Below are 57671 nucleotides of genomic sequence, written 5' to 3' on the forward strand. Positions count from 1 at the left end.
ACCGTAGGGGCGGCCCTGCGTGGCCGCCCTTCTTCGCCCTGCGTGACCACCCTGGCACCCCAGGTCCTGAAATCGGACCGGGGCGGAACGAAGAGGGCAGGCACGCAGGCCTGCCCCTACGCCAATCGAACGTCATGATTTACCCATTTCCAACAATCCACACACCGTAGGGGCGGCCCTGCGTGGCCGCCCTTCTTCGCCCTGCGTGGGCACCCTTCTTCGCCCTACGTGGCCACCCTGGCACCCCAGGTCCTGAAATCGGACAGGGGCGGAACGAAGAGGGCAGGCACGCAGGCCTGCCCCTACAACGATCAAACGCCACGGTTTACCCATTTCCAACAATCCACACACCGTAGGGGCGGCCCTGCGTGGCCGCCTTTCTTCTGCCCTACGTGGCCGCCCCTGCACCCCAGGTCCTGAAATCGGACAGGGGCGGAACGAAGAGGGCAGGCACGCAGGCCTGCCCCTACAACGTGTCGTCTTGGCAAACACACCGCACCCACACAACGTATCGCATTGCAAAACACCTCGCGCCACCACGCAACGATTTTCCAATTTTGCAAATCACCGCCAAAAACAAGACAAGCGCCCCTCTCTTTGCTAGGTTCCGCGCAGTCAAACACCATGTCGCGGAGGAACACCCATGCCCGAATTTCCCATCTTCAACTGCAAGAATTCCGACGATGTCGTCAAAGCCGTGCGTGAACACAGGATCGAATTGGTCCAGTTCTGGTTCGTGGATGTGCTTGGAACCTTGAAAAGCTTCCAGGTCCTGCCCGGCGAACTGGAGGCGGCCTTCGAGGAGGGCATGGGTTTCGACGGCTCCTCCCTGGAAGGATTTTGCAGAATTGAAGAAAGCGACATGATCGCCATCCCGGACCCGGCTACCTTTCAGCTGGTCACCTGGCGGCAGACAGCCGCACCCATCGCGCGCATGTTCTGCGACATCCTGGAACCAAACGGCACCCCCTTTGCCGGAGACAGCCGTCATTGCCTGAAACGGAACCTGCAGGCCGCGGCGAGCAAGGGCTATTCCTTCTATGTCGGCCCGGAACTGGAATTCTTTCTGTTCGAGAGCTCGACGTCTCCCAAGCCTCTCGACGCGGGCGGCTATTTCGACGCCCCGCCCCTGGATCTGGCCGGGGACATCCGCCGCGAGATCATATCCTGCCTGCGTTCCATGGGCATTCCCGTTGAATACGGGCATCACGAGGTCGCGCCCAGCCAGCACGAACTGGCCCTGCGCTACGCCGACGCCCTCAAGATGGCGGACACGGCCATCACCTACCGCGTGGTGGTCAAGGAAATCGCGCGCCAGAACGGTTGCTACGCCTCCTTCATGCCAAAGCCTCTATACGGCGAAAACGGCAGCGGCATGCACGTGCATCAGTCACTGTTCAAAAACGGACGCAATCTTTTCTACGATGCCGACGGAGATCATCACCTGAGCCGTGAGGCCAAGGCCTATATCGCGGGACTGCTCACGCACTGCAGGGAGTTCACGGCCATCACCAACCAGTGGGTCAACTCCTACAAGCGCCTCGTGCCCGGCTTCGAGGCCCCGACCAACATCGCATGGGCCCGGCGCAACCGCTCCACTCTGGTCCGCGTGCCCATGTACAAGCCCGGCAAGGAAGCCGCCACCCGTGTGGAGCTGCGATCTCCGGACCCGGCCTGCAACCCGTACCTGACCTTTGCCTGCATGCTCGCCGCCGGTCTCAAGGGCATCGAGGAAAACTACACGCTGCCGGCGCCCGTGGAAGAGGACATCTACGTCATGACGGCGGGCCAGCGCAGGGACCGCGGCATCGGCAGCCTCCCCGGCAGCCTGGAGACGGCCCTCGAGGCCCTGGAAGGCAGCACCCTGATCCGCGAAGCCCTGGGCGAGCACATCTTCACCAAGTTCGTGGAAAACAAACACATCGAATGGGATCAGTACCGCTCGCAGGTGACGAATTACGAGTTGGAAAAGTACTTACCTCGCTTGTAAGAAAATGGGTCCTATAGGTCATATACGACCTATAGGACCCATAGTAAGAATGCTGCGCCATGACGCAGCACTTTATTTCCAAACACGGCGCCTACGAAGAGCTTCTTTCCTACCGCAAGGCTGTCATTGTCTATGACGGCACGGTGTGCTTCTGTGAGCGGTTCATGCACAGGCGGGACCGCACCGTGGACCAGATGGTCCAAGCGGCGCGGTCGGGCAAGCAGAACATCATCGAAGGCTGCATGGCCTCGGCGACTTCGAAGAAAAGCGAGATCAAGCTGATCAATGTTGCCCGCGCCAGCCTGGAAGAACTGCTCGAAGACTACCGCGACTACTTGCGCATACGCGGACAAACGCTCTGGCATAAGTCCAGCGAACAGGCCCTGTACGTCCGCAAACTCGGCAGCCAAAAAAATACGTCCTATGAGACCTATAGGTCCTATATTCAAACCCGCCCGCCCGAAACCGTCGCCAACATCCTCGTCTGCCTCATCCACCAGACCAACTACCTGCTCGACCGCCAAATCAGGCAGCTCGAAAAAGCCTTCGTCGAAGACGGGGGCCTGTCCGAACGCATGACCCGCGCCCGTCTCAAGAACCGCATTGGCCAATCCGAAAACGGCTTTTAACCCGTCCTGCGGACCAAATGGTCCGACCTTTTCCCTCTTTTTCCACCAACCGGGTTGACACCTGAGCCTTACTTGGGCAGAAAGGTCCTACCATTTGCGAGTAAAAAGCTCTTCAACGCCATTTTTTACCCGTTTTTGCGCAAAATATCACCAAAAGGTACTACCAATGACCACCTCTGAACCCCTCTTCTTTCCGGCCAAGGCCGGACGCGCCAGCGAAGACGTCGCTTTGCAGATCGAAGCTGCCATCCTGGCCGGGCGACTGGCGCCCGAAGAGCGCCTGCCCAGCGAACGCGAGATGCAGCAACAGTTCGGCACCGGACGCGGCGCAATCCGCGAGGCCCTGCGGGCGCTCAAGCAAAAAGGGCTCCTGGACATCCGCAAGGGAGTCAAGGGCGGAGCCTATGTGTGCAAGGTCGGCATGGTCAGCATCGGGGAGTCCTTGGCCCTCTTTCTCAAGCAGCACGATGTCGCGCCTTCGGCCCTCATCGAATTTCGCGAGAGCGTGGATCAGACCCTGGTCCTGCTGGCCATTGCCCGGGGCTCGGCCGAAGCCAAGCGGACCCTGGTGGCCATGGCCGAAGAGTTCGAGGCCTGCCTGCGGCAGGACGAGCACGACGCCGACAGGATCGGGCATCTGGACCGGGACCTGAACCTGACTCTGGCCGGCATGGCCGCCAACCCGATTTTCGAGTGGATCATGCAGGCGCTGCAACGCGGCTTCAGCTCCCATGACTACACCCTTTACGACACGCCAATGTACCGCGAGCGCACCGCCGCCAACTGGGCCGAGACCGCCCGCGCCATTGCTGAAAACGACCCCCTGCGCGCCAGAAGCCTCATCGGCTACCATTACGCGATGCTCAGGTCCTGCCTGAACGAGCGCGCAGCGGCGTCTTCCTCCCCCCGTGTTTCGCCCGACGATTCCTAAAGCGGGGCAACCCTCATCTTATAAGGATATTACATGAAGTTCTATGATTACATCATTGTCGGTGGCGGTTCCGCCGGCAGCGTCCTGGCCAACCGTTTGAGCGCCAATCCCAAAACCAGCGTCCTGGTCCTCGAAGCGGGCCTGCCCGACTTTCGCCTTGATTTCCGCATCCACATGCCCGCTGCCCTGACCTATCCCCTGGCCGGAAAGACCTACAACTGGTGGTACGAATCCGAGCCGGAACCGCACATGCACAACCGGCGCATCTATCAGCCGCGCGGCAAGGTGCTCGGCGGGTCAAGCTGCATCAACGGCATGATCCACATTCGCGGCAATGCCATGGACTTCGAAAAATGGGCGCGCGAAAAGGGCCTTGAGAACTGGGATTACGCCCGCTGCCTGCCCTACTTCAAGCGCTTCGAATACCGGCTCAAGGGCACGGACGAATATCAGGGCGGCGCGGGCCCCCTGTATCTGACCAGCCCGGATTGCGACAACCCGCTCTTCGACGCCTTTTTCCAGGCCGTGCAGGAAGCCGGGTATCCTCTGACCGACGTCAATGGCTACCAGCAGGAAGGCTTCGGCAAGTTCGACCGCACCACCTATCGCGGCCGACGCTGGAACGCCGCCAGGGCCTACGTCCATCCCGTCAAGAGCAGGCGCAATCTGACCGTCAAGTGCAAGGCCACGGCCCATCGCATCCTCTTTGAAGGCACCCGCGCCGTGGGCGTCGAATACGAGCGCCTGGGCCGCATGCACCGCGTCAACGGCGGTGAGATCATCAGCTGCGGCGGGGCCATCAATTCCCCGCAGCTCCTGCAGCTCTCCGGCATCGGCAACGGGGCTCAGCTGCGCGAACTGGGCATCCCCGTGGTCCACGACCTGCCCGGCGTTGGCGAGAACCTGCAGGACCACCTGGAGCTCTATGTGCAGTACGCCTGCACCAAGCCCGTCAGCATGTTCCCGGCCCTCCAGTGGTGGAATCAACCCTGGATCGGCCTGAAATGGCTCTTCGGCCAGACCGGCGAGGCGGCCACCAACCATTTCGAGGCCGGCGGCTTCATTCGCGGCAACGATCAGGTCGAATACCCGAACATCCAGTATCACTTCCTGCCCATCGCCATCCGCTACGACGGCTCATCTCCCAACGAGGGCCATGGCTATCAGGTTCACGTCGGACCCATGAACACCGACGTGCGCGGCCGTGTGAAGATCAAAAGCGCTGATCCCAAGGAATACCCGTCCATCCTGTTCAACTACCTGTCCACGGAACAGGAGCGCAAAGACTGGGTCGACGCCATCCGCCTGACCCGCAAGATCATGACCCAGCCCGCCTTCGACAGCTTGCGCGGACGGGAACTGGCTCCGGGCGAGGACGTACAGACCGACGAGGAGATCCTCGATTTCGTGGCCCGCGAAGGCGAGAGCGCCTATCATCCGAGCTGCACCTGCAAGATGGGCTACGATGACATGGCCGTGGTCGACAACGAGCTGCGCGTACATGGCGTGCAGGGACTGCGCGTGGTCGACGCCTCAATCATGCCCTACGTGACCAACGGCAACATTTACGCCCCGGTGATGATGATCGCCGAGAAGGCGGCGGACATGATCCTCGGCAACACGCCGCTGGCGCCCGACACCGCCCCCTTCTACCGCCACGGAGGCAAGGCCTCGGCCAAGGAGAAGAAATGACCGAAAAAATGATGCACATAGACGGCCTCTGGACCCGCGCCCAATCGACGACCACACGGGACATCATCAACCCTTTCGACCAGGGCGTCATCGCGACCGTCTCGGAAGGGGGGCGCGCGGATGCCCGTGACGCCATCGATGCGGCGCGGCGCGCCTTCGACCGTGGCCCGTGGTCGAGGACCACCGGACCGGAGCGCGGGCGCAAGCTGCTGCTCCTGGCGGACCTGATCGAACGCGACACCGAGGAACTGGCCAGGCTTGAGACCCTGAACACGGGCAAAACCCTGGAGGAGAGCCGCTGGGACATGGCCGACATCGCGGGCATCTTCCGCTACTACTCTGGGCTTGCGGACAAGGACGGGGGCGAGGTCATCGCGTCCCCGGTCCCGGATTCCACGAGCATCGTGGTTCGCGAGCCCGTGGGGGTCTGCGGCCAGATCTCGCCCTGGAACTATCCCCTGCTGCAGGCCGCCTGGAAGCTTGCTCCGGCGCTGGCCGCCGGGTGCACCGTGGTCATGAAGCCAAGTGAAATCACGCCCCTGACCAGCATAAAAGTCACCGAACTGTGCGCGGAGGCCGGATTTCCGGAGGGCGTGGTCAATCTGGTTCTCGGGCCCGGCGCCACGGTGGGCGCGGAACTGGCCGAGAACCCCGATGTGGACCTCATCTCCTTCACCGGCGGCATCGAGACCGGCAAGACCATCATGCGCGCGGCGGCGGCAAACGTGAAAAAGGTCGCCCTTGAGCTTGGCGGCAAGAATCCGAACATCATCTTCGACGACGCCGACTTCGACACGGCCCTGGACTACATTCTGAACGGCGTGTTCTTCCACGCCGGACAGATCTGTTCCGCCGGAGCCCGAGTCATGCTGCAGGAGGGCATCCACGACCGCATGGTTGAGGCCCTTGCAGACCGCATGGCCAAGATCCGCTTGGGAGACGGCATGACGGACGGCACCCAGATGGGGCCGCTCATCTCGGCCGCGCACCGCGACAAGGTGGAAAGCTATATCGGCATCGCCCGCGAGGAAGGGGCCCGGCTGAGGCTGGGCGGAAAGCGTCCGGCCGATCCGGCCCTGGCCAATGGCTTTTTCGTGGAACCGACCCTGTTCACGGAGTGCGCAAACGACATGCGCATCGTGCAGGAGGAGGTCTTCGGACCGGTCATCACCGTGGAGCGCTTCAGCACCGAAGACGAGGCCCTTGCCCGGGCCAACAACACCATCTACGGCCTGTCCGCCGGATTCTGGACCCGCGACCCCGACCGTATGCGGCGCATGTCGGCGGGCCTGCGCTTCGGCACGGTCTGGGTCAACGACTTCAACGTCTATTTCACCCAAGCGCCCTGGGGCGGATACAAGCAGTCCGGCCTGGGCCGGGAGCTCGGCCGCATGGGCCTTGAGGAATACACGGAAGTCAAACACATTTTCCAGAACCACAACGCACGCCCGATCCGCTGGTTCGGCGTGTAGCACGCAGGGCCGGGATGTCCCGGCCCCGCATCAGCGACCCTTTCATCTCAACAAGGGAGTATCCATGACCATCGCCACACTCAAAAAAACCATCCCCGTCCTTGTCCTGCTTCTGGCCCTCTTCACCGCCCCGGCTCAGGCGAGTCGCGACGATGTACGCATCACCAGCGTCGGCTGGACCGACGTCACCGTTACCAGCGAACTGGCCGTGGCCATCCTGCAGAGCCTCGGCTACTCCTCCTCCAACATGATGACATCCCTGCCCATCTGCTATCAGGCCCTGGCCACCGGCGAAGCCGACGTGTTCCTTGGCAACTGGATGCCGTCCATGGAAAGCGTGGCCCGGCCGCATTTCGACTCCGGCAACGTGATCCAGCTCGTGCCGAACATGACCGGGGCGAAATACACCCTGGCCGCTCCGGCCTATGTCGTGGACGGAGGAATCAAGGATTTCAAGGACATCGCCAAATACGGCGACAAACTGGAATGGAAGATCTACGGCATCGAGGAAGGAAACGACGGCAACGACATCATCCAGTCCATGATCGACACGAACATGTTCGGCCTTGGCAAGTTCGAGCTGGTCGCATCCAGTGAATCCGGCATGCTGGCGCAGGTGCAGTCCTTCATGCGCGAAAAGAAATGGATCATTTTTCTGGGCTGGTCCCCGCACAGCATGAACGAGAAGATCGACATGCGCTACCTGACGGGCAGCACGGATGAGACCTTCGGTCCCGACGACGGCACGGCCACGGTCTACACCAACGTGCGCAAGGGTCTCCCCGAGGACATGCCGAACGTGGCCCGCTTTCTCAAAAACTACGTCGTCCCGGTCGGCATGATGAACTCGATCATGGTCACCATGCACGAAAGCCCCGAGATGAAGGCCCGCGACGCCGCTCTCGACTGGGTGGCGGCCCATCCCGAAATGGCGCCCAAATGGCTTGAAGGCGTCACCACCAAGGACGGCAAGCCAGGACTTGCCGCCTTCATGACCGTTCTTGAAGCCAGGAAGTGAACGCAAGCGTGGCAAGCCGGTCCCGGCCATCATTGGATGCCTGGGACCGACTTGCCACGCTTCATTCCAGACTATTTTGCGCCGTTACCCGTCGTCACGCCGCGTCAGGCTACCGTCATCTTCCAGCGCTTCAAATGCTTCCCAAATATCCCGCGACTTAGCTGTTAGCGCATCAGCAAAAGGCTGAGCGCCATGACCGCCATGCCGCCCACCAGTCCGAAGAGGCTGTCATGGCCTTCCCCGTAGGCCTGGCTGGTCGGCAGGAGTTCGTCGAGGCTGATGTAGACCATGATCCCGGCCACCCCTCCAAAAAGGATGCCCATGAGCTGCGGCGGCAGAACTCCGTCCGGCCCCCCGGCAAAATAGAGGATGCCGAGATAGGCGATGCCCGCCCCGATCGGTTCGGCCAGGCCGCTCAGGAAGGAATAGAAGAATGCCGTCCTGCGCTTCCCTGTGGCGTAGTAGATGGGCACGGACACGCTCACGCCCTCCGGAATATTGTGCAGGGCAATGGCGATGGCGATGGCGACACCAAGGCTTGGGTCATCGAGGGCGGCCAGAAAAGTGGCCAGTCCTTCGGGAAAATTGTGGATTCCGATGGCCAGCGCGGTGAAAAGCCCCATGCGCATGAGCTTTTTTTCATGGCCGGGCTGAGGCTTGAACGGAGTCTTGGCCGGACCGCAGCTGTTTTCCCCGATGTTCAAAAGGGTTGCGACCTTGCCATGCAGCCGGTCAGCCTCGGCTTCGGAAGGAATCTCATGCGGATTGGTCTCTTCGGGGATGAGGTTGTCGATGAGTCCTATGAGGAGCATGCCCCCGAAAAACGACCCCACGTTGACCCAATATCCAAGAGGATCCCCGTAATGGTTCACCAGGGATTCCTGCCCCTTGAAGAATATTTCCACAAAGGAGACATAGAGCATGACTCCCGCCGAAAACCCCGTGGCCACGGACAGAAAACGGTAGCTGGAAAGCTTGGCGGTAAAGGCTATGATGCTGCCTATTCCCGTGGCCAGGCCCGCAAACGTGGTCAGAGCCAGGGCAAACCATACGTCATTCATGGGCGAGAACTCCTTGCTGCGTCACGGGCGGATATGTTTCTCGGACTCAATTTCCTGGTCCTGTTCCTGTTCGAAAATGCCCAACGAGCGAGCTCTTTTTTCCCACTGCTGCCGGGCCAGGGCCTGCATGTCGGCCACGCTGTCCATTTCATCCACGATTTCCATCCCAAAGAGGGTCTCAACCACATCCTCCAGCGTCACCACCCCCCGGGTTCCACCATATTCGTCCAAGACAATGGCCAAATGCTGACGCTTGTCGAGAAAGAATTCCAGCAGATCGGAAAGAGAGAGACTGTCGGGCACCGACAGTATCGGACGTTTCAATGATTCCAGAGAACCCTCACAGCCCCCCTTGGACATGCAGATCAGCACCTCGTCCTTGAGCACAAGACCGGTGATGTCATCCAGATCCGCGCCGTAGACAGGCAACCTGGAAAACGGAGTCTTGGTGACAAAGGGCAGGGAGTCCGCGATGCTCATGTCCTGCTGAAGGGCCGTCATGACCGTGCGAGGAGTCATCACGGCGGTGATTGCCACGGAACCGAAACGGAAAATGTTGCGGATGATCCGTGACTCATGCTCCTCCAGATGTCCCGACTGCTCTCCGATGCCGGCCATGGCGATGAATTCGTCGCGACTGAAGACATGCTCCCTTTTTCCCCGGGAGATCAGCTTGGTCAGCCCGTTGGAGAGCCAGACCAGGGGAAAGAGAATCCTGATCAACGCGCTGACGAAATATGCCGTCATTCCGGTCAACGACTGCCAGTAAATCGCGCCGATGGTCTTGGGCACGATCTCGGACAAAAACAGGATGAGCAGCGTCATCACCGCCGAAAAAAGGCCGATCCACGCATTGCCGAAAACCACAAGCGCCTGCGCCCCGGCCACTATGGCGCCCACGGTGTGGGCGATGGTGTTCAGCGTCAGAATCGCGGACAGGGACTGGTCCACCTTGTCGAGGCGAAGCTGCGTCAGAACGTCCGCTCGCCCCGGATTCTTTTCCCGAAGACTCGCGATGTAGGACGGGGTGATGCTCAAGAGCACGGCCTCGGCCACGGAGCAAAGAAAAGAAAAGCCCAGCGCCAGAAAGACAACGAGGACAAGCAACAGAAGATCCGCGCTCATGATCTGGATTCCTCCGGCGCGATGCGTTTCGCCGCAAGCGGCTGCCGCGACCGCGAGAAATGCGCCCGGAACATGCCTTGAGGCAACCTGCAAGAATGTGTGAGCAAATCCTCCTCCTTGATTCATGCGACATTTTTGAATCCATCCGGATCCGTAAGTTCTTGCAATTACCCCGGAATGTGGAGGCGGCACAAGCGATTTTGAACACTTGACATATTTGCCCATGCGGATATGTTGCGGACATGGAAAAAATAGCCGAAACACTCAAAGCCCTGTCCGATCCCACCCGACTGCGCATCGTCAGCCTGCTCCGACACGGCGAACTCTGCGTGTGCGATCTGACGGAAGCCCTGCAAACGCCGCAGTCCAAGGTCTCAAGGCATCTGGCGTTTCTGAAGAACGCCGGTTGGGTCAAGGCACGCCGCAGCGGAAAATGGGTTTACTACCAACTCCTAGGCTCCGAGCCATCCCTGCAATCCTCGGTCGCCGAGGCCCTCACGACGCATATCGTGACACACCCCGTCTGCCTTGAGGACGACCGGCGATATTTTGACTTTCTTGCAACCAAATCGTCACAATCCTGTGACTGAGACATCATAACTCCTCCATGTCCTGACCAATTCGCCAACCAGTGAGCTATCTGTGAAAATTCTCTTTTTATGCACAGGCAATTCATGCCGCAGCCAGATGGCCGAAGGCTGGGCCAAGCACTTGAAGAAAGGACAAGTGGAGGCCTGTTCCGCGGGCATCAAGCGCCACGGCATGAACCCCCATGCCGTGCGCGTCATGGAAGAGGCCGGAGTGGACATGAGCGGGCATTCATCCAAAACCCTGGACGAACTGCCGGACCAAAATTTCGAGGTGGTGGTCACGTTGTGCGGACATGCAAATGAAACCTGCCCCTTCTTTCCAGGACAGGTCAGGCGTGTGCACCGGGGCTTTGACGATCCTCCGAGCCTGTGCGCGGAAATGACGAATGAAGATGAGATCCTGGCGGTCTACCGGAGGGTACGCGACGAAATCCGGGATTTCGTGGCCGGATTGCCGCAAACCCTGGACGCGGAGCAAGCCGGAACAAACGACCTATGACGGGGTTTCGGACAAGGCAGCGGCTCTGTCCGGATCCTTGGGCAAAGTCGGCATGAATACGACGCCCTGCCCGGGGCTGGTCTCCAGCAGGATGGACCCTCTCAAGGTCTGGGTGACCAGATTGTAGACAATGTTCATGCCCAGACCCGTTCCTCCAGATCCGCGCGTGGTGGTGTAAAACGGATCGTAGATCCGCTCCTTTTGCTCACGGTCCATGCCCATGCCCGTATCGCGATAGGTCAGCAAAACTTTTTCGCCAGCAGACTCCACATTGATGGATATCTCCCCGGGCCGTCCGTCCGCGAAACCGTGGATAAGCGAGTTCATGATCAGGTTGGTCATGATCTGCATGATCGCCCCGGGGTAGGAATCAAGGATCAGGTCATCGGGGCACTGCATTCGCACCTGATGCGGGGTGCGCTTGAACTGAGGCCGCAGGCTCAGGAGAATCTGTTCCAGATAATTCTTCATCTCGAAGGCGCGCTTCTCTTCGGAACTCTGATCCGCGGCGACCTTCTTGAAGCTCTGCACCAGCTCAGCGGCCCGCTCCAGATTGGAAAGCACCGATCCGGAAGATTCCTCGGCCAGGGCCAGGTACTTCTCCAGATCCGAACGCTTCATATCCCCCTTCTCGTATAGCTCCCGCAACTGCCGCGTCCGTTCGGACAGAAAGGACGCCGCCGTGACGCTCACCCCGATGGGCGTGTTCACCTCATGGGCCACCCCTGCCACCAGATCGCCCAGAGCCGCCATTTTGGCCGACTGGATCATCTCCTTCTGGGTGCGGTGCAATTTTTCAAGGGATTCCTCAAGACTCTGCTGGTACTCCCGGTTCTGACGCTGCAGCCTGGCCCGCTCAAGGCAAGTCTCCACGGAATGCAGGAGGATATTCATGTCCTGGATGGGCTTGACCAGATAATCCCAGGCGCCGCGCCGCAATGCCTCGACCACGTCGCGGATGTCTCCGGCCCCGGAAACCACCATGATGGGCGTCTGCGGGGAGAGCTCCCGCACCTTGGCCAGAACCTGCAATCCGTCCATGCGCGGCATGCGCAGATCCACCAGGATCAGATCGGGCCGGTTGGCCGCAAAGACTTCCAGGCCCTGCTGACCGTCCCCGGCCTGCAGCACGCCGTATCCGAAGTCCTCAAGAAAATTAGCCAGACTTTCGCGCACCGCCTGATCGTCGTCGATGGTCAGGACCACGGGCCTCCCATCTTGGTTCATGACCTGCCCTCCGCGACCTTTTCCAGAATAAGGGTCTCGAAAATGCCCATATCCAGGACCGGCTTGAAAAGCACCTCGCGCTCCGTCAGGCCGATGGCCCGCAATTCATTGTCCAGCTGAAAATCCGTGGAGCCTGTATGGATCAGACAGCGCACCGAAGGATGCAGGACGTGCAGCCTCTTGATGAACTCCAGACCGTCAATGCCTCCAAGACGGATGTCCACCACAGCCACCGCGACGTCGCCAAGCTCGGGAAGTTCAAGGGCGTCCTCCGCGCTCTCGGCCGTCAACGTGCCAAAACCGCAGTCCATCAGGTACTCGGCCAGACTCTCCCGAATGTTCGGTTCGTCGTCCAGAACGAGCACCGTTACCGTGCTTTGAGTGATCGTGTTCTCCGACATCATGAAGCTCCGCCGATGGTTTTATCCACCGGAGTGAGAGGCAGATGGATGATGAAGACGGAACCCTTGCCGGGGCTGGATTCCACATCGATCCTGCCGCCATGGTTTTCAACTATCAGGAAATAGGAAACCGAGAGGCCAAGGCCGGTGCCTTCCCCCACCCGCTTGGTGGTGAAAAACGGCTCGAAAACCCTCTTGCGCAACTCTTCGGACATGCCCGGCCCGTTGTCCTCGATCTCGATCCGAACCTCCGTGCCGGCGCCCATGACGCGCAGGATGAAACAGGGAGGACGGTCCTGGGAACCCATGGCTTGGGCCCCGTTGCGGATCAGGTTGAAAAAGACCTGCTGGATCTTGCTTTCCTCGCAATGGACCAGCGGCAGATTCTCCTCGTACTCGCGCTCGATCCTGATCTTTCGAAAGTCGTACTGCTTTTTGAGATCGTAGTCATTGGCCGCAAGCTCGAGAGTGCGGTCCAGGAGAGCCGGAATGTCGACCTCGGCCATGCGCAAATTGTTCTTGCGGCTGAAAGAGAGCATGTTCTCCACGATCCGCGCCGCGCGCAAGCCCGAATCCATGATCGAGTCCATCATACGCAGGCAGCCACGCCGTTCGAAGTAGGTACTGATCAGCTCCATGTCCGTGCCCAGTTCTTCCGCCAGCTTCCTGTTCGCGGGCAACTCGGGGGAAATCCTGTTCCTGATGACCTGCCCGTTTTGCAGAATTCCGGCCAGGGGATTGTTGATCTCGTGGGCCATGCCCGCAGCCAGGCCTCCTACGGAAATCATTTTCTCCGACTGGATGAGCATCTCTTCGAGCCGCACCCGTTCCGTGGCATCGTCAATACGGATGACCGCGCCCTGCACGTCGTTGGTCATCAGGGGATAGACCGTGACATCCACATATTCGACCACCACGTCTTCGTTTTTCCTGGGCACCTTGGGTATCTTGACCGGAAGGTTGGTGTTCACTGCAGCCCTGATCTGCTCCATGCTGACCGGAGCCCCGGGAAATACGTCCGTGACCTGACGGCCCATGGCAGCTTCCACCGAAACGCCGGTTTTGAGCACCGCCTGCTGGTTCCACTGGGTGATACGTCCATCCACATCGACAGAGACCAGGATCGAGGGCATCGAATCAAGAATGTTGCGGATGTACCCTTCCGCCTCCTTGAGCTTCTTTTCGGCGTCTTCCCTTTGCTTGATATCCCGGAGCAGGTTTTCGCGCATGTCGTTGAAGGCGCGAACCACGATGTCGATCTCGTCGGGCCGGGACGAGGACTTGTCCAGCAAGAGCGGCTCCTGCAGCCTGTCGATGGTCAGTCCGGAAGTGTAGAGAGCCATCCGACGCAAATGACGCGTGACCAGCATGTAAAAGATGAAAACGACAAGGATGGCCACCAGGAAGATCTGCACGCCCTGGGTGATGCCGATGACCAGGCTCTTGTCCAGAAGTCTGCGCCACAAGGCGCTCTTGTCGGCGGCCACGACGAGGGTGCCGATCATGTCGATGCGGTCCAGCACCCTGTACTGGAGAGGAAACTTCCGAACGATCAGGTTCTTTTCCTCGGCCTGCGCGCCACGAAAATACCGTATCCCTTCCGGAGTGATGACCTCGGCGTACATCATGTCGCGCATCTCCAGAACCCCTTCGAGCTGAACCAGGATCTGCACCTCGTCCAGATGCCACAGGGCGCTGGTCAGGCTGGACAAACGCGATGTGCGGATCTGTTCCAGCTGTGAAAGCATGGCTTCCCTGTCGTTGCGGTAATCGAAAGTGAGCTGCACCACCGTTCCAAGCACGGTGAACACGGTACTCCCGAGAAGGATCCAGAGCAGCAGCTTGCGACCCAGGCGACCGCTGACGTCGGTTGGAAGAATTCTTGAGGAGGTCGCCATCTGCCCACCGCTGAAAGTTTGACTCCACACATGCCCGAGCGGAAAAAACCGACTCTGACCTTTCTTTTTTAAACATATCGGCAAGGCTTTGAAAAGCAAAACTCTTCTCCGCCAGGAAGGAACGGACGCCCCTTACGGAAAAATGATGGAGAGGATGACGATCACGACCAGGGACGGCAGCAGGCTGGATAGGCGAATGGCCGTCAGCCCCAGCAGGTTGATGCCTATGCCAAGAATCAGGGTCCCGCCGGTGGCCGTGAGCTGGGCGATGAGATAATCCGAAAAATACGACTGAAAGGACCCGGCGAAAAGGGTCAGAAGGCCCTGGTAGACAAGGACCGGCAAGGCGGAAAAGAGCACCCCCGCACCGTAGGTCGAAGCCAGGGCGATGGAGGCGAATCCGTCCAAAAGCGCCTTGGTGAAAAGGATAGAGTGATCGCCTCGAATGCCCTCGTCAAAAGAGCCGAGAATGGCCATGGCACCGATGCAGTAGATCAGGGACGCGTTGACCATGCCGTCCACGAAACGGGTGTTGTTTGAGCGCACCAGACCCTTGAGCTTGCTGGCCAGGCCCGCAAAGCGGTCTTCGAGCCGCAGGGCCTCGCCCATCACCCCGCCGATAAGGACGCTAAGAACCACAAGCAGCCCGTTCTTTCCCTGCAGAGCCATCTGCATGCCGATGACCAGAACGCAAAGCCCGAGGCCCTGAAAAACGACCTGCCGCATTTTTTCCGGCAAACGGCCATGCAAAAGCAGCCCCAAAGCGCCACCGACCAAAATGGCCAGCGCGTTGATCACCGAACCGAGGGGAAAAACCATGACACGTGACTCCACTGCGAATTGTTAAAAAAAGACCGCCCAACCCCAAAACGGAGCGTGGGCGGCAAAAATCTCGCCAGAAACGATTTCTCAGGATTTGCCCGATGAGTTGAGGGCAAATCGTTCCAGTTTCTTTTTGTACGCCAGCACCCCGCGCGTCAGACCTTGAGCCATGCTTTTGAGATAGGCGTCCGTGTTGAGTCTGCCCGCCTCCTTGGCATTGGTCAGGTAGCCGAGCTCCACCAGAATGGATGGCATGCGCGCCCCGGTCAGGACGTAGAAAAACGCGCCCTTGGAGCCGTGGCTGGAGAGAGCGTACTTGGAACGCATGATCCGCAAAGTCTCCTCTTCGACAAGGGCCGCCATCTGCCGCGACTCGTTGATCTTGGAATTGAGCATGAGGTCCGAGAGAATGAACTGCATGTCGCTTATCTTCTTGGCGGACACGCCGTTTTCACGGGCCGCGACACGCACGGCCTGTGCGTCGGTGGCCAGGTTCAGGTAGTAGACCTCAAGGCCGTTGACTGTCTTATCCTTGTGCGCGTTGCAATGGATGGAAATGAACAGGTCCGCGTTCTTGGCGTTGGCCATGGCGGTGCGCTCCTCCAGAGGGATGAATGTGTCCCCGGTGCGCGTATAATGCACCTCGAAGCCCTGCTCCTTGAGCATCTCCCCCAGAATCTTGGCCATGCGCAAATTGAGTTTTTTTTCATGAAGACCGTTGGCCACTGCGCCAGGGTCCTTGCCGCCATGTCCGGCATCGATCATGATGGTGCGTACCTTGAGCCCGAGCTGTTCGACCAGGGATCCGGTATATTTTTTCTGCGTCGAACTGACCTTGATCTCCGGCGTCTTGGCAGCCGGGGGGCTAGTCCCCTTGGCTGCCGCCTGAACCGGGGGCTTGGTCTTCGCGGCCGTGCTCTTGGTCGCCGGAATCTTGCCGGCCTGCTTTACCGCGGCGTCCTTCTTGGAGGAGGCGGGTTGCGCCTGTTTTGCCTGCAACTCGGCCAGTGCCGCCTGAACATGGTCCACCTCCACGTCCGAAGCGGCGGCAACGGCCCCGGACTTTTGAGTGGTCCCACCGGCAGCACCGTATATGTCGATGACCACGCGGTACGGCTCAGGCAGGGTAAAAACCCGATAGTGATCCATCGCCATCAGATCGAAGGTGATGAGCGCTCCTCCGGCCGGATCCGGAGCAACCTGAATCTTGGAAAGGATTCCGTCCTCGATACTGCGCACGGGCATGACGTCGGCCGCGATACCGGCCTGCTGCAGCGTGATCTGCAACTGCTTGTTGCCGTTTTTGGCCTTCTCGACGAGCGCCCGTTCATAGTGTGCATCCTGGGTGATATCCATGACCACCCGGGTATAGTCCGGACTGGACCAGTGGCGGATGCCAAGCAGGGTCAGCCCGTCCTTGAGCTTTGCCGCCGGAACAGCGGCCTGCTTCGGAATCACGGCTGGTTTTGTGCCTGCGGATTGTGGCTGCTCGGGCGTTGTCTGTTCGGGCTTCGCCTGGGCAGACGCCTCGGGCCTTGCCGGTTCACCGCCCTGAATTCGCGCCAGGAGCTCGCGAGCCTCGGAGACCTTGTCGCCTTTGGGGTAGTCGTCGATGACGGCCTGTAAAACCCTGGCTGCCCGAGCGGAATCCTTGAACTGTTCCAGCCAGACCAGCCCCATGCGGAACAGGGCGTCATCGGCCCAGCCATGCTTCTTGTAAACGGCGAGCATGCGGTCGTAGGCTTCGAGCGCCTTGAGCCGGTCGGTCCGGGAAAAAGAGCGGCGGGCCAGCTCCTCATAGCATCTGCCGAGAAAAAACATGGAGCGGGGCGCATACTCGCTTTTGGGATCAGCCCCAAGAGAGCGCAAAAACGGCTTCATGACCGCTTCCCACTCCGCCCGCAGCCCGGCCCTTTTTTCGTTGGCCAGCAATGAATTGAAGGCGGTGACCCCGCGCGTGTACTCGCTCTTGGCCGAAGCCAGGGCAACACAGGCAAACCCAAGCACCAGCACCAGGGCAAAAACGATTCCAAGCGGTTTTCGTAAAGACATCCTTATTCCACGGTCACGGATTTGGCCAAATTCCGGGGCTGGTCCACGTCCTTGCCCAGGTAGACGGCCATTTCATAGGCGAAAAGCTGCACTGCCGGCAGCACCAGAAAACTCTTCAGCGGCCCCCACATGTCGGGCAGGACCCATGGGTCCTCGACGGCAGGCGCGGCCCCGGGGTTGACCAGGGCGATGATCCGTCCGCCCCGGGCCTGCACTTCCTGCAGATTCGAGGCTACTTTTTGCAGCAATTCGTCCCCCAGCGCCATGGCGAAGGTCGGAAAATGCTGGTCGACGAGGGCGATGGGGCCATGCTTCATCTCGCCGGCGGCGTACCCTTCCGCGTGAATGTAGGAAATCTCTTTAAGTTTCAGCGCACCCTCGAGGGCCAGGGGAAAGTTCAGTCCGCGCCCCAGAAAAAAGAAGCTGCGGGCGTCGGCGTAACCCTGGCTCAAGGTCTTGGCCTTCTCGCGGATGGTGGGCAGCTCCGCCTCCAGCTGGTCGGGGAGCAGGGGCAGATCGTGCAGGCAGCGCTCCAGGATGTCACCCTGCAACACGCCTTTGCGCACGCCCCAGGACAGGGTCATGAGCAGCAGCAGGACCATCTGGCTGCACATGGCCTTGGTCGAGGCCACGCTGATCTCGGGTCCGGCCTGGGTGTACACGACCGAGTCGGACTCGCGCGCGATGGAGGACCCGACCACGTTGCACAGGCCGAGGATGGGCGCGCCCGCCTCGCGAGCGATACGGATGGCGGCCTGGGTGTCGGCGGTTTCGCCGGACTGGCTGATGGTCAGGACCAGGTCGCCGGGCAGAAAGACGCTGTCGCGGTAGCGGAACTCCGAGGCGATCTCGACCTGCACGGGGATGCGGGCCCAGGACTCAAGCAGATACTTGGCCCACAGCCCGGCATGATACGAGGTTCCGCAGGCCACTATGGTCAGGCGGCCGGGGATGTCCAGCGCATCGAGTTCGGGCAGCACGACCCGGCCCTTCTGAATGCGTCCGGTCAGGCAGTCGCGGATGACCTTGGGCTGCTCGAAGATCTCCTTGAGCATGAAATGCTTGTACCCGTCCTTCTGGGCGGCCTGCACATCCCAGGAGATGTGCTTCACTTCCTTGACCTTGGGCTCAAGGGTCAGGGAATCGAAGACCTGCCATGAGCCCGCGTCGATCTCCACCAGCTCGCCGTTGTCCAGAAAAACCACCTCGCGGGTGTACGGCAGGAAGGCCGGGATGTCGGAAGCCAGGAAATTCTCGCCCGTTCCGATGCCCATCAGCAGCGGGCTGGCCTTGCGGCTGGCCCAGATCTTTCCGGGATGTTCGCGCGAGAGCAGGGCGAAGGCGTAGGCCCCGTCGATCCGGGAAAGCGCCCAGGAGATGCCGCGGCGCACGTCGCCGGTCAGATCCACGCCCTTGGCGATGACGTGCACCAGCACCTCGGTGTCCGTTTCGGAATGAAAGACATTCCCCTCGGCCATGAGCTCGGCCTTGAGTTCGGCGTAGTTCTCGATGATCCCGTTATGGACCAGGGCGAACCGGCAGTCCCCATCCATGTGCGGATGGGCGTTGCGCTCCACGGGCAGTCCGTGGGTGGCCCAGCGGGTATGCCCAATGCCGCAGACGGAAGACGCCGTGTCCAGCCCCGCGATCTTCTGGTCCAGGGCCCCGAGCTTGCCTTCGGCGCGGATGACACGCAGCCCCTGCGGCTCTTCGTAAGCCACCCCGGCCGAATCATAACCCCTGTATTCCAGGCGCCGCAGTCCTTCGACAATGGCCGGAATGGCCGGACGATGCCCCGTGTATCCGATGATTCCGCACATGATTATTTCTCCAGTTCCAGCTGAGCTTTTTTCCAGAATTCAGGCCAGCCGCGCAGCAGATCCCGCAGGGCAAGGCCGCGATGACTGCGCGCATTCTTGACCTGCGCTTCCATTTGTGCCGCCGTCACACCCAAGGTCTCGTCGAAAAATACAGGGTCATACCCGAAGCCGCCGCTGCCCGAGGGCGCTCTGGTCACCCGGCCCTGCCAGGCTCCCCGGCCGATCAACTCCTCTCCGCCGGGGGTGACCGCCAGCATGACGCAGGCGAAATGACAGCCCCGTTCGGCATCCGGCACATCAGCCAGGGCGTCAAGCAACTTGACCACGTTCTTTTCGTCCGTGGCGCCCTCACCGCTGTAACGGGCGGAATAGACACCCGGAGCACCGCCAAGAGCGTCCACGGCCAGGCCGGAGTCGTCGGCCACGGCCACCAGCCCCGTTGCCTGGGCCACGGCCACGGCCTTGATGCGCGCGTTTTCCTCGAAAGTCACTCCTGTCTCGGGGATGTCCTTGATCATGGGAAAATCGGACAGTCCAAGAACCCGGATATCAGGCACCTGCTCGGCCAGCATGGCCCCCAATTCACGGATTTTTCCCGCGTTGCTCGTTGCCAAAACAATTGTATTCATCTCATTGTCTCGTATCTTATTCAAGATCATAGATTTCAAAAGAAAAGGAAGCCAGATCGGCGTGCAGCATGCGCCCGGCTAACCGAAGCTCGCCCTTGAGCAGATAGCGGGAGGTCTCGGCCGCCATGAGCGCCGCTGCCAGCGAAACCGCCGGGGCCAGGCTGCCCAGGGTGTGCTCCGCGTCCGAAGCGCCGGGATCGGACCACATTCGTGAGATGCCCCGGCGCGCTTCAGTCTCGCTGCCCACCACCACCGTCCAGCCGGCCACGGCGGCGGCCACGACCGGAATTCCAAGACCCAGCGCCACATCGTGCAGGGCGATGCGCGGCTCTATCCCGCCCAGCGCATCGACGACCACCCCGACCCCTTGCAGGGCCAGGGGCAGATTGCTCCGGTCCAGAAACATCTCAAGCGCCCGCACTTCCACCAAGGGGGCAATGCGCGCCACCCGCTCCGCCGCGACCCTGGCCTTGTTGCGGCCCAGATCCGCCACGCTGGAGAGCAATTGCCTATTGAGATTGCTCTCCTCGAAAACATCGCCGTCTGCAACGACTATGTGCCCCACGCCAAACCGGGCCAGCAGTTCCAGCACATAACCGCCCAGCCCTCCGGCCCCGACCAACAGCACGGTCGAGTCCATGAGCGCGGCCTGTTCGGACAGGCTGATGCCATGCCTGCTCTTGAGCAACGGCAGGGGCGTGACGTCATGCGCCAGAGCCTGCCGCCCTCCCTGGGCCGGAGTCATGCCCTCGCGTTCACACAACGCGCCAAGCTCCGCCAGCGAAACGGTGCGCACCCTACGCTGGGCGTCATGGCCGCTTACCCGCTCAAGGCCGCGCGCGAACGAGTCGCTCATCCCCCGCCCACCGCCGGAAATATGCCCAACTGATCGTCATCGGCCAGCACGGTATCGAGCCCCGCGCTCTTGCTGTTGACGAAGATCAGCTTCACATCCGTCTCCTTGAGCCCGACCAGGGTCATGGCGTCCATCACCGTCGCGCCCTCGGGCAACTGCAGGCTGCCGCCTTGCGGAGTATGGTCGCTGAGCGTCGCGAAACATTTGATCCGTATCTGCATGGTCACCCCTTTTCCTTGCGCTGGCGAAGCTTGGCCAGACGCCTGTTGTAAAAGTCGATGATGGTTCTCCTGCTGAGCATGCCCAGCACAATATCTGGGTCATCATCCCGAACCACTGGTATGGAGTCAATATTCTTCACCGTCACCTTGGAAAGAACGGAATTGAGGTCCTCGCCAAGTGTGGTGGATATGACGTCCCTGGTACCCAATTCCGACATGACCACCAGGGAGTCAAGGCCCGGTTCAAAAAGAAACTCGCGCACATCGTTGACGGAGAAGATCCCGATCATGCGCTCGTCGCCGTTCACCACGGGAAAATAATGTTCCTTGGTGGAGCAAAAACGTTCCTTGAAGCGGGCCAGGGTCATGTTATGCGGAATGAGACAGGGCGGAGTAAGGCGGTCCTGCAATTCCTCGACTTTAAGCTTCTGCAGCACATCGACGAAGAGCGTCCCGGCATGCGCGGGAGAATCGACAGGCCCGTCCACCTGCGAGGTGTAGATGGTCCAGCGCTTGGACAGAAGGTAGGTCAGGGAACAGACCAGCAGGCTCGGCAACAGCAATTGATAGGAATTGCTCATCTCGCTGATGAAGATGATGGTCGAAATGGGCGTGTTGGATACTCCGGTGAAAAATCCGGCCATGCCCACCAGCACGAATGCCGCGGGCTGCGGAACCACCGAGGGCATGTAATGATGGAAGAAAATTCCGACCAGCGCACCGGCGGCGCCGCCGATCACCACGGAAGGACCGAACACGCCGCCGGAACCGCCGGAGCCGATGGTCAGCGAAGTGGTCAGGATCTTGCCGAAACAGACCGTCCCCAGCAACCACAACGACGCGTCGCCGTCCAGGGCCATCTGCACGAAACCGTATCCGAAACCCAGGGTCTGGGGCAGCCAGAAGCCGATCACGCCGACGGCAAGCCCCCCGAGGGCGGGGCGCAGGTGCCGGGGCATGCGCAACGATCTGAAAAAAGCGGTGATGCGATGGAAGCTGGTCACGTAAAGCCAGCCCACGCCGGCCAGAACAACGGCCAGAACCGTATATGGCCCCAGCGCCAGGGGATTCGAGAACTCCATATGCGGCGCCCTGAAAAGATTCCCCCAACCGAAGAACATGCAGAAGATGCAGTACGCCACCACCGAGGACAGACCGGCAGGGATGATCACGTCCCCCTCTATTTCAGGATCGCGATACAGCACCTCGGCCGCGAACAGCGCCCCGGCCAGGGGGGCCCTGAAAATGCTGCCCACCCCGGCGGCCATGCCCGCGGCCAACATGATCCGCCGGTCCCGGTCCGAAAGTTTCAGCCGCGTGGCCAGGAAGGATCCGAAACCGGCCCCGATCTGCGCGATGGGGCCTTCGCGTCCCCCCGACCCGCCGGAGGTCAGGGTTATGGCCGAAGCCAGGGTCTTGATGATGGGCACACGCCCTCGAATGTGCCCCGCCTTGCGGTGGTAGGCGTCGATGGCGCCGTCCGTGCCGTGGCCTTCGGCTTCCGGCGCGAACGTGTACACCAGCCAGCCGCTGACCAGGCCGCCCAGAGCCGGAAGCACGAGGAGCATGTACCTGTTGAACTCGTTCCCCGTGCTGGGCAGCAGATGCCGCTCACCGGCCGGTGCGGGCGGATGGTATCCGGCCAGCATGTCCATGAACAGAAAATTGCCGCCTTCGCACAGCAAATGAAAAAGTACCGCCCCCAGGCCGCTGACCACGCCGATGAGCACAAAATTCAGGAGCCACCTGCCCATGGCCATGATCCGGTCGTATTCAGCCGGGTCTTTGCGCATGAATTCTCCTCGCCATTTGTTCGCGGGTTTATTCCAGGATGATTTCAACCTTCTGCCCAGGCACATTGCCCTTGAGCTCGGTCAAAAGTCCGCGAATCGTTCCCGTGACCAGCCTGTCCAGAAAGGGATTCAGCGCCAGGCGTTTGCCTCCGATCCGGATACAGAGCTTGGCATGCATGGCCACGCAGAAATCCGCGTCGGCCTTGCCGGCCACGATTTCCCGCGCCAGCGCCAGGCAGGACTCCCTGCCGCATGCTCCGCAATCAAGCCCGGGCAGGGAAAAGGCCCGGCTGTCGGCCAGCGTGGCCAGGTCCGCCACGGAGTCGGCCTTGCGCACTCCGGGCAATGCTCCGGTTCCCCAGGAAGCCAGGGCCAGGCCGTTGTCCAGCATGGACTCGTCTTCCCCGGAGCCAAGGGCCACGATCCGGGGCAGCCAGGTCAGGGACTTGCCGCCCTCGACCAGCACGATGTCCGCATCCAGCAAAGGCAAGATGTCTTGCAGTTGCCGCGCCGAATTCCACAGCAAGGCCGTGGTCTTGGGGCCGATGCCTGCAACGCTGACGCATTCCTGCGCAAAACGGGACGTATCCGTGCCCTCGAGGTCCAGCCCGTGATGGGAGAACTTGACCGCAGCCACCCTGTGCCCCCGCGCCGTCAATTCACGGGCAAGGTCGAGCACAAGAGTGGTCTTGCCTGATTTCTTGAAACCCACCACTGAAACAGCCTTGAACATTGCTCCTCCGTCTTTGACAATCCTTCGTTCATCAATTAACCAATTCAATTTTCCCATGCGCATCGCCGCAAGTCCCGCCCCACCGTAAACGGAGCCTGGCTCAAGGCGCGCATCCCCCATCCCATTCGTCAAGGACAGATATTTTCTATGTCTAAAATTCAGAAAATTAAAGGCTTTTCTGACCTCTTCTGCCCGGAGAGCACGGTCCACACCCTGATGGAAAACCTGGCCCGCCAGGTTTTCGCCACATACGGTTGCCAGGAAGTGCGCGTGCCCATCCTGGAGAAAACAGAGCTTTTCGCCCGCTCCATCGGCGAAGAAACCGATGTCGTACAAAAGGAAATGTATACCTTCGCCGACCGCAAGGGACGCTCCCTGACCATGCGCCCAGAAGCCACGGCCGGAGTGCTGCGCGCCTTCATCGAGTCGGGCCAGTGCGGATCCGAAGGCACGACCAAGCTTTTTGCCTGCGGCCCCATGTTCCGTTACGAACGCCCGCAAAAAGGCCGTCTGCGCCAGTTCCATCAGCTCGACGTCGAGGTTTTGGGCACGGACGCCCCCCAGGCCGACGCCGAGGTCGTGCTCATGCTCTGGACCTTCCTGTGCAAGCTGGGCCTGAAAAATCTTTCCCTGGAGCTCAACTCCCTGGGCTGCCCCGAGTGCCGGCCGGTCTTCCACCAGCGCCTGCGGGACTTTTTGGCCGGAGTGGACCAGTCCAAGCTGTGCGAGGACTGCAAACGCCGCAGTGAAACCAACCCCCTGCGCGTCCTGGACTGCAAGGTCCCGGCCTGCAAGGAGCTGGTCGAAGGCGCCCCCAGCATCGCCGACTCCCTGTGCCCCGGATGCGACGAACATTTCGCCCAGGTGCGCGACATCCTGGACAGCGCCGCTCTGCCCTACCGCCTGAACGAACGCCTTGTGCGGGGTCTGGACTACTACCAGCGCACCACCTTCGAGGTCGTCTCCGGAGAGATCGGCGCCCAGACCGCCGTGGCCGGCGGAGGCCGCTACGACGGCCTGATCAAGCAGCTCGGCGGCCCCGACCTGCCGGGCATCGGATTCGCGTGCGGCATGGAGCGCCTGGCCCTGCTCTACGGTCAGGCCCAGATCCCGGCCCCGGATTTCTATCTGGCGGTGCTCGACTCCCGCGCCCTGAACACGGCCCTGCTTCTGGCCCAGCGCATGCGCGAGCGGGGCTTCGCCGGAGAGGTATCCTTCGAGGCGCGCAGTATCAAGGCCCAGATGCGCCAGGCCAACAAGCTCGGCGTCAAGACGTGCCTCATCCTTGGTCAGGATGAAATGGAAAAGGGACAGATCGTGGTCAAGGACATGGCCACGGGCGTGCAGAAGAATATCGGCCAGGATGATCTGGAGCAGGCCCTGGGTTTTCGCAAGCCCTAGGGCTTTACACACACATTTTGCAGCTTATCGTACCCAAGCGAGGAACATATATGGATGACAGAAACACGGAACTCGGGATGGACTCCCTCGGCGGCTGGCGCAGAACCCACACCTGTGCGGATCTCGGACCGGAAGAGCTGGGCCGGGAAACCTGCCTCATGGGCTGGGTGCAGTATCGCCGTGACCACGGCGGGCTGATTTTCATCGACCTGCGCGACCGCCACGGCCTGACCCAGGTCGTCTTCTCCCCCGAAGTCGCTCCCGAGGCCCACGCCCGCGCCCACGTGCTGCGCACGGAATTCGTGCTGGCCATCAAGGGCGTGGTCCGTGCGCGTCCCGATGACATGGTCAATTCCAAGCTGGCCACGGGCGCCATCGAAGTCTACGTCACGGAGTTCAAGCTCCTGAACACGGCCAAGACCCCGCCCTTCCCCATCGAGGACCGCGTGGACGTGTCCGAGAACCTGCGCCTCAAATACCGCTTTCTGGACCTGCGCCGCAAGACCATGGCCGACAACCTCATCCTCAGAAGCCGCGTCTCCCAGTCGGTGCGCCGCTATCTGGACGAGCTCGGCTTCCTTGAAATCGAGACCCCGGTCCTGACCAAGTCCACCCCCGAGGGCGCGCGCGACTTTCTGGTGCCGAGCCGCGTCAATCAGGGCCAGTTCTATGCGCTGCCCCAGTCGCCCCAGCTCTTCAAGCAGCTCCTGATGTGCGGCGGGATGGACCGCTATTTCCAGATCGTCAAATGCTTTCGCGACGAGGACCTGCGCGCCGACCGCCAGCCCGAGTTCACCCAGATCGACATCGAGATGTCCTTCGTGGACGAAGAGCAGGTCATGGGCATGGCCGAGGGCATGATCGCCCGCGTGCTGCGCGAGTCCCTGGGCCAGGAGCTCGCCCTGCCCATCCCGCGCATGAAGTACGAGCAGGCCATGGCCGAATACGGCGTGGACAAGCCGGACATCCGCTTTGACCTGAAGCTCACCGACGTGACCGAAATCGTGCGCGGCTCCGAGTTCAAGCTCTTCGCCACGGCCGCCCTGATAAAAGCCCTGCCCGTCTCCGGCGGCGCGGAGCTTTCGCGCAAGGAGATCGACGACTACACCGAATTCGTCAAGATTTACGGCGCCCAGGGCCTGGCCTGGATCAAGATCAAGGAGGACGGCTGGCAGTCCCCCATCGCCAAGTTCCTGAGCGATGCCGAACGGGCCGGACTTACCGAGGCCCTGAATCTCAAGCCTGGCGACATCGTCTTCTTCCAGGCGGGCGCCCCGGACATGGTCAACAGCGCCCTCGGCAACCTGCGCCTCAGGCTCGGCGAGCGCTTCGGGCTCATCCCCGAGGGAACGTTTGCGCCCCTGTGGGTCACGGATTTCCCGCTTTTGGAATGGGACCCCGAGGCAAAGCGCTGGGTGGCCATGCATCATCCCTTCACCGCCCCCAAGGACATGGACGCACTGGCCTCCGATCCAGGGTCGGCGGTCGCCCGGGCCTATGATCTCGTGCTCAACGGCACCGAGGTCGGCGGCGGCTCCATCCGCATCCACAATCCCGAGACTCAGCAGCAGATGTTTGCCGCGCTCGGGATAGATGCCGAGGAAGCCCAGGCCAAATTCGGATTTCTGCTCGACGCCCTGGTCTTCGGCGCCCCGCCCCACGGCGGCATCGCCTTTGGCCTGGACCGTCTGATCATGCTCCTGACCGGAGCCAAGTCCATCCGCGACGTCATCGCCTTCCCCAAGACCCAAAAGGCGACCTGCCTCATGACCGAGGCCCCGTCGGCGGTCGAAAACACACAGTTGCGCGACCTGGGCCTGCGCCTGCGAGAAAAGCCCAAAGAGTAAACATCATGTCGAGATCGATCATTACCTATCCCCATCCGGTGCTGGCCAAAAAGGCCGCGCCGGTGACGGAGATCACGGACGAAATACGCGCCCTGGCCGCCGAGATGCTTGAAATCATGTACAATGACAAAGGCATCGGGCTGGCGGCCCCGCAAGTGGCGGAGAGCATCCGCCTCATCACCGTGGACCTTAGCGGCCCGGACAAGCGCGAAGACCCGCTGGTCTTCGTCAACCCCGTTCTCTCCAACCTTGAGGGCACGGTGGAATCCGAGGAAGGATGCCTGTCCGTCGTCGGCTACCGCACCACGGTGAAGCGCGCCGAACGCCTGCACCTTTCCGCCACTGACCTGGACGGCAACCCGGTGGAGATGGATGCGGACGACCTCATGGCCATTTGCCTGCAACACGAAGTGGATCACCTCGATGGCGTCCTGTTCATCGACAAGATCAGCAAATTGAAACGCACCCTGTATGAAAGAAAGCTCAAAAAATGGCTGAAAGAGAAAAACGAAGACTGAAAGTGGTGTTCATGGGCACGCCGGATTTCGCGGCCGCGTCCCTGAAACATCTCCTTGACTGGGGCGGCTGCGACGTCGTTGGAGTCTACTGTCAGCCCGACCGCCCCTGCGGCCGGGGACAGATCTGCACGCCCCCGCCCGTCAAGCTGCTGGCCATGGAGTCGCGGCTCCCCGTATTCCAACCGCTGAACTTCAAGGAGCAGGCGGACGTGGATCAGTTGGCGGCCCTTGAGCCCGACCTTCTGCTCGTGGCGGCCTACGGCCTGATCCTGCCCCGCACGGTGCTTGAGATCCCGAAGCTCGGGGCCATCAACGTACACGCCTCCCTGCTGCCCGAGTACCGGGGCGCGGCCCCCATTCAGCGCGCCATCATGGACGGAAAGCCCGTGACGGGCATCACCATCATGCAGATGGAGGCGGGCCTCGACACCGGCGACATCCTGCTGCAGCGCAGCCGCGCCATCGGCATCATGGACACGGCCCAGTCCCTGCACGACGAGCTGGCCGAGATGGGCGGCAAGCTTCTGGTCGACGCCCTGGAAAAAATGGATCAGGGACGCCTCGTGCGCATCCCCCAGGACCACGCCCGGGCCACCTATGCCGCGAAGCTTTCCAAGGAAGAGGGGCGCATCGACTGGAACCGGCCGGTGCTGGACGTGCACAACCGCATCCGCGGCCTTTTCCCCTGGCCCGGGTCCTGGTTCGACTGGGACGGCATGCCCGGCAAGACCCTGCGCCTGACCGTGCATCCGGGAACCATCGGCGACCCACTGCCCGAAGGCGTGCACCCTGGTGAAATCCACGGCGTGGCCGACGACAGCGTGCTCATCGCCTGCGCCGACCGCCTGTATGCGGTACCGGTCATCAAGCCCGCGAACAGCAAGCCCCTGCGGGGCCGGGAGTTCTACTGCGGCTATTTGAGTCGCTGCTCCGGCGACCATCTGCTCAAACCCGAACCTGCCTGCCCGGGCGAATAATTCCATGGCCAGTCCCAGGAGCGCCAAAACAAGAAGCCCATTGGAACAGGAGATCCGGGATTCCTTTCAGACCCGCAAGCGTGTCTTCATCGGTCTGATCACCGGCTCTTCGGTGCTGATCTGCCTCTTTTTGGCCATGGTCTGGTTCATCCCCTTTGTCGGGCTGACCACCATCCATCCCGCCGCACCCTGGGTTTTCGGCTTCATCACCGTCGCCCTGATCCTGGCTATCGGCTGGGCGGCCCTGGCCTTGGTCCTGAACATCCTGCTAGGCCGCCCCGTGCTCTTCGCCAAGCGCCTGCGCGGCATCACGGTCAAGCTCTTCCTGCCGCTCATGACCCTGCTGGGACGCGCGGTGGGCATCCCCAAACAGACGGTGCGGGCCTCCTTCATCAAGGTCAACAACGAGCTGGTCCGGGGCGAGGGGCACCGCTACCCCGCCGACAGGCTTCTGCTGCTCATGCCCCACTGCATCCAGAACAGCCGCTGCAAGTACCGGCTGACCTACGACATCGACAACTGCAAACGCTGCGGCGAATGCGCCCTGGCGGGCCTGCTGAACCTGCGTGACAAATACGGCATCAAGCTGGCCGTGGCCACGGGCGGAACCATCGCCCGGCGCATCGTGGTCCAGCACCGGCCCAAGCTCATCATCGCCGTGGCCTGCGAGCGCGACCTGGCCAGCGGCATCCAGGACACCCACCCGCTGCCCGTCTACGGCATCCTGAACTCCCGCCCCTTCGGCCCCTGCCTGGATACCGACGTCGCCCTGGACAAGGTCGAGTGGGCCATCAAGGAGTTCCTGGCATGAGCACGCCTTCGGCCCGCCGCCTGGTCATGGACATCCTGCGCCGCACCCTGGACAACAACCAGGATCTGCAGGCCGCCGTGGACGACGTGCTGTCCGCGTCGCCCGCGACCCCACAGGACAAGGGACTGGCCACGGAACTGGCCTACGGCTATCTGCGCATGCGCGGACGCATAGATTTTCTTCTCTCCCAGTTGCTCAAGAACCCGGTCCAGACCTCCCCCATCATGAAGCGCATTCTCGGCGTGGCCATATACGAGCTCCTTTTCCTGAGCCGCATCCCCGATTACGCCACCCTGGACTGGGCGGTGACCCTGGTGCGCGAACGACTGGACCAGACCATGGGCAAGGTGGCCAACGGCGTGCTGCGAAGCCTGCTGCGCCTTGGGCTGGCCGTGCGCTTCGAGGATTATTACCAGACCAAGACCGCCGGTCACGACCAGTTCCTTTCCGCCTGGTACTCCTGCCCCAAGTGGCTGGTGCGCATGTGGCTGAACAGCTACGGCAAGGAGCGGACCCAGGCCTTCCTGCAGGCGACACTCGGCGCGCCGCCGCTGGGAGTCAGAATCAACCGCGGGCACGCCCGGGCGGAAGAGCTGCGAAACAATCTGCAGCCTCTGAAACTGGATTCCTCGAATTGGGGATTTGCCGTGACGCAGTGGCCGGAATTCCTGCAACAGGCAGTGAGCGAAGGGGCGGCGACACGTCAGAGCCTTGCCGCACAAAAAATCATGGACTTCCTCGGCGTTGACCATTGGCCGTCCCCCGTGCTCGACGCCTGCGCCGGTCGCGGCGGCAAGACGTATCTGGTGGCCGAACGGGGCAAAAGCGTCTGGGCGTCGGATGTCAATGTCTTTCGTCTGAGGCAGCTAAAGGCAGAAGGCGCGCGGCTCGGCTTTGACATCCCGGCATTCCGGGCCCAGGGGCAAGGCCCCTATCCCCTGCGGCAGATGCCCCGCACCGTATTTCTTGATGTGCCCTGCTCGGGCCTTGGCGTTATCTCCCGGCGGCCCGACATCAAATGGAAGCGTACAGCGGCCGATTGCGCGGGCTTGGTCGCCCTGCAGGGAGAAATTCTCCGGGCAGCGGCCGATATTCTCACATCGGGAGGATGTCTGGCCTATGTGACATGTACGCTCAATCCGGAAGAAAACGAGAAGCAGATCGAACGGTTCACCCGCGACCATCCCTCTTTCTCCTGCCTGCGGCAATCCACAAGCGATCCTGCGGAAGGATTGGGTGAATTTTTCTACGGCGCGGTCCTGCGTAAAAGCTAAAAAAGGCCGCCCCCGCATCTTCGCTCAGGCAAAAGACGCGGACAAAAAGACCTCTCCGCCATGCTACTCCGGCTTTCTGGCCCGCCGATGGAACTCCTTGACCAGAATCTTTTCCAGACATTCTCGGCAGATATCGGTATTGTTGCTATTCTGGAGCTTCATCTCGATGACCGGATTCATCTTGCCGAGCTGCCCGCCGAGGCGGGTCAGATTGGCCGGGTCCTCAACGACCAGCGTGTAGCGTTCCTCGTAGATTCCATCCTTGAGGCCCTTGATCTCCACACTGCAGATGTCGCAGAATCTCTTGATCATCCCTTCCCTCCTTGGGTGATGCCTCGTTAACGGGCGACGCGCTCAGTAAGGCATGGATCCCCGCCTTCGCGGGGATGACGTCACGATATGCGGTCATGCCTTTTCCCGCAGATGGGCAAGCGGCTGACGTAACGCAGGTCACCCATGTCATTCCCGCGAAGGCGGGAATCCATGCATTTCTCTGAGTACTCCTCTGCAACCGCTCAAACCTGAAGCGTCCCCCGATAGTCATCCCATGACTCTATCCCCAGCGACTCGGCCAGCACCCGCACCTCTTCAACCAGGCGAAAGGCGTTGTCGGGACGCATGAAATTGTAGGTGCCGATCTGCACCGCATGCGCGCCGACCAGGATGAATTCCAGCACATCCTCGGCACTGGTGATTCCGCCCATGCCGATGATCGGTACATTCACGGCCTGCGCCACCTGATGGACCATGCGCAGGGCCACGGGCTTGATGGCCGGGCCGGACAGTCCACCGACCACGTTGGCCAGGCGGCTTCTGCGGGTACGGATGTCCACGGACATGCCCGAGAGGGTGTTGATGAGCGAGAGCATGTCCGCCCCTGCGTCCACGGCGGCCTTGGCGATGACCCGCACATCGGTCACGTTGGGGCTGAGCTTGACGATGACCGGCTTGGTTCCGGACCGTTTCTTGACCGCGCCGACGACAGCCGCCGCCATGTGCGGGTCCTGGCCGAACTGGACGCCGCCCTCGCGCACGTTGGGACATGAGATGTTGACCTCAAGGGCCGCGATCTTGTCCTCGGTCGAAAAAATGCCGGCCAGCTCGCCGAAGTCCTCGGGAGTCTGGGCGTAGAGGTTGGCGATGAGCGTCGCCCCGGCGGGAATGTAGGGCAGCTTCTCCTTCAGGAACTTTTCCACGCCCACGTTCTGCAGGCCGATGGCATTGAGCATGCCGCACGGGGTTTCGGCTATGCGCGGCATGGGGTTGCCCGCGCGCGGAGCCAGGGAGATGCCCTTGAGGCAGATCGCGCCTATGGCGGACAGGTCGCCGTAACGCATGAACTCAAGGCCGTACCCAAAGGTGCCGGACGCGGTGATGACCGGATTCTTGAGGGTCAGGGGTCCAAGCTGTATTTTCTGGTCCATGACTATACCCCCAGCTCGATGTCGCGCACGTCGAAGACGGGACCATGCACGCAGCTTTGCACGTAGTCCCCGGCCGTGGTCTTGCAGACGCAGCCAAGGCATGCCCCCACACCGCAACCCATGCGATTTTCAAGGGAAACCTGGCCGTCCGTGCCGTGCAGAAGACAGTACTTGCGCACGACCTTGAGCATGGGCTCCGGCCCGCAGGCCAGCACCTGCCCCACACCGGCCAGAGCCTTGATGCGCTCCGAGAGCACCGTCTCGAACTGGGCGATGTCGGCCGGGGTTTTCTGCTGCATGGCCTCGCTTTTGATGCGGGCCGCTATCTCGTCGTACGGATAATGTTCAAGGTCGAGGCGATGTCCGAAGAGCATGGACAGATTGTCCGTACGTTCGCGCCGGGCGAGCATGACAAAGGGGGCGATGCCCACTCCTCCGGCCAGAATCAGGTTGGGACGAGCCTCGTCGATGCGGAACCAGCGTCCAAGCGGGCCCCAGACCGTGACTTTCTGTCCGGGCTCAAGCTCGGCGAGCTTGCGCGTGCCGCGTCCCACGGTCTGGAAAATGATGCGCAAGCCCTTGTCGGACACGTCGCAGACGGAAAAGGGACGGGGCCAGACCAGCTCCACGCCCCAATGCGCGGGGCGGATCATGACGAACTGTCCGGGCTTGCATGTCCAGCCGGGCGCGGAAAGCACAAGGTCGATGAGGGAAGGGTCGCTTCCGGGACGGCAGGACAGAACCTCCAGATCCCGGCATGGTGTTTGACTGTCGATCATATGAAATTCCCGGACTCTTGTCCTGGGTCATGGGTGACGGGTGGAACCTCGCCCACCATGCGGGCCAGTTCGGCCTGACGCTCGGCGGGGGAGAGGCTTGCGCACAAGGTGTAGGTCACGCCATCGTGAACTTCCTTGCGGATGGCGAAATGTTCGTCGGCCAGCCGGGCCAGCTGCGGCCAGTGGGTGATCAGGATGACCTGCTGGCGTGCGGACAAAAGGCGGATGCGCTCGGCGACCTTGATCAGGGTCTGCCCACCTATACCCGAATCGACTTCGTCGAAAAGCAGGGCCGGGAGCTGAGCCCTGGCGCGCAGGCTGACCACGGCCAGCAGAAAACGGGACAGCTCGCCCCCCGAGGCGATACGATCAAGGGGCTGGGCATCGAGACCGGGGTTGGGCACCCATAAAAACCGGGGCCTGAGTTCGTCAATCCCCGCATGGATGGTCAGGGTCCGAAAATCGACCAGCACCCGCAAATGCTCCGAAAATCCCAGATTGACGAGCTCGCTCTTGAGCCCCGCTGTCAGATCAACGGAGGCCGCCTCCCGCGCGGAATTCAGCGCCGCCGTGGCCAGCCCCAGGGCCTTCGCCGCCTGGACCTCGTCCTTTTCCAGGCGTTGCAAGGCAAGGCCGCTTTCGTCCAGGAAGGACAGATTCTCCTCGATCTCCTCGCCAAGCGCCACGATGGAATCCAGGGATCGCTTGAGCTTGCGCTGCAGCTGTTGCAGCTCCCACAGGCGCTTCTCCACTTTTTCGGCATCGAAATCCGCGTTCCGGTCCGAACCGAGGGCGCGCAGGTCGCGCACCATGTCGGACATGCCATCACGAAAACGCCCGACCTCCCTGGCATGCTCGCCAAATCCCTCGTCCGCCTCGCCCAGCCCGGCCAGGGCCCGTTCCAGAGACGTCAGCGCGTCCTGCAGGCCGTTCTCGCCCAGCAGCAGGCCCTGGGCTTCATCGGCCAGCGCATGGGTCTTCTCGGCCCTGCGGGAAGCGTCACGCAGGCGCAGCAGCTCATCTTCCTCGCCGGGGCGGGGGTCCACCTTGCGTATCTCGGCCAGTTGAAATTCCAGAAATTCGCGCCGCTCCAGCAGCCCGGCCATGCGCCGCTGCACCTCGGCCTTGCGCGCCAGGATGGCCTGCAATGCTTCGCGGGCCTCGCGCTGGGAGACAAGGATTTGCGGATCCGCCAGGAACGCATCCAGGATCTCGACATGATGTTCCGGCGAAAGCAGACGTTGCTGACCGTGCTGGCTGGTGTGCATCAGGAGGCGGGGACGAAGCTCGGCCAGGCGCTCCTGGGAACCCAGGTCGTCGTTGATGAAGAGGCGGCTGCGGCCGGTCTTGGCGGAGAGTTCGCGGCGCAGGAAAAGCTCCTCGCCTTCAAGGTGGAACACGGCCTCGACCAGGGCCTTTTCACGGCCGGGGCGGACCAGGTCGGCGGCGATGCGCTCGCCGAGGATGAAATCCAGGGCGCGAAGGATGAAAGACTTGCCCGCGCCGGATTCGCCCGTGAGCACGTTCAGTCCCGGACAAAATTCAAGCTCGACATCGTCGATGAGGGCCAGATTCCGAATGCGCAGTGTTTCGAGCATATCCGCCTTGTGCTTAGGTTGCGTGCGTTCCCGGAACGATCGCGGGGCGCAGCAGGTCCCGGATCCGTCCGGATTCGTCATGGGCCTCAAGCCGTCGCCAAAAGCGATCTTCCTGCCCCTGGCGCAGGGCTTCGTCCCTGGCCGCCAGCAGTTCTTCGAGGCCCTGCCGCACGCGAAAGGCACGGCAATTGGTGGCCCCGAGTTCCAATGTCAGCCGCCAGTTCGTGCGTTCGCGCAATGAGAGATAGGACAGGGCCTTGAGCCGCAGGCCGTCCCATCCGCTGTCGCGGGCGAGGATTCGGGCCATCTCCCGGTACACGTCCGTGTTTTGTGGCTCGAATTCGCTGGCCAGCACCAGACATTCCAGGCTTGATGCCGGCAGGTGCTTCTTGGGGTTGAACACGAATCCGGGCCTGAAAACCTGCCTGCAACGTTGTAGCTCCCTGGCCCAGGCAAGGCAAATCAAAAGCGGCGTGCTCCCCGGGTCCGGGGACGAAGGCGCGCAGTGACGCCTGTGCCGCAGAAAAAAAAGACGCGACAGGCGCACATCCTCAAACCGGAGCGCCCCCATGCCGCCCGCCAGATTGACTTCTGGCGAGGACTCGTACTGCCCTTTCTCCGCCACCGGCACGGCCAGGCGCATGAACTCGTCCCGGCCGAGCCGGGCCTGCAGCCGCAGCAATACGGCCAGAATCTCTTCCGTCAGGGGCAGGGCCGAAAGCCCCGCCGCAAGAGCGTTTGCATCCATGTCCAGCCGCCCGGCCTCCCAGAGATGATACAGCGTCAGCCACCAGGCCACCCGCGCTTCGACCCCCCCGGCCGCCGACCGGCCGCCGATATCTTTGGCCGCGTCCAGCAGCGTCGTGGCGCGATGCTCTGGCAGATGCTCGCGCCTGACCCGCTCACGGGCGCGCAGGCCCATGCTGCGGGCCAGCAGATCCTCCGAACCCAGCCGCCGGGCCCAGGCGGCAAGCTCCGCGCCATCGCGATACACGGCCACCTCCTCGTCCGGGACGAACAGTTCCTCAAGGCCGGGCGTCGCCGGATTGATCAGGGCGCATCCGCAGGAAGCCGCTTCGAACAGGCGGAAATTGATCTCCCCGAAAATGGATTCGTTAGGCACGATCCGGCTGCGGTCATAAAAATCGAGCATGGACGCAAAGCCCAAATCCGCCCGCGCCTCAAGCGGCCCCAACTCCTTGAGCCAGTCCAGAAACCATCCCCGGACCGGCCTCTCCGGGGTGACCCGGCCTACAAACCCCAACCCCCTGCGCCGCTCGTCCCAGGGCGCAAGGGCGCGCTGCGATCCATACCAGGGCAGCCACAGGGTCCGGGCCGTGCCCCGCTCCCGGAACCAGGCCTGCCAATGCTTCTGGGTTGTGCAGAAGAGGTCGAAAAGGCGGGCGTAATACTGATGCCAGAAACTGTTCAAATGCGTGTCTATGGACCAGAAAACCTTGGGGCAGGAAAAAGCGTCGAGATCGACGACGAGGGTCCGGGGGCCAAGGGCTTCCTGCTGGATCAAGAGGTCGGGAACAAAATCCCCCAGAAGCGGGGCAAGGCGCACGATGCCCGCCCCCGGACGCAGGTCCTTCACGGTGTGTCCGAGGTCGGCCAGAGCCGTGCCCAGGCTCGAATCCAGACAGACAATGTTCATGATCCGCCTGCCAGCCGCTCCGCGCTTTCGAAAAGAGCGGCAAAGGCGGGAGTCTGCCGCAATGCGGACCATTCCGTGGCGGCCACGAGCCGTCCCTGGTCGAGGATGAGTCCGTGGGTCAGCAGCTCGTCCATGTACTCCGGAGAGTGGGTGGCCAGCACCAGGGTGCGCCCCTGGTCGGCCCAGTGCCGAAGCAGTTCGACCATGCGCGCCTGCCAGGAGGCGTCGAGGCCGGAAAAAGGTTCGTCCAGGACCAAGAGTTCCGGACCATGCACAACGGCGCGACCCAGCATGACCTGCCGCGCCTGACCGTAGGAAAGCGAACCCAGTGGCCGGTCCAGCCAGTCCTCCATGCCCCAGGCCCGGGCCAGCTCCCGCGTCTGGCTGACTTGCGTCTCGGAAAGGCCGCGATGCACGCCCAATCCGTCGCACCGGCCCGAAAGCAGCACGTCGCGGCAGGTGGCTTTGGGCTCGATGCGCTCCCCGATCCAGGGAGCCAGAATGCCTATGCGGCCCCGGATCTGCGCCATGCGCGTGAGCCCCGAACGTCCGAACCACCTCGCCTCGCCTCCCGGCCAGGGCCGTCGATATCCGGTGACAAGCTGCAGCAGAGTCGATTTGCCCCCGCCATTGTGCCCGAGCACGCCCCAGCATTCACCGCTGTTGACCGTCCAGCTCAGGTTGTCCACGGCAGCGCGGCCTTCCATGACCACGGTGCAGGATTCAAGCTCGACCACGGCACCCGAGCGGGCCGAGGCGGCCTGCCCCTGGGGCAGTTCCAGGGTGCCGGGTCGTACCTGCGCTGGTCGATCCACCAGACGTCCGTGCTCAAGATATATCCGTCCCCGGACCTCTTCGGGCACCGGCAGCAGGCCGTGACCACTGACCAGGAGGCGGGTGCGGCCCGTGGCCGCGATGCGGTTCAGCGCGTCGAGCAGCTTCAGCTGCCCTTGCCGGTCCAGCCCCTGGGTCAGTTCATCGACAGCGAGCAGTTTTGGAGAGGCGATGAGCGCCCGGGCCAGAAGCGCGCGTTTGGCCTGACCCGTGGATACCGCCCGCATGGGACGATCCAGGACCAGCCCCAAACCCATTTCAAGACCCAGGGCGCGCGCCTTTTCGCGTTCGGCCTCGGCAGGTTCGTGATAGAGAAAGGGGGTGTTGTGCAGCCCGGCGCAGATGATTTCCCAGACCGGCACGCGCAGGTCGTGGCGCAGGTACCAATCCGCCATGGAAGGCGTGACCAGGCGCACATGCGGACGCACGCCGATGGGCGACGACGATTCTTCCCCGAAAAGGCGGTAGATGCGCTGGCCGGAGCTTCGCTGCGAAGGCCACAGCTCGCCGACCAGCAGGCGCAGCAAGGTAGTCTTGCCCGCCCCGTTGTCGCCGAGAACGGCGAAATGTTCACGACCACCAAGGGTCAGGTTCAGGTCGTGCAGGATGCGGGCTGTGCCCAAATCCACATCGACGTGCCGAAGATGAATCTCAAGACTGTCCATGCTTCCTCTGGCTGCGGGCAAGTTGACCGGGAGTGGGCCCCGGACCGGAGGACAGTACTAGCGTTGCAGCAGCTCCATGTCGATAGTCAGATCAATGGTTTCGCCCATGACACCCATCCGGGTCCATTCCTCGGAGCCCACGTGGAAATCCAGGCGGTTTATGGAAAACGCGGCATGCAGGCCGAGCACCCTGGTGCCGGGCATCTTGTCCGTGAAGGGATGAGGTGCGATGCCGAGCACCCGCAGCGGAACCCTGACCTCGGCGGTCACGTCGCGGATGGTCAGGTCTCCGGTGACGGCGAGGACGCCGCCTTCTTCGAGGACCACTTTTCTGGAAGCGAAAATCATCCGGGGCGACTTTTCCACGTCCAGAAAATCCGGGCTGCGCAGATGATCGTCACGAGCGGGTACGCCGGTATGAACGCTTGAACTGTCGATCAAAAAATAGAACTGGCTTTTCTCGGGCGCGGCTGCATCATACTCGACCTGGCCGGAAAACCGACTGAAGACGCCGGGCACATAGCCCACGATATGACGAATCCGGAAACCCACGGAAGAATGCTCCATATCGATATCCCATTGCCCGGGAGCCTTTTCGGCCGCCAGGAGCACTCCGGGCCCCAAAATGCAAAAACCAGTGAATAAAACCATCTTCAAAAAAAATCGCATCAAAAAAATCTCCGCTAAGGTTGCGACAGGCCGGTTTCCGACATCGGAAAAAAGCCCGCCCCGGCCGCCTGGCTCCTTCGAACCACGTCGATCTGGAAAGCTCTCAAGGCCGGATTTGTCAGGCCCCCCTATCAGGGACGAACCTTTTGCGCCATACTTGAGCGTATGACAATTTTTCCTATTGACAGCCGATGGCGAATGTATCAAAAGGCGGCTTCGCGTTGTGGGGCTGTAGCTCAGCTGGGAGAGCGCTTGAATGGCATTCAAGAGGTCCGCGGTTCGATCCCGCGTAGCTCCACCACTTAAACGCTTAAAAAACATTACGTTTACTTGAATGCCGCAAACAACGAAGCTGTCAGAAATGACGGCTTTTTTGTTTTGGCTTCCGCTGATCCTCCCAGCGGGTCAAAACTATATGGTACGCCAAGAGGTGACGCACGGTTTGCTTTTTTTTGTAAGAAAAATGTATTGGCGAGTCCGAGCGTGACACATCTTGCCGTATTCACATGTTGTTTTGTAAGCACGCAACCCGCATGCGCCAACAGCATCCAATTGTTTTATGAACAGTTATCAGGCATTGTCGAACATTGAACGGTTCAATGCTTTCTTTCGACATGTGACACAATTCTTCCGCCACCCAGGCCTGTAGGGCCTTATGGATAGATAACCAATGACCGGAAAGAAACGTTCCAAAATCCTGATTGTCGACGACACTGAAGTGAACATCGACATTCTGGTGGAATTTCTCGGCGACACATATGATGTCAGCACGGCACCCGATGGCTTCGCGGCCCTGGAAAGTGTCGCCGCCAATCCCCCCGACCTCATTCTGCTCGACATCATGATGCCCGGACTGGACGGTTTTGGAGTTTGCGCGAAGCTCAAGGGCGATGCGGCAACTTCCGACATTCCGATCATCTTCGTAACCACCCTCTCCGACATGGCCACCGAATCCCGGGGATTTGACCTCGGTGCCGCCGACTTCATCACCAAGCCCTTCAGCAGCGCGGTGGTCAGGGCCAGGGTCAAAAATCACCTCGCCCTGCGCGAAGCTGCCCGGTTCAAGGCAGATGTGGAGCAAATCACGCGGCATGACCTCAACTCTCCCCTGACCACGGTCATTGACCTGCCGCAGCGCATGCTCTCGGACGAAAATCTTTCCAACGGACTGCGCGACATGCTGCAACGCATCGAGGACGCCGGGCGCTCGCTACTGGCCATGACCAATCTCTCCTCCGCGCTCTTCAAGATGGAGCAGGAAGCCTACACCCTGGCTCCCGCGAAAATCGACCTGACCGCCGAGGCACGCAAGGTCCTCTCGGCCCTCGAAGATGCCGCCCGGACGCGCGGCATAAGGCTGCAACTAATCGTCAACGGCGCCGACACCCCCGCCCCAGTTCATTTCATGGGCGAGGAACTGCTCTGCCACTCCTTGATCTGGAACATCGTCGATTGGGCCGTGGAGGCTTCCCCGCAAGAGGACTCCGTTCTGGTGTCCATTGAATCCAAATCATCGAGCTTGATTCGGATCGACATCACCTGCAAGACAGGAGCGCCCCTGGAACTTCGGGATATCTTCTTCGAAAAATACGCATGCGACAAAAAAAGCGGAACCGGGCTCAGGACATATTCCGCTCGGCTTATCGCAAGGACGCACGGCGGGGACGCCATCGTGAGCAGCAAGGACGGCAAGGTCGTGATCAGCATCTTCCTGCCCGCATGATGCATCGCCGATAAAAACCATCGCCCTTCTTCGGCCTCGGAAGGCACGGTCCGCGAACGGGACGCCGGTAAAATCCCGCTCCTGGACATGCGCGGGTTCAAACACGCTTCGATCCCGTCATTCAGGGCAGGCCCCGTTCCCGAAGCAAATGCTCAAAGCGCTTTTTACGTCACGGCCTGGCCAGCGGGCCATTCTTGCTGCATCCCACGCAACAGTCTGATTTCTTCGGCGTATCCCGGCAGTTCGTTCGGCGTTTCCAGATAAAACGGCAGATGCCGCAAGCGCGCATGATTGACGATGCGCCTAAATGCCGCCAGCCCGATATGCCCCTCGCCGATCCGGGCGTGACGATCCTTGCGGCTGCCCCTGGGATTCAGGCTGTCGTTCAGATGAATTGCGTGCAGATTTTCAAGGCCGACGACTCGATCGAATTCGGCCAGCACGCTGTCCAGGTCTCCTACGATATCGTATCCCGCGTCATGAACATGGCATGTGTCCAGACAGACCCCGATCTTTTCCGGCATCCGCGCACGGTCCATGATTTCCCGCAACTCCTCGAAAGTACTCCCGACCTCGCTGCCTTTGCCGGACATGGTTTCAAGCAGGACCAAGGTCATCGTCTGCATCGTGAGCACGGCGTCCAGTTGCGCCGCGATGAGCCGTATCCCCTCGTCCACGCCCTGCCCCACATGGCTTCCTGGATGAAAATTGTACATGTTTCCGGGAAGATGCTCCATGCGCACCAGATCGTCCCGCATCGTCTCCAGGGCAAAGTTCCTGACCTTGGCGTCGGCCGAGCACGGATTCAGCGTGTACGGCGCGTGAGCCAGGAAGGGGCCAAGTCCATGCTCCACGGCCAGCGCCCTGAACGCGGCTACATCCGCCGGGTCGATATCCTTGGCCTTCCCGCCGCGCGGATTGCGCGTGAAGAACTGGAACGCGCTCGCACCAATTTCGATGGCCGTGCGCCCCATGGCCAAAAAGCCCTTGGAAGAGGAAAGATGACATCCGATATTCAGCATCACGTGTCCTTTTTTTAAATGACGCCCCAGGCCCAGCCCATAAAGACGTGCCGAACGGAGCAGAGAATCCCAAAAAACAGGAAAGCCGCCCCAAAGGACGACTCTCCTGCCAATCATTTCTTCACGACACACGCCAGGCGGGTTCTCCATAAAACCGGACCTGAAACTTTGCGCTCCTAAATCTTGAACTTGCTGACCATGGTGTCAAGGCCCTCGGCCAGACCGGACAGGTTCTGCGCATTCTCGTGCACGGATTTTGCCGTCGAGGTTACTTCCTCGGCGACGCTGCGCACCTGCCCCACGTCACGGGCGATGTCGCGCACCACCGAGTCCACATGGGCCACGCTCTCATTGACCTGCTGAACTCCGACAGAGGCCTGGCCGACGTTTTCGGCAATGTCGCGCGTGGTCACGGACTGCTCTTCAACGGCCGCGGCGATGGACCCGACAATGACATCCACGTCACCGATGACCTCCGTGATCTCTGCGATTTCCGAAATCGTCTGACCGGTCGCCTGTTGGATGCCCTGGATACGGTTGCGGATCTCTTCGGTCTCCTTTGCCGTCTGTTGGGCCAGTTCCTTGATCTCGTTGGCGACAACGGCGAACCCCCGCCCGGCATCACCGGCCCGGGCCGCCTCGATGGTGGCATTGAGCGCAAGCAGGTTGGTCTGCGAGGAAATGGCGGTGATGGATTCTGTCACCTTGCCGATATCCCTCGTCGCCGCGCCCAGCTCACTGACCTGGGCCGTGGCCTTGCTCGCGGCGGACACGGCCCGGACAGTCATCTCCTTGGCCTTGCCGGTGCTGACCGCGATCTCGGAAATGGTCGCGCTCATTTCATCCGAATTGGTGGCCACGGTGCCGATGTTGACCGTGAACTCCTCCATGGCCGCCGCCACGGTGTTCATGTTCGAACTCATGTCGTCCGTGGAGGATGCCGCCGCCTTGGAAGTTTGCGTCATCGTGTCCGCGTAGCCGTTGAGGCTGCCGGCCAGCTGCAACAGCCCCTGGGAGGCGCTGGCCACCTGATTCGAGCTTTGCGCCACACTCGCGAGCATGTTCCGGATCTTCTCCATGAGCTTGTTGAACCAGGAACACAGCTCGCCAATCTCGTCGCTGGACGTGACCGCAAGGCTGTCGGTCAGGTCGGCCCGGTCTTCCGTGATGTCGACGATACGCGTCTTCATGAGCGACAGCGGGCGGATGATGAGACGCATGAGCACAAACGAGCTGATCAATCCGGCCGCCATGAGCACCACCGCCATGAGGGCCAGGATATAGAATCCCACATCGCGGATCGCCGTGGTCCAGGAGGACGCATCGAATGCATAGACCAGAACGCCGACCTGCCCGCCCGCATAATCCCTGACCGGGAAAGCCGCCAACGCTGCATTGCCGTATCGTTCATAAACAGTGCCCTGCTGTCCTTTCAGCAAAAAATCCAGGGTCACGAGACCCTCGACCCGTCCGTCCTCGGTGGGGGTGACCAGAACGAACTTGTCGCCGACCAGAGGGTTCTTTTCCGGATTTTGCAGGGCCGTGGCCACGGACAGATTCGCGGCGTTCATGTACACGACCATGCTCTGCCCCTCACCGGAGGCGGCTCCCGCGATGACGGACTCGAAGGATTCAAGGGTTTCGACCGACCCCAACTGCTTGCCGTCGGCATCAACTACCGGAGCTATGCCTCGGATGGCGAAGCCGCCGCTGCCGACCTCGATACCCTTGATGGGCTTGCCGTTGGTATTTACCTGCACGACCGTTTCCCTGAAAGAGGTCAGGTCGTCGGAGATGTCGACCCACTCCCCGCTGCGCTTGGTCTGCTTCTCCCGCCACAGGCGCACCAGGCTGCGCGCCTTGGGCAGATGAAAATGCAGCTGCATGGACTTGCCCGAGATGCTCTTGAACCCGGCCAGATCGTCTTCAAGCAACCTCCTGAGCTCGTCCCGGGCCTGCTGCATGAGCGGGTCCGCTTCATTTTCGATATTGCCCATATGAGCCAGCTCAAAGGCCTGCACCACATCCGTGCGCCGGGAAAAAAGCGCGGCCTTTTCAAGTCCCTGAGTCGCCAGCGTGGCAATGGCGGTGTCCACCTCGCGCGATTTCTCCTCGGCAATGGAGCGCAGCAGTTGCCCCTGAAAATCAGTCAACTGCGAGCGGATGAGCAACCCGCCCGCAAGGCCAAGGACGACCACCGAAATAAAAAGCGGGAGGACAAATTTGAATCTGAGTTTCATGCCACACTCCAACTGTTTGATTTGAACACGAGCCTTTTCAAAGAGTACTCCCGCATAACCCAGCACTCAGGGGACTTCAACATTTCGTGTTCATTTAATTCGTATCAAGTGATTCAATTTTTACAAAAGGCCTGGAGTTCCGCATCAAGCCTATTTTCAGAACAAACGCCCCTGCACTGCATCCAGTCCAGGGGCGTCGAAATGACAGGGAACAGCAAGCCTTACTTCTTGCGTTCCAGACACAGCGCATGCGTGGTGCACGCAGTCACGCAGGCCGGTTCCAGACCGGCATCAAGGCGGTCCATGCAATAATCGCATTTCCCGACGATATTGTCCTCCTCGTGCAGGACAGGAATGTTCCAGGGGCACGCCGCGATGCACGCCTCGCATCCGATGCACAAGTCCTTAACCACGTACACAAGACCATCGGACTCCCGGCGCACCATGGCTTCCGTGGGACAGGCCGCAACGCAGGCGGGGTCGTCACAATGATAGCAGCTTCGAAAAGAGGCCTTCATCACGATCTTGCCGTCTTTGAGTTCTGGCTTGCCGGAGGTGTGTACGGCGTATTTGATCCCGACGGGATTATTATTCTTGACCTTGCAGTGCACTTCACAGGCCTTGCAGTGAATGCAACGCTTCTTGTCCAATTTCATTCTGTAATTGCTCATCGCTGCCCCCTAGATTTTGCGCACGCCGACAAAATGTTCCTGCATGGAGAGACATCCCCCGCCCTTGTCCCAGCTTTCCAGACCGCCGGGCATGAGCTCATGGTCGGCCGCGCCCTTGCCTATGGCCCGCGATTCCACCGGCAGCTTGTGCCCGAATCCGTGAACCATGAACAGGGCTTCCGGATGCACGCAATCCGTCACAAACGCCCGAATTCTTCCGCTTTCACCCCTGACCGAGAAGACCTCGACCAGGTCGCCGTCGGCGATACCCATCTCGGCGGCGCGGCTGGTGTGAATCCAGGCCACGTTCTCGGGCATCTGCTCGGCCAGGAGAGGATTATTGACCGTGTGCCCCTGGGTGTGCACGCCGACCCGGCCAAAGGCGATGCGGAACATCCCCTGCGGCGGACGTGCCGGAGAAACGTACGGAGGCAGAGTGTCATGTCCGGCCTTGGCCCACTTGCCGCTCAACATCTCGATCTTCCCCGATGGCGTGGGCAGCTTGATTTCGGACATGGGGCGGTACAGAGGCTTGTCGGCCAATTCCACAAAACCCTTGGCCTTGAAGTCCTCGATGCTCACGCCGGTCTCCTGCAACTGGTAGTTCCAGAGGTCCTCGATGGTCTCGAAGGCCAGGGGATCAAGACCCAGGCGCTTGGCCAGACCGCAGATGATTTCCCAGTCGGCCTTGGAGTCAAAGGTCGGCTCCTGAGCCCGGTGCCTGACAAAGAACTGGGGTTTGAGGCCCGACTTGCCGGCGATGATGCTCTCACGCGCCAGGTAGGTGGACAGGGGCAGAACCACATCCGAATTCCAGGCCGTGTCGGACCAGGAGAAGGTGATGCTGACCAGAAGGTCGAGCCCGGCCCATTTTTTCTTCAACGCCTCGGGATCGGGCATGGCCATGAGCGGATCGTGGCGAAAACAGAGGTAGGCCTTGACGGGGTAGGGTTCGCCCGTGACGATGGCGTCATAGGCAAGGTTCACAAGGCCCGGGCCGCCGTCGAACTGCGGGTATTTCCAGCCCACGCCGTCGGCCCGCTTCTCTTCCGGCTTGGGGAAGAGATCGGCCAGCTTCTTCAGGCCCTTGCGGCCCACTTCCTTGGCCGCATTGACGAAGGGCAGTCCGCCCTTGGCGCCGATGGAACCGAGCAGGGCGTTGATGATGTAGGCTGTGCGGCAGACCTGAAAGGAGTCGTTGTAGCGGGCGACCATCCAGCCGGGATGCCAGACCACGCTCGGGGCGGCGGCGGAGAGCTGGCGGGCCAGATCGACGATGGCCTCGGCCGAAGCGCCGGTCTCGGCGGCGGCCCACTCGGGCGTGTAGGGCTTCACGAATTCCTTGAGCTGCTCGAAGCCGTCCACGAACTGCTCGACGTATTCCTTGTTGTAGAGCCCCTCGTAAATGAGCGCGTGGATGACGCCGAGGTTGAAGCCGTAGTCCGTTCCGGGACGGATGAGGAAGAAATTGTCGGCCTTGCTCGCGCTGACGTTGCCGCGGATGTCGATGACGGTCAGCTTTGCGCCCCCGGCGATGCCGTCCAGGGCGGCGTTGACCTCGGCCACGTTGATGGCCTCCATGATATTGCGGGTCTGGAGGATGATGTGCTTGGCGTTGCGCAGGTCATAGGCCACCATCTTGCGGCCCACGCCGATGACGGACTGCGCGCCGTGCTGCACGTTGCGGGCGCAGGAGGCGTCATGGTTGCAGTAGTTGGGCGAGCCGATGCCGCGCATGAAGGCCTGATGCAGATCCGGGAAGGGACCTCCGCGGTCGCTCCACAGCACCGAACGGGGGCCGTGCTCGGCCATGATCCCCTTGAGTTTGTCGGCCACGTAATCCAGGGCTTCGTCCCAGGACACTGCCCGCCATTTGCCTTCGCCGCGCTCGCCCACGCGAATGAGCGGAGTCTGGGGCTTTTCCGGATCCTGCTCCAGGGCGATACCTGCCGCCCCGCGGGCGCAAAGCCCCTTCTTGAGCGGAGAAAATTCGTTACCCTGGACGCGAACGGCCTTGCCGTCCTGCACATCCACCTGGATTGGGCAGCGCACGGTGCACATGCCGCAGACACTGAACACTGATTTTGTTGCCGTCATGGCCATCTCCCGCTGATAAGGCGCGAGACCCGAAATCGGGCCCCGCTGATGGTTATTCAATATGATTGTTTGTCACTACCTGCAGACATGAGACAAGGAAAACACACCCGGGGAATGACCTTTTTTTCACAACCTCATCCTGGTCTAGCCCCCGCGCAAGCCCTTTTCTTTTCCGTGCTTGTATCAATTCTTCGTAGCTCCTGCTTCTCGTTCTCAAGGATGCGCCCGCCATTTTTTTTGATTGGCGTGAATCCGCATATCGTCACGACGAACATCCGCGCGTCTCTATTTCCCGATCACGGAAGACTTCGCGCCGATCAGCGTCAATCCACGCACCTTGTCCAGGAAGTCGTCCCGACGCACATCGTCCCGCTCCTCGCCGGGGCGCAGGGTCGAAATGACGAGACGACCGACCACGGCACGCCCTTCGCCCCCTTCCGGCAAAGCGGTGCGCACGCCCCAAAGATTGTGCAGCATGAGCGGTTCGTTCCGGTCGCTTGTGCCGAGGTAGAGCCCGATATGGCCCGGCAGCCAGATCAGGGAAGCAAACGGCACTCCCTGGGTGCGGATGGCGTGCAGCTTGGCGACAGCGTCCAGTCCCTCCAGGGAAAGGGATTCGCCTCCGTGTTTCGCCTGCTGCGAGGAATTGCGCGGCAGCCAGATGCCAAAGGGCAGGAACAGGTCGCGCATGGTGGATGAGCAGTCGCGATTCTCGAACATGCCTCCCCAGCCGTAGAGCTGCCCGGACATGGCGTCGGCCAGATCCGCCACGGAGCGCGAAGTCAGCGGCAGCGGCATGCGCGACGCCTGCAGATAGCCAAGCTCGGCCAGGGCCACCTTTGCCCGGCCCGTGGCGTCCCGGACAGGGACCTTGACCATGAAACCCTGCCCACCCCGGGAATGCAGGGGAAAAATGGCCCCGATATGGGTCTGTCCCAGAAACATGTCCTGCCCGATCAGCGAAGTCTCGTCCTTGCGCAGGGCCACCATGGCCCTTGATTCGTATTGCGCGCAAAAATTCTCGTCCGTCAGGGCCACGTCCTCGCTACGCACCCATCCGTTGGCAAAGGCCGTCTCGACGTAATACCAGGCCCGATCCAAAGAGACATGGGTGATGAAGACAGGCGTGCCCATCCACACGGCGGTGTTCTGAAAATAGTCGAAGGGGAAGCCTTCGCCGGGCCGTTTCGGGTCCAGAAAAAACGGCCGGTTCGAGGGCAGCACGCGCATGGAGGTGTTGCGTACGGTGATGGCCGGAGCGCTCAAGGAGGGATATGTGGGCAGATCCTGCAAGGCCACGACATGCACCCACCTGTCCTGCGGATACGGCTGCAGATTTTCGGCGTAGCCCTGTTTGGATCCGAGGCCGCGCACGCCCCAGGAAATGTCTTTCGCGGACAATGACGCACGCACCTGCTTCCACGGCGCAAAAAAACGCTCCAGGGCCTGGTTGTGCATGGCGACCTGCTCCGCCGGGGCCATGAGCGGCTGATCCGACACCTGCACTGCAAGGCTTGCCCGCTGCGGCACGGCAAGGACGATTTCCGAAAGCAGTGCCGGACCTTGCGGCGTCTCGTCCGTCTCCACCAGCGCAGGGCCGGAATCGGGCAGGATCTCGGGGCGGGGCTTGCCCGCGCAGGCGCTCAGGAGCGAGATGAAAACCGCCGTCCAAACCCCGAGAATCAAACCGCGCAAAATTTTCTTCATGTTTCCTGACCCATGCGTTGATGTGCGAAAATCTGCCCGTCCGGCACAGGCTTGGCCAGTACGCTCCTGTCCCCCGCCGCGCTCAATACACCTTGCGCCGGGAAAACCCCTTGCCGATGACGTTGAACGTGTTCTCGAAAATGACGAATGCGTCGGGATCGAGAGTGAATATCAATTCCTCAAGTTTTTTTTGCTGCACGTTGTTGACCACGGTCATGACCACCTGCTTGGGTTGCCCGGTGTACCCGCCACGCCCTTCGAGCAGGGTCACGCCCCGGTTGGCGCTCTTGATGATGGCGTCCGAAATGACCTGCGCATGATCGGAGATGATGAACACAAGCTTGCGCTGATTGAACATGCTCAGGACATAATCCATGATCTGGCTGGTCACGAAAACCATGATCAGGGAATAGAGCACCATGTCCGTCTCCAGCAGCGAGAAGCTGACGGTGAACAGGGCCGCGTTGAATATGAAGCTGACCTGGCCGATGCGGAATCCGAAACGCTGGTGCAAAAGGATGCCGAGAATATCGAGCCCGCCGGACGATCCGAGGGAACGCATGCTTATTCCCGATCCCGCGCCGAGCATGGCCCCACCGGCAATGGCCGCGAGCAGATGGTCGTGCACGGGAAGGGTGAAGCTGATGATCTCCATCCAGGCCGTGATGGCGCACATGCCGTAGGCCGTGTACAGCACGAATCTGCGGCTGATCATGACCCAGCCGATCACTGCGATGGGAATGTTCAGGACGAAGAGCCACAGTCCCGGAGTCAGCGTTTCCGTGAAGTAGTAGATCAAAAGGGCGATGCCCGACACGCCGCCGGTCACGAATCCGTGCGGCACGGCCACCGACTTGATGGACATGGCGATAAGAAAGCTGCCCACGGTCAGGAGAAATATGTTCCACGGGATGGAATAGGCGTAGAGCCGAAGTTTGGAGTTCATGGATGGCAACATGCCGCGTTTAACGAAAATGTCCAGCCTTTTGCCGAGGCAACGCCGTGACAAGCCCGCGTCTCATCCTCGTGGACGCGCCAACCTCTTCTTGTCCTGTCGCCCTCCCCTGCGCTACGCTGCGGCAAATCCATCGCCGGGAGCACTTCCATGAGCATCAAAGTCGCCACGCATATCGATTTCACGGCCATGACCCAGATTTTTGCGCAGGCCGGGCGCAAGGGACGAGACCTCCTCTACGAGCACGAGGTTTACAGCCTGCTGCGCAACCTCGGCTCCGAGACGCCGCCGCGCAGCCTCCTGCTCCTGGCCGGAACGCGGCCATCGGACGAGGAACTGCTGGCCCTGCCCGGAGACAGGGTCGTGCTCAAGATCGTCTCGCCCTACATCGTGCACAAGAGCGACGTCGGAGGCGTGCGCATCATCCCCAAGCATCCGGACAAGATCCGTTCGACCTGGCGGCGCATGATGTATGAAGTCGCCGAAAATTATGCCGATCGCATCGAGCGCCGCCCCGCCCATGCTCCGGCGCACTACCAGGGACTGACCGGCGATGCGCTGGTCTCGGCCATCTCCCAGGACATTCAGGGCGTGCTCCTGGTGCAGTTCATTCCTCCGGACGCCACCTCTTTCGGCAACGAACTCATTGTCGGCCTGCGCGCCACGCGCGAATTCGGCATGGTCCTCACCGCCGGAGTCGGCGGCACGGACACGGAGCTTCTGGCCGACAATTTCCGCAAGAACCGCAGCATCGTCTCGGCCTCCACGGAACTCAACGACGGCGAGTCCTTTTTTGAACTCTTCAGGCGCACCGTGGCCTACAAGGTCCTGGCCGGAAAGACGCGCGGCCAGAAGCGCGTGGTCGCCGACGAACAGCTCATCGAATGCTTTTCGGCGTTCATCCAGGTCGGTAACTTCTTTTCGCCCACGGCCGTGGACGCCCCCTTCGTCATCGAGGAACTGGAGATCAACCCCTTCGCCTTTTCGGACTTCATGATGGTGCCGCTCGATGGAATGTGCCGGTTCTCGCTGCCGCAAAAGACGCTGGCCGCCCCCAGGCCCGTGGAAAAGATCCACACCCTGCTGCATCCGGTCCGCATCGGCCTGATCGGGGTGTCCACTTCCCGGCGGAACTTTGGCCGCGTCATCCTGCAGAACGTCCTGGCGCACGGATTCCCGGCGGACAGGATAACGGTCGTCCATCCGGCCGCGACGGAAATCGACGGCGTCGCCTGCGTCCGGGAACTGTCCGCCCTTGACGAGCCGGTGGATCTCTTCGTGGTGGCCGTGGCGGCCGAAAACCTGCCCGAACTGATCGAGGAGATCATGTACTGCAAAAAGGCCGCATCCGTGTTGCTCATCCCGGGCGGCCTGGGCGAAACGCAAGACAGCAAGGCCATGGCTGAAAGGATCATGGCCTGGATCGACGACGGTCACAGGCAGGGCGACGGGCCCGTCTTCCTGGGCGGCAATTCCATGGGCGTCATTTCCCATCCGGGAAACTACGACACCTGGTTCATTCCCGAGAACAAGCTGCCCAAGGGTCGGGGACAGCACCATCGCAACTCCGCCTTCATCAGCCAGTCCGGGGCGTTCATGGCCACACGCATGAGCCGGGCCCCGGAACTTGACCCGGCCTATCTGATCTCCATCGGCAACCAGAACGACCTGACCCTGGGCGACTTCATGGCCTACTTCAGGAGCCATCCGGACACGGACGTGATCGGCGTCTACTGCGAAGGATTCAATGACCTGGACGGCGTGCACTTCACCCGCGCCGTGCGGGAGGCGGTCCTGGCCGGCAAGGAGATCATCTTCTACAAGGCCGGGCGCACGCCCGAGGGCAAGACCGCGACGTCCAGCCACACGGCCTCCCTGGCGGGAGACTACACGGTCTGCGAATCCTGCCTGACCCAGGCCGGAGCCATGGTGGCCAGATCCTTCAACCAGTTCACGGAACTCTACATGCTGGCCAAGGGCCTGCATGGCAAGACCATTGCCGGAAACCGCATGGCCGCCGTCTCAACGGCCGGATACGAGGCGGTGGGCATGGCCGACAACATCACGGCCGATGACTTCGAGCTGCGCATGGCCGCATTCCGTCCCGCCACAAGACAGCGCATCTCCAAGGCCCTGGCTGCCTGCGGACTCGACAGGCTGGTCGAGGTCAAGAATCCGCTGGACATGAACCCCGCGGCCACCGACGAACTTTTCACGGAGGTCGTGGAAGCGCTGGCGGCGGACCCGGGTGTGGACCTGGCCGTCGTCGGCATGATCCCGCTCACTCCGTCCCTGTCCTCCCTGGACATGGACGCAAGCCAGAACATTGCCGAGCGCATCAGCGCCATAGCGCGGCACAGTCCCAAGCCCATCGTGGCAGTGGTCGACGGCGGCGAGATGTACAACCCCTTCGCGGCCATGCTGCGCGAACGGGGCATGCCCGTGTTCAGGGATGCGGACCGGGCCGTGAGGGCCCTCGGGCTGTATGTTCAGGCCCGGCTTGGAGCGGAAAACCTGCGCTGCAGGAGAGGGGGAAACGTGGAAGAAAAAAAGGCTAGTCCTCTGCGTTCCGGCGCAGATTCTTGAGACGAGACTGTTTGGCCTTGGATGCCAGACGCCTCTCCTTGGAAGCCCGGGTGGGCTTCGTGGCCCGGCGAGGCTTGGGACGCACGGCGGCCTGGGCCACCAGATGCGCCAGTCGCTCAAGGGCGGCCTTGCGATTGGCCTCCTGGGTGCGATGCGACTCGGCCCGGATGACCAGCTCTCCGTCCACGGTGAGCCGCTTTCCGGCCAGCGCCTCAAGACGGGCCATCCCGTCCTCGTCCAGCCCGCGAATCGCGTCCAGGCGAACGCGCAGACGCACTGCCGTCGCGACCTTGTTCACGTTCTGGCCGCCGGGACCGGAGGAGCGGATGAATTCGAGGCGGATGTCCTCGTCTTCGATATGTACGCGGGGTGTGATTAACATGGGGAGTGGATACCGAAAATGTCTTGGTTCCGAAAGCGAAAAGGGCAGCCTTGGCCGCCCTTTTCGTGCTTGATGATTTTTCCTTGCGATCAGCCGCAGCTTCCGCCGCATCCGCAGGAGGAGCACCCGCCTTCGCCCTCGGGGAAGACCATGCTCGATTCCACGGTAAAGCCCACGTTCTGATCAAAGAGAACGGTCATGGGTTTGGCCTGCTCGAACAGGGCCCCCTCGACCAGAAAGGAATATCCGTCCACGTCGAAGATCTGATCATTGTCTTTCTGCTCGTCCAGGGCCAACCCGAGACGGGGTCCGCCGCAGCCGGAAGCCAGGTATATTCGAATGGGTTCCTTGTCCTTGCCGCCAAAATGCTCGTCCAGCTGCGCCTTTGCCGCCGGTTGGAGAGTAAACATAGATGCCTCCTATAGTTTGAATAGGTGAAAATTTAATCCCGACAGACGATATGTCAACACCTCCGGCAGCGAACTTCCAAAATTTGGCGCGAATCCGGCAGGGGTACCGACCGCAGGCACAAAAAAAGCGGACCCGGAGCCCGCTTTCAGCAAATTCAAGATTCAAACGATCAGCGCATCAAATAAAAACCAAGGTCGCTGTCGTAGCTTTTCTGGTCCGCGAACTGGCATCCGACATACCTATCGTTCATGTATTTGACCCGAGTCACCCGGGTGACTTCCGTATTGCGTGAATCATCCAGACGGAAACGGACCTTGATCAGGGCCCCCCGGACCAGGCGATGGGAAAGCAAGGTCGTGAAGCCGACGCCGTTCAGGGAGACATTTTCCAGCAGAAAATCACCAGTCTCGCCCGTTTCGGGATTTTCGAACTGCCCGGCAAGCTGCACATTCTTGCGGTAATACTGCCTGCGCTCCATGGCCTGCTTTTCCTCGTTGAGGAGCAGCACAAGATTTGCGGCCACATTGCGGAATTTGCGAAAGCCCCGGGTCGTGGCCCTGCTCGTATCGCAAATCCCGATCAGCGGGGCGACATCTTCCTGAACTCCGGACACGACATCAAGAAGCACCGAAAAATAGGGCATCTGCCTGGTGGCGCTTTGCTGGGCGATCTTGGTGTTGATGCGCTGGCTGACATCCAGAGCGGCGGGTCTGGCCGTATTGGGCATGATCACCGCGAACTTGTTGGAGGCGATGCGGCACGGCACGTCGACCTTTCGCACCTCCTCGCCCAGGACCACGGCGAGCGTTTGAATGATCTTGTCCACGCTCGAAGGACCATATTCCTCGTTGAGCCTGCGCAAATTCTCGATCGTGACCATCAACACGCTCGAAGGGGTTCCATAGCGCTTGCAGACCTCGATCTCGCGCTCCATGTAACGGTCAAAGGTCCGCTTGTTCGGCAGGCCGGTCAGCTGGTCCGTTTCGGCCATGCGCCTCATGGCCTGAAAATAGTATGCCCGCTCAAGAGCCACGGAGGTAACCTCGGCAATGGCCGCGAAGTCCGCCAGATTCCTCTTGGTAAAGGGCTCTCCATGACGGGTGTCGATGAGTTCCAGGACACCGTAAACCATATCGCCACTCTTGAGCGGCACGGCCATCACCGTTGAACAGCCCTTGGTCTTGGCCGTCAGGAATTGTGTAGTGAAGCGCGGGTCCCGCGCAGTGTCCTCAATCAGCAGGGCATCTCCGGTCTCTGCGACCCATCCGGCCAGGCCCGTGCCCTTCCGCAATTTCTTTCCGCTGACCAAATCGGTCTTTTCCCCCACAACATGATTGAAAGTCAGGTCCCCGGTGTCCGGATCCACAAGCAAAAACGCCAGGTGCCTGGGAGAAAAAAAGCTCTCCACGTGGACACAAATTTCTTCAAGTGTTTTTTGAATGCTGGTACGATGCGAAAGTCCCCGGGAAATCCCGAGAAGGACATTTATGCACGAAGAAGGGGTAAGCGGCTCCATCTTTGGCTCCTGCTGATGAGCTGAAATACATCTCTATGTACAGGTTTCATTACTTGGAGAAAAAGCAGGAATTTGTCAAATATCTTGTATTTTGCAGATAACCACGCTCATGTCGCGGGTCCTGGCCCACGACTCAAGCGCTGACAACGTCGCCGGGTAGGGATGCCCGATGGCCACGGCAAGCCCGGTACGCTTGGCCAGGCTCTCGGCTTTTTTGAGCTGCAGCAGGATTGCATGCTCCTTTGCCGTATTGTCGAGAAAGATATGCCTTCTGTAGTAGCGCAGACCCAGGGTTTTGCTCACGTCGCGCACGCAACTCTTGGGCGTGGTCAGGCTGTCCACGAAAAATTTCCCCCGTCCTTGCAGATGGGCAAGCACTACGGTCATGGCCTTTTTGTCCTGGGTCAGACGCGAACCCATGTGATTGTTGACTCCGTCCACTTCCGGCAGGCGCGCCAGATTGTCGGCCAGAGTCTGTTCCAGAACGGCCGGGTTCATGTTCACGCGCAAGGTCCCGGGACCGGAATTGGCCGACTTGGGATAGCCCTCCGGCTCGCAGGGAAGATGCAACAGCAGCTCAAGATTTTTCTGCCTGGCCAGGTCGGACACCTGACGAGCCTTGGTGTTGTGCGGCAGCACCGAAAAGCTGACCGCGAAAGGCAGATCGGCCAGCCGCTTGGCCACGGCCATGCTCTCGCCCAGATCGTCGATGATGATGACGAGCCGTGGGGCCCTCACGGTCGGAACCTCGGGCTCCGGCTCGGGAACCAGGGACAGGGGCAGAAAGATGTGATGAGTCGGCTCGCCAAGGATGGAAATCTCAAGATCGCGAGGGTTGCTGTCCACGGTCTTCAGGCCAAAATCCGGCCCGAGTTGATCCAGGTTCTTCTTGAGTTCGGCCAGAAAGGGAAAAACTTCGTGCCCCAGATTGATGGTCAGGTTCTGATAATAGAACTCCTGACCGCCATGACGCCGTACCTCCACGGTCCTGTGGCGCATGAGGCTCTCGGATTCGCCCTGGGCGGCAAGGCCCATCAGTATGGCCAGATCGACACTGCGGACCTTGGCGTCAAAATCGTCGATCTGGGCCTCGTATGCCAGCGGCTGGTTCTTTCGAACCGAAGCGTCCCTGGCGGAAACCTGGCTGGGCCGGGCTTCCTTGCGGCTTTGCGGGGCAGGCTCTTCAAACGACTTGTGTGCGACCGGCGGCTGAACTTTCCCGGACTTGCTCGGAGCGTTTCTGAGCGGCAGATGCATGGCCACGAAAAGGGTCAGACCGGTCAGGAGGACGACGCAAATCCAGAGCAGTGATTTGAACAGCGAAAAGCCGGACGCCTTGGCCGCTGGCTTCTTCTTTTTTCGTTTTTTTGGGGGCATGGAGGTGGAAAGAACGCGGGACGACAGGAGCCGTCCCGCGTTGCGATGAGAATCAGTTGGTGAGCTGCATGAAGCGCGGCAGGGACTTGACCATACTCAGACCTATGCGCAGCTGGTTGTCCTTGGCCAATGCTTCCTTGGCTTCAAGCGCTTCCGGGTCCAGCACCGTATCCCCATTGGGATTGTCCAGATGCTTGGACAGGTTCGCTTCCCTGAAATCACGTGGCTCGACGGCATCCTCGGCCGCGAGCGTGAAGGGGAGCTCCACGTCGGGGTCGATGCCCTCGGCCTGGATGGAGCGCCCGTTTGGCGTGTAGTAGAGCGCGATGGTCAGCTTGACCGCCGAACCGTCGGACAGGGGCATGATGGTCTGCACCGAACCCTTGCCGAAGGTGCGCTCGCCGATCAGGATGGCCCGCTTGCGGTCCTGCAGGGCTCCGGCCACGATCTCCGAGGCCGAGGCCGAACCGGAATTGATGAGCACCACCACTGGACAGGTCACGTCCGTCGATTGACGGGACGCCATCTCGTCCTTTCTGCTTTTGGGATCGCGTCCCTGGGTGTAGACGATGAGCCCGTCACGCAGAAAAGTGTCGGTCACGGAGATGGCCTGATTGAGAAGGCCTCCGGGGTTGTTGCGCAGATCAAGGACAATGCCCTTGAGCTCCTGCTTGGCCGAGTACTCGCGCAATTTGTCGTGCATGTCGTCGGTGGTGTTGGCCTTGAAATCGGTCAGACGCAGATGCACATAGCCGGGCTCGAGTTCCTTGAACTTGACACTGACCAGCGGAATCGTGCCGCGCACGATGGTCACCTTTTCCGGAGCCTGGGACTCCTTGTGCAGGATGGTCAGCTCCACGGCCTCTCCCTTGGGGCCGCGAATCTTGGACACCGCGTCCTCAAGGGAAATGTCCAGCGCCGAAACGCCGTTGATCTCAAGGATGATGTCACCGGCCTTAAGACCGGCCTTGTCGGCGGGGGTGTCTTCAATAGGGGCAATTACGGTCAGACGCTTGTCCCGGACTCCGATCTGGATGCCGATTCCACCGAATTCACCCTGAAATTCTTCCTGCATCATCTTGAACTTGTCGAGATCGATATATGTGGAATGCGGATCAATGGAATTGAGCATCCCCTCTATGGCCCCGTGGATCAGATCCGTACGGTCGACCTCCTGTACATAATTCTTTTCGATCAGATCCAGAACCTGGCTGAACTGCTTCAAGGCCTGATAATGATCAGTATCACGGGCCTGACTGGACGAGGCCGTGCCGCAAAGGCCGACCAGAAGAATCATCGTGCCAAGAAAATGGCTGAAACGCATGATATCCTCCCTGAGGGAATGGCGAGAAATTGTTGGAATCACTTGAAAGCGGATACCGTGGTGCAGTCCAGTCCGAAAAAATGCGAACCCACTTTTCACCCCGACTGTAACCATTTTAAAGGATTAATGACTTTTTGCCTGTAACGCAATTCGAAATAGAGGCCTTCGCCCTTGGCCGCCGGGTAGAATCCGCACACGCCGATCTGCTGTCCGCGCTCCACTTCCCGGCCCACCGGAATGGGGGCATCGGACAAAAAGGCATACAGCGAATAATAATCCTCGCCGTGAAAAACAATCACAACCTGTCCGAACCCGCGCAACTGGTCGTTGTGCACGACCTTGCCCCAGGAGACGCTGCGCACCGGAGTGCCGGCAGACAGGGCGAGGCCAATCCCGTTGCTGGGCGGATTTCCGTCCGGCGCGAAGGACACCACCCGCTTGCCTTTGGCCGGCCAACTCAGCTTGCCCTGCAGCTTTGAAATCTTCTTGGAGGATTGCAGGCTGATCTTGTGGCGGATGCCGGCGATGGAACCCATCAGATTCTGGATTTCCTTTTCGCTCTCCTTCTTCTTGACCCGCACCTCGGCAATCTGGCGTTCGTACTGCGTCCTCTTTTTTTCCAGCTCTGCCCTGGACGCCTTGATCTTGTTCAGCTGGGCCTCGGCCTGGTCCGCATTCTGATCAAGAACCGACTGCTGGTCGGCCACGATCTGGCTCTGCCGCTCGATATCTTCCCGCAAGGATTGGGCCTCGCCATACAGGGCCGTCAGCCAGGCCTCCCGGCGGTTAGCCTCTGCCCACCGCTCCGCAGAGGCAAAACCTTCTTCCTTGGCGGTCAGGTAGATGGGCCACAGTGTTCGCATCAACTCCTGCAGACGGCCGGTGGTCTTTTCCCGCTCCTTCAGCAGCGCATCAAGGCGACTGGCGCCTTCGGCCTGCTCTTTTTTGAGAACGGCCAGTTCGTCTTCGAGCTTCTGGAGGGATGCCGCGGCCTGCTTGACCGAACCTTCGAGTTTGGCCAGATCCTTGTGCAGGCTGCGCTCTTTTTCGGTCAGGCTCTGGATGACTTTTTTACGCTCGGCCAACTGCTTGTTCTTGGCGGCCATCTCTTCTTCCAGAGAGGCAAGGCCGAGCGTGGCCGTAAACACAAGACCGCCCAGGAGCATCAGGATGATCGCGAAAAAGCGCGGCTTGAGGCGGGATGACGGACGATTCATGGGTGAGGGATGATGCTTTTTCCCACGCAGGTCAAGGGGCTGAACTCTTCCAGAAACACCGCCAGGGGGCAGCTCGCGCATTTTCCCGCCTTCTTTGCGCACCAATTCTTGCCCGTGCGCACGATGAGGGCGTGGTATTCATTATACAATGCCGCGTCCGGCGGCAGGACATCCATGAAAAAATCCCGCAGCTCCCCGTACCCGATGTCTTCGGGGATCAGCCCGTGCCTGCCCAGGATGCGCCGCGTGTACGCGTCGACCACAAAGGACGGCAGCCCGAGGGCGTAGAGCAGGATGGAGTCCGCCGTTTCCGGGCCAATGCCGGAGACTTCGAGCAGGGCCGGGCGCAACCCTTCCACCGTCTCGCCGCGCAATCCATCCATATCCAGATCACAGGCCCCGTGCAGGAAATTCAGGAAATTGCGCACCCGCGCCGCCTTGACCCGAAAAGCCCCGGCAGGCCGGATGAGCATCGCCAGCTCCCCGTCGGTCAACCGTGCAAGCGCCCGGGGTTCGAGCAGGCCGGATTC

Annotated in this window: 49 protein-coding genes and 1 tRNA gene (1 of these 50 running past the window's edge); 17 read left to right on the forward strand and 33 right to left on the reverse strand. The window is 61.1% G+C overall.

What is annotated here, in order from left to right; translation table 11 throughout:
- Window positions 1-643: 643 nt before the first annotated feature.
- The 6 genes from H4684_RS04485 to H4684_RS04510 all read left to right on the forward strand — a co-directional run bounded on the left by H4684_RS04485 (window position 644) and on the right by H4684_RS04510 (window position 7732).
- On the forward strand, window positions 644-1990 hold the full coding sequence (locus H4684_RS04485) for a glutamine synthetase family protein (RefSeq protein ID WP_092190539.1): 1347 nt from the start codon (window positions 644-646) through the stop codon (window positions 1988-1990).
- 59 nt (window positions 1991-2049) lie between these two features.
- Window positions 2050-2619 (forward strand): four helix bundle suffix domain-containing protein, encoded by a 570-nt coding sequence (locus H4684_RS04490; protein WP_192622973.1) that lies wholly within the window; start codon window positions 2050-2052, stop codon window positions 2617-2619.
- 166 nt (window positions 2620-2785) lie between these two features.
- Entirely contained in the window at window positions 2786-3550 is a 765-nt protein-coding gene (locus H4684_RS04495) for a FadR/GntR family transcriptional regulator (protein WP_192622974.1), read from the forward strand.
- Window positions 3551-3583: 33 nt separating this feature from the next.
- Window positions 3584-5242, forward strand: coding sequence for a choline dehydrogenase (gene betA, locus H4684_RS04500; RefSeq protein ID WP_192622975.1), 1659 nt, complete (start codon window positions 3584-3586; stop codon window positions 5240-5242).
- Window positions 5239-6714, forward strand: coding sequence for a betaine-aldehyde dehydrogenase (betB, locus tag H4684_RS04505; protein WP_192622976.1), 1476 nt, complete (start codon window positions 5239-5241; stop codon window positions 6712-6714). Before betA ends, betB begins: the two co-directional genes overlap by 4 nt.
- 64 nt (window positions 6715-6778) lie before the next feature.
- Window positions 6779-7732: an ABC transporter substrate-binding protein gene (locus H4684_RS04510; protein ID WP_092190529.1), complete on the forward strand. Its 954-nt coding sequence runs from the start codon at window positions 6779-6781 to the stop codon at window positions 7730-7732.
- A gap of 164 nt (window positions 7733-7896) precedes the next feature.
- On the opposite strand, the gene zupT is transcribed toward H4684_RS04510, so the two are convergent.
- The gene (gene zupT / locus H4684_RS04515; RefSeq protein ID WP_192622977.1) at window positions 7897-8793 is read right to left on the reverse strand and encodes a zinc transporter ZupT; all 897 of its coding nucleotides are present in this window, start codon (window positions 8791-8793) and stop codon (window positions 7897-7899) included.
- A gap of 21 nt (window positions 8794-8814) precedes the next feature.
- On the reverse strand, window positions 8815-9918 hold the full coding sequence (locus H4684_RS04520; protein ID WP_092190898.1) for a hemolysin family protein: 1104 nt from the start codon (window positions 9916-9918) through the stop codon (window positions 8815-8817).
- A 242-nt stretch (window positions 9919-10160) separates the two neighbouring features.
- On the opposite strand from H4684_RS04520, the gene H4684_RS04525 reads away from it, so the two are divergent.
- Window positions 10161-10508 (forward strand): ArsR/SmtB family transcription factor, encoded by a 348-nt coding sequence (locus H4684_RS04525; protein ID WP_092190525.1) that lies wholly within the window; start codon window positions 10161-10163, stop codon window positions 10506-10508.
- Window positions 10509-10560: 52 nt separating this feature from the next.
- The gene (locus H4684_RS04530; RefSeq protein WP_092190523.1) at window positions 10561-11007 is read left to right on the forward strand and encodes an arsenate reductase ArsC; all 447 of its coding nucleotides are present in this window, start codon (window positions 10561-10563) and stop codon (window positions 11005-11007) included.
- Here H4684_RS04530 and H4684_RS04535 read toward each other — a convergent pair.
- The 11 genes from H4684_RS04535 to H4684_RS04585 all read right to left on the reverse strand — a co-directional run bounded on the left by H4684_RS04535 (window position 11002) and on the right by H4684_RS04585 (window position 23459).
- Window positions 11002-12234, reverse strand: coding sequence for a response regulator (locus H4684_RS04535; protein ID WP_192622978.1), 1233 nt, complete (start codon window positions 12232-12234; stop codon window positions 11002-11004). The two genes, H4684_RS04530 and H4684_RS04535, sit on opposite strands and share 6 nt — an antisense overlap.
- A complete protein-coding gene (locus H4684_RS04540; protein WP_192622979.1) occupies window positions 12231-12635 on the reverse strand; it encodes a response regulator in 405 nt (134 codons plus the stop codon). Before H4684_RS04540 ends, H4684_RS04535 begins: the two co-directional genes overlap by 4 nt.
- Window positions 12635-14533 carry an ATP-binding protein gene (locus H4684_RS04545; protein ID WP_092190518.1) on the reverse strand — a complete coding sequence of 633 codons (1899 nt, stop codon included), beginning with the start codon at window positions 14531-14533 and terminating at the stop codon, window positions 12635-12637. The genes H4684_RS04540 and H4684_RS04545 overlap by 1 nt, the downstream gene beginning before the upstream one ends.
- A gap of 132 nt (window positions 14534-14665) precedes the next feature.
- Complete coding sequence (locus tag H4684_RS04550; RefSeq protein ID WP_192622980.1) at window positions 14666-15352, reverse strand: DUF554 domain-containing protein; 687 nt, start codon at window positions 15350-15352, stop codon at window positions 14666-14668.
- 90 nt (window positions 15353-15442) lie between these two features.
- Window positions 15443-17407 (reverse strand): N-acetylmuramoyl-L-alanine amidase, encoded by a 1965-nt coding sequence (locus H4684_RS20550; RefSeq protein WP_225940250.1) that lies wholly within the window; start codon window positions 17405-17407, stop codon window positions 15443-15445.
- 2 nt (window positions 17408-17409) lie between these two features.
- A complete protein-coding gene (gene glmS, locus H4684_RS04560) occupies window positions 17410-19227 on the reverse strand; it encodes a glutamine--fructose-6-phosphate transaminase (isomerizing) (RefSeq protein WP_192622981.1) in 1818 nt (605 codons plus the stop codon).
- A 2-nt stretch (window positions 19228-19229) separates the two neighbouring features.
- Window positions 19230-19856: an RdgB/HAM1 family non-canonical purine NTP pyrophosphatase gene (rdgB, locus tag H4684_RS04565; RefSeq protein ID WP_092190512.1), complete on the reverse strand. Its 627-nt coding sequence runs from the start codon at window positions 19854-19856 to the stop codon at window positions 19230-19232.
- Window positions 19857-19872: 16 nt separating this feature from the next.
- Entirely contained in the window at window positions 19873-20712 is an 840-nt protein-coding gene (locus tag H4684_RS04570) for a HesA/MoeB/ThiF family protein (RefSeq protein WP_192622982.1), read from the reverse strand.
- Entirely contained in the window at window positions 20709-20933 is a 225-nt protein-coding gene (locus H4684_RS04575) for a MoaD/ThiS family protein (RefSeq protein WP_092190892.1), read from the reverse strand. The genes H4684_RS04570 and H4684_RS04575 overlap by 4 nt, the downstream gene beginning before the upstream one ends.
- A 2-nt stretch (window positions 20934-20935) precedes the next feature.
- Entirely contained in the window at window positions 20936-22726 is a 1791-nt protein-coding gene (locus H4684_RS04580; RefSeq protein WP_192622983.1) for a chloride channel protein, read from the reverse strand.
- 28 nt (window positions 22727-22754) lie between these two features.
- Window positions 22755-23459 (reverse strand): molybdopterin-guanine dinucleotide biosynthesis protein MobB, encoded by a 705-nt coding sequence (locus H4684_RS04585; RefSeq protein ID WP_092190508.1) that lies wholly within the window; start codon window positions 23457-23459, stop codon window positions 22755-22757.
- A 147-nt stretch (window positions 23460-23606) separates the two neighbouring features.
- On the opposite strand from H4684_RS04585, the gene hisS reads away from it, so the two are divergent.
- From hisS to H4684_RS04615, 6 genes are read left to right on the forward strand one after another with little or no spacing between them, the layout of a single operon-like run.
- A complete protein-coding gene (gene hisS, locus H4684_RS04590) occupies window positions 23607-24860 on the forward strand; it encodes a histidine--tRNA ligase (RefSeq protein ID WP_092372927.1) in 1254 nt (417 codons plus the stop codon).
- A gap of 50 nt (window positions 24861-24910) precedes the next feature.
- On the forward strand, window positions 24911-26707 hold the full coding sequence (gene aspS, locus H4684_RS04595; protein WP_092190504.1) for an aspartate--tRNA ligase: 1797 nt from the start codon (window positions 24911-24913) through the stop codon (window positions 26705-26707).
- 5 nt (window positions 26708-26712) lie between these two features.
- Window positions 26713-27225 (forward strand): peptide deformylase, encoded by a 513-nt coding sequence (gene def, locus H4684_RS04600; protein WP_092190502.1) that lies wholly within the window; start codon window positions 26713-26715, stop codon window positions 27223-27225.
- The gene (fmt, locus tag H4684_RS04605; protein WP_092190500.1) at window positions 27198-28202 is read left to right on the forward strand and encodes a methionyl-tRNA formyltransferase; all 1005 of its coding nucleotides are present in this window, start codon (window positions 27198-27200) and stop codon (window positions 28200-28202) included. The genes def and fmt overlap by 28 nt, the downstream gene beginning before the upstream one ends.
- 4 nt (window positions 28203-28206) lie before the next feature.
- A complete protein-coding gene (locus H4684_RS04610; RefSeq protein WP_092190498.1) occupies window positions 28207-29013 on the forward strand; it encodes a DUF116 domain-containing protein in 807 nt (268 codons plus the stop codon).
- The gene (locus tag H4684_RS04615; RefSeq protein ID WP_192622984.1) at window positions 29010-30287 is read left to right on the forward strand and encodes a transcription antitermination factor NusB; all 1278 of its coding nucleotides are present in this window, start codon (window positions 29010-29012) and stop codon (window positions 30285-30287) included. Before H4684_RS04610 ends, H4684_RS04615 begins: the two co-directional genes overlap by 4 nt.
- Before the next feature lie 63 nt (window positions 30288-30350).
- On the opposite strand, the gene H4684_RS04620 is transcribed toward H4684_RS04615, so the two are convergent.
- From H4684_RS04620 to H4684_RS04650, 7 genes are all read right to left on the reverse strand, one after another.
- Entirely contained in the window at window positions 30351-30599 is a 249-nt protein-coding gene (locus H4684_RS04620) for a hypothetical protein (protein ID WP_092190494.1), read from the reverse strand.
- 203 nt (window positions 30600-30802) lie between these two features.
- Window positions 30803-31711, reverse strand: coding sequence for a dihydroorotate dehydrogenase (locus H4684_RS04625; RefSeq protein WP_192622985.1), 909 nt, complete (start codon window positions 31709-31711; stop codon window positions 30803-30805).
- 2 nt (window positions 31712-31713) lie between these two features.
- Window positions 31714-32490: an iron-sulfur cluster-binding protein gene (locus H4684_RS04630; RefSeq protein ID WP_092190490.1), complete on the reverse strand. Its 777-nt coding sequence runs from the start codon at window positions 32488-32490 to the stop codon at window positions 31714-31716.
- Window positions 32487-34088 carry a DNA repair protein RecN gene (locus tag H4684_RS04635; RefSeq protein ID WP_192622986.1) on the reverse strand — a complete coding sequence of 534 codons (1602 nt, stop codon included), beginning with the start codon at window positions 34086-34088 and terminating at the stop codon, window positions 32487-32489. The genes H4684_RS04630 and H4684_RS04635 overlap by 4 nt, the downstream gene beginning before the upstream one ends.
- Window positions 34089-34101: 13 nt before the next feature.
- Window positions 34102-35745, reverse strand: a complete 1644-nt coding sequence (locus tag H4684_RS04640; RefSeq protein WP_192622987.1) for a glycosyltransferase — start codon at window positions 35743-35745, stop codon at window positions 34102-34104.
- The gene (locus tag H4684_RS04645) at window positions 35742-37244 is read right to left on the reverse strand and encodes an ATP-binding cassette domain-containing protein (protein WP_192622988.1); all 1503 of its coding nucleotides are present in this window, start codon (window positions 37242-37244) and stop codon (window positions 35742-35744) included. The genes H4684_RS04640 and H4684_RS04645 overlap by 4 nt, the downstream gene beginning before the upstream one ends.
- Before the next feature lie 57 nt (window positions 37245-37301).
- Complete coding sequence (locus tag H4684_RS04650) at window positions 37302-37811, reverse strand: YceI family protein (RefSeq protein ID WP_192622989.1); 510 nt, start codon at window positions 37809-37811, stop codon at window positions 37302-37304.
- Between the two features lie 327 nt (window positions 37812-38138).
- Between H4684_RS04650 and H4684_RS04655 the strand changes: the two genes are divergently transcribed.
- Both H4684_RS04655 and H4684_RS04660 read left to right on the forward strand, forming a co-directional pair.
- Window positions 38139-38214 (forward strand) — tRNA-Ala (locus H4684_RS04655).
- 369 nt (window positions 38215-38583) lie between these two features.
- The gene (locus tag H4684_RS04660; protein WP_192622990.1) at window positions 38584-39636 is read left to right on the forward strand and encodes a hybrid sensor histidine kinase/response regulator; all 1053 of its coding nucleotides are present in this window, start codon (window positions 38584-38586) and stop codon (window positions 39634-39636) included.
- A gap of 164 nt (window positions 39637-39800) precedes the next feature.
- On the opposite strand, the gene H4684_RS04665 is transcribed toward H4684_RS04660, so the two are convergent.
- The 6 genes from H4684_RS04665 to H4684_RS04690 form a co-directional block, all read right to left on the reverse strand.
- Window positions 39801-40658, reverse strand: coding sequence for a deoxyribonuclease IV (locus H4684_RS04665; protein WP_192622991.1), 858 nt, complete (start codon window positions 40656-40658; stop codon window positions 39801-39803).
- A gap of 176 nt (window positions 40659-40834) precedes the next feature.
- The gene (locus tag H4684_RS04670; RefSeq protein ID WP_192622992.1) at window positions 40835-42898 is read right to left on the reverse strand and encodes a methyl-accepting chemotaxis protein; all 2064 of its coding nucleotides are present in this window, start codon (window positions 42896-42898) and stop codon (window positions 40835-40837) included.
- A 221-nt stretch (window positions 42899-43119) separates the two neighbouring features.
- Window positions 43120-43569, reverse strand: a complete 450-nt coding sequence (locus tag H4684_RS04675; protein WP_092190475.1) for a 4Fe-4S dicluster domain-containing protein — start codon at window positions 43567-43569, stop codon at window positions 43120-43122.
- Between the two features lie 9 nt (window positions 43570-43578).
- Entirely contained in the window at window positions 43579-45666 is a 2088-nt protein-coding gene (locus H4684_RS04680; RefSeq protein ID WP_192622993.1) for a molybdopterin-dependent oxidoreductase, read from the reverse strand.
- Between the two features lie 285 nt (window positions 45667-45951).
- Window positions 45952-47373, reverse strand: coding sequence for an SH3 domain-containing protein (locus H4684_RS04685; protein ID WP_192622994.1), 1422 nt, complete (start codon window positions 47371-47373; stop codon window positions 45952-45954).
- An 82-nt stretch (window positions 47374-47455) separates the two neighbouring features.
- Entirely contained in the window at window positions 47456-48319 is an 864-nt protein-coding gene (locus tag H4684_RS04690) for a YitT family protein (RefSeq protein ID WP_092190890.1), read from the reverse strand.
- 159 nt (window positions 48320-48478) lie between these two features.
- Between H4684_RS04690 and H4684_RS04695 the strand changes: the two genes are divergently transcribed.
- Complete coding sequence (locus H4684_RS04695; RefSeq protein WP_192622995.1) at window positions 48479-50914, forward strand: acetate--CoA ligase family protein; 2436 nt, start codon at window positions 48479-48481, stop codon at window positions 50912-50914.
- Here the strand turns inward: H4684_RS04695 and arfB are convergent.
- The 7 genes from arfB to H4684_RS04730 form a co-directional block, all read right to left on the reverse strand.
- Window positions 50883-51296: an alternative ribosome rescue aminoacyl-tRNA hydrolase ArfB gene (gene arfB / locus H4684_RS04700; RefSeq protein WP_192622996.1), complete on the reverse strand. Its 414-nt coding sequence runs from the start codon at window positions 51294-51296 to the stop codon at window positions 50883-50885. The two genes, H4684_RS04695 and arfB, sit on opposite strands and share 32 nt — an antisense overlap.
- Before the next feature lie 89 nt (window positions 51297-51385).
- Window positions 51386-51706, reverse strand: coding sequence for an IscA/HesB family protein (locus tag H4684_RS04705; RefSeq protein ID WP_192622997.1), 321 nt, complete (start codon window positions 51704-51706; stop codon window positions 51386-51388).
- Between the two features lie 170 nt (window positions 51707-51876).
- Window positions 51877-53223, reverse strand: a complete 1347-nt coding sequence (locus H4684_RS04710; protein WP_092190463.1) for a diguanylate cyclase — start codon at window positions 53221-53223, stop codon at window positions 51877-51879.
- 75 nt (window positions 53224-53298) lie between these two features.
- Entirely contained in the window at window positions 53299-54600 is a 1302-nt protein-coding gene (locus H4684_RS04715; RefSeq protein ID WP_192622999.1) for a divergent polysaccharide deacetylase family protein, read from the reverse strand.
- A gap of 52 nt (window positions 54601-54652) precedes the next feature.
- A complete protein-coding gene (locus H4684_RS04720) occupies window positions 54653-55924 on the reverse strand; it encodes a S41 family peptidase (protein ID WP_192623000.1) in 1272 nt (423 codons plus the stop codon).
- 95 nt (window positions 55925-56019) lie between these two features.
- A complete protein-coding gene (locus tag H4684_RS04725) occupies window positions 56020-57141 on the reverse strand; it encodes a murein hydrolase activator EnvC family protein (RefSeq protein ID WP_192623001.1) in 1122 nt (373 codons plus the stop codon).
- Window positions 57138-57671, reverse strand: the 3' portion of a protein-coding gene (locus H4684_RS04730; RefSeq protein ID WP_092190888.1) for an endonuclease III domain-containing protein. It continues 165 nt past the right edge of the window; the window shows 534 of its 699 coding nt (coding positions 166-699); the start codon falls outside the window, past its right edge — the gene reads right to left on this strand; it ends in the stop codon at window positions 57138-57140. The genes H4684_RS04725 and H4684_RS04730 overlap by 4 nt, the downstream gene beginning before the upstream one ends.

The organism is Desulfomicrobium macestii, from assembly GCF_014873765.1.
GTDB classification, from domain to species: domain Bacteria; phylum Desulfobacterota; class Desulfovibrionia; order Desulfovibrionales; family Desulfomicrobiaceae; genus Desulfomicrobium; species Desulfomicrobium macestii.

Excerpts from the sequence above, each read along its gene's own strand:
- H4684_RS04615 (WP_192622984.1), top strand. The coding sequence starts at position 29,010 with ATGAGCACGCCTTCGGCCCGCCGCCTGGTCATGGACATCCTGCGCCGC.
- H4684_RS04685 (WP_192622994.1), bottom strand. The coding sequence starts at position 47,373 with ATGAAGAAAATTTTGCGCGGTTTGATTCTCGGGGTTTGGACGGCGGTT.
- H4684_RS04695 (WP_192622995.1), top strand. The coding sequence starts at position 48,479 with ATGAGCATCAAAGTCGCCACGCATATCGATTTCACGGCCATGACCCAG.
- H4684_RS20550 (WP_225940250.1), bottom strand. The coding sequence starts at position 17,407 with ATGTCTTTACGAAAACCGCTTGGAATCGTTTTTGCCCTGGTGCTGGTG.
- H4684_RS04630 (WP_092190490.1), bottom strand. The coding sequence starts at position 32,490 with ATGATCGACAGTCAAACACCATGCCGGGATCTGGAGGTTCTGTCCTGC.
- rdgB (WP_092190512.1), bottom strand. The coding sequence starts at position 19,856 with ATGAATACAATTGTTTTGGCAACGAGCAACGCGGGAAAAATCCGTGAA.
- H4684_RS04710 (WP_092190463.1), bottom strand. The coding sequence starts at position 53,223 with ATGGAGCCGCTTACCCCTTCTTCGTGCATAAATGTCCTTCTCGGGATT.
- H4684_RS04610 (WP_092190498.1), top strand. The coding sequence starts at position 28,207 with ATGGCCAGTCCCAGGAGCGCCAAAACAAGAAGCCCATTGGAACAGGAG.
- glmS (WP_192622981.1), bottom strand. The coding sequence starts at position 19,227 with ATGTGCGGAATCATCGGATACACGGGGCATCGTCCGGCCATTCCGGCC.
- H4684_RS04720 (WP_192623000.1), bottom strand. The coding sequence starts at position 55,924 with ATGCGTTTCAGCCATTTTCTTGGCACGATGATTCTTCTGGTCGGCCTT.
- fmt (WP_092190500.1), top strand. The coding sequence starts at position 27,198 with ATGGCTGAAAGAGAAAAACGAAGACTGAAAGTGGTGTTCATGGGCACG.
- H4684_RS04540 (WP_192622979.1), bottom strand. The coding sequence starts at position 12,635 with ATGTCGGAGAACACGATCACTCAAAGCACGGTAACGGTGCTCGTTCTG.
- H4684_RS04675 (WP_092190475.1), bottom strand. The coding sequence starts at position 43,569 with ATGAGCAATTACAGAATGAAATTGGACAAGAAGCGTTGCATTCACTGC.
- H4684_RS04715 (WP_192622999.1), bottom strand. The coding sequence starts at position 54,600 with ATGCCCCCAAAAAAACGAAAAAAGAAGAAGCCAGCGGCCAAGGCGTCC.
- def (WP_092190502.1), top strand. The coding sequence starts at position 26,713 with ATGTCGAGATCGATCATTACCTATCCCCATCCGGTGCTGGCCAAAAAG.
- H4684_RS04690 (WP_092190890.1), bottom strand. The coding sequence starts at position 48,319 with ATGAACTCCAAACTTCGGCTCTACGCCTATTCCATCCCGTGGAACATA.
- H4684_RS04650 (WP_192622989.1), bottom strand. The coding sequence starts at position 37,811 with ATGGAGCATTCTTCCGTGGGTTTCCGGATTCGTCATATCGTGGGCTAT.
- H4684_RS04495 (WP_192622974.1), top strand. The coding sequence starts at position 2,786 with ATGACCACCTCTGAACCCCTCTTCTTTCCGGCCAAGGCCGGACGCGCC.
- H4684_RS04705 (WP_192622997.1), bottom strand. The coding sequence starts at position 51,706 with ATGTTTACTCTCCAACCGGCGGCAAAGGCGCAGCTGGACGAGCATTTT.
- H4684_RS04625 (WP_192622985.1), bottom strand. The coding sequence starts at position 31,711 with ATGGACCAGAAAATACAGCTTGGACCCCTGACCCTCAAGAATCCGGTC.
- aspS (WP_092190504.1), top strand. The coding sequence starts at position 24,911 with ATGGATGACAGAAACACGGAACTCGGGATGGACTCCCTCGGCGGCTGG.
- H4684_RS04550 (WP_192622980.1), bottom strand. The coding sequence starts at position 15,352 with ATGGTTTTTCCCCTCGGTTCGGTGATCAACGCGCTGGCCATTTTGGTC.
- H4684_RS04670 (WP_192622992.1), bottom strand. The coding sequence starts at position 42,898 with ATGAAACTCAGATTCAAATTTGTCCTCCCGCTTTTTATTTCGGTGGTC.
- betB (WP_192622976.1), top strand. The coding sequence starts at position 5,239 with ATGACCGAAAAAATGATGCACATAGACGGCCTCTGGACCCGCGCCCAA.
- H4684_RS04640 (WP_192622987.1), bottom strand. The coding sequence starts at position 35,745 with ATGAACATTGTCTGTCTGGATTCGAGCCTGGGCACGGCTCTGGCCGAC.
- H4684_RS04490 (WP_192622973.1), top strand. The coding sequence starts at position 2,050 with ATGACGCAGCACTTTATTTCCAAACACGGCGCCTACGAAGAGCTTCTT.
- H4684_RS04525 (WP_092190525.1), top strand. The coding sequence starts at position 10,161 with ATGGAAAAAATAGCCGAAACACTCAAAGCCCTGTCCGATCCCACCCGA.
- H4684_RS04520 (WP_092190898.1), bottom strand. The coding sequence starts at position 9,918 with ATGAGCGCGGATCTTCTGTTGCTTGTCCTCGTTGTCTTTCTGGCGCTG.
- arfB (WP_192622996.1), bottom strand. The coding sequence starts at position 51,296 with ATGTTAATCACACCCCGCGTACATATCGAAGACGAGGACATCCGCCTC.
- H4684_RS04485 (WP_092190539.1), top strand. The coding sequence starts at position 644 with ATGCCCGAATTTCCCATCTTCAACTGCAAGAATTCCGACGATGTCGTC.
- H4684_RS04665 (WP_192622991.1), bottom strand. The coding sequence starts at position 40,658 with ATGCTGAATATCGGATGTCATCTTTCCTCTTCCAAGGGCTTTTTGGCC.
- H4684_RS04645 (WP_192622988.1), bottom strand. The coding sequence starts at position 37,244 with ATGGACAGTCTTGAGATTCATCTTCGGCACGTCGATGTGGATTTGGGC.
- H4684_RS04680 (WP_192622993.1), bottom strand. The coding sequence starts at position 45,666 with ATGACGGCAACAAAATCAGTGTTCAGTGTCTGCGGCATGTGCACCGTG.
- H4684_RS04570 (WP_192622982.1), bottom strand. The coding sequence starts at position 20,712 with ATGAGCGACTCGTTCGCGCGCGGCCTTGAGCGGGTAAGCGGCCATGAC.
- H4684_RS04635 (WP_192622986.1), bottom strand. The coding sequence starts at position 34,088 with ATGCTCGAAACACTGCGCATTCGGAATCTGGCCCTCATCGACGATGTC.
- H4684_RS04660 (WP_192622990.1), top strand. The coding sequence starts at position 38,584 with ATGACCGGAAAGAAACGTTCCAAAATCCTGATTGTCGACGACACTGAA.
- H4684_RS04545 (WP_092190518.1), bottom strand. The coding sequence starts at position 14,533 with ATGGCGACCTCCTCAAGAATTCTTCCAACCGACGTCAGCGGTCGCCTG.
- H4684_RS04575 (WP_092190892.1), bottom strand. The coding sequence starts at position 20,933 with ATGCAGATACGGATCAAATGTTTCGCGACGCTCAGCGACCATACTCCG.
- H4684_RS04580 (WP_192622983.1), bottom strand. The coding sequence starts at position 22,726 with ATGCGCAAAGACCCGGCTGAATACGACCGGATCATGGCCATGGGCAGG.
- zupT (WP_192622977.1), bottom strand. The coding sequence starts at position 8,793 with ATGAATGACGTATGGTTTGCCCTGGCTCTGACCACGTTTGCGGGCCTG.
- hisS (WP_092372927.1), top strand. The coding sequence starts at position 23,607 with ATGTCTAAAATTCAGAAAATTAAAGGCTTTTCTGACCTCTTCTGCCCG.
- H4684_RS04620 (WP_092190494.1), bottom strand. The coding sequence starts at position 30,599 with ATGATCAAGAGATTCTGCGACATCTGCAGTGTGGAGATCAAGGGCCTC.
- betA (WP_192622975.1), top strand. The coding sequence starts at position 3,584 with ATGAAGTTCTATGATTACATCATTGTCGGTGGCGGTTCCGCCGGCAGC.
- H4684_RS04510 (WP_092190529.1), top strand. The coding sequence starts at position 6,779 with ATGACCATCGCCACACTCAAAAAAACCATCCCCGTCCTTGTCCTGCTT.
- H4684_RS04585 (WP_092190508.1), bottom strand. The coding sequence starts at position 23,459 with ATGTTCAAGGCTGTTTCAGTGGTGGGTTTCAAGAAATCAGGCAAGACC.
- H4684_RS04725 (WP_192623001.1), bottom strand. The coding sequence starts at position 57,141 with ATGAATCGTCCGTCATCCCGCCTCAAGCCGCGCTTTTTCGCGATCATC.
- H4684_RS04535 (WP_192622978.1), bottom strand. The coding sequence starts at position 12,234 with ATGAACCAAGATGGGAGGCCCGTGGTCCTGACCATCGACGACGATCAG.